55 protein-coding genes and 2 tRNA genes (2 of these 57 running past the window's edge) are annotated in these 56394 nt (G+C 67.6%); 28 read left to right on the forward strand and 29 right to left on the reverse strand.

Annotated features, from left to right (window positions below):
- Positions 1–15, reverse strand: partial view of an SDR family NAD(P)-dependent oxidoreductase gene (locus tag WDN01_10710; GenBank protein ID MEJ0026488.1) — the start only. The gene continues 777 nt to the left of window position 1, outside the view; 15 of the gene's 792 nt are visible here — the first part of the coding sequence; it begins with the start codon at positions 13–15; its stop codon lies off the left edge, out of view.
- A 121-nt stretch (positions 16–136) separates the two neighbouring features.
- Between WDN01_10710 and WDN01_10715 the strand changes: the two genes are divergently transcribed.
- The 10 genes from WDN01_10715 to WDN01_10760 all read left to right on the forward strand — a co-directional run bounded on the left by WDN01_10715 (position 137) and on the right by WDN01_10760 (position 9368).
- Positions 137–1663 carry an ABC-F family ATP-binding cassette domain-containing protein gene (locus tag WDN01_10715; GenBank protein ID MEJ0026489.1) on the forward strand — a complete coding sequence of 509 codons (1527 nt, stop codon included), beginning with the start codon at positions 137–139 and terminating at the stop codon, positions 1661–1663.
- A gap of 134 nt (positions 1664–1797) precedes the next feature.
- Entirely contained in the window at positions 1798–2484 is a 687-nt protein-coding gene (locus tag WDN01_10720) for a VOC family protein (protein ID MEJ0026490.1), read from the forward strand.
- A gap of 26 nt (positions 2485–2510) precedes the next feature.
- On the forward strand, positions 2511–3386 hold the full coding sequence (locus tag WDN01_10725; GenBank protein ID MEJ0026491.1) for a Kdo hydroxylase family protein: 876 nt from the start codon (positions 2511–2513) through the stop codon (positions 3384–3386).
- 105 nt (positions 3387–3491) lie between these two features.
- Positions 3492–4646 (forward strand): MlaE family lipid ABC transporter permease subunit, encoded by a 1155-nt coding sequence (locus WDN01_10730; protein ID MEJ0026492.1) that lies wholly within the window; start codon positions 3492–3494, stop codon positions 4644–4646.
- A gap of 2 nt (positions 4647–4648) precedes the next feature.
- Positions 4649–5416 carry an ABC transporter ATP-binding protein gene (locus tag WDN01_10735; GenBank protein ID MEJ0026493.1) on the forward strand — a complete coding sequence of 256 codons (768 nt, stop codon included), beginning with the start codon at positions 4649–4651 and terminating at the stop codon, positions 5414–5416.
- Positions 5417–5429: 13 nt separating this feature from the next.
- Positions 5430–6305, forward strand: coding sequence for an MlaD family protein (locus WDN01_10740; GenBank protein MEJ0026494.1), 876 nt, complete (start codon positions 5430–5432; stop codon positions 6303–6305).
- On the forward strand, positions 6302–6940 hold the full coding sequence (locus tag WDN01_10745; protein ID MEJ0026495.1) for an ABC-type transport auxiliary lipoprotein family protein: 639 nt from the start codon (positions 6302–6304) through the stop codon (positions 6938–6940). The genes WDN01_10740 and WDN01_10745 overlap by 4 nt, the downstream gene beginning before the upstream one ends.
- A 92-nt stretch (positions 6941–7032) precedes the next feature.
- Positions 7033–7212, forward strand: coding sequence for a DUF1328 domain-containing protein (locus WDN01_10750; GenBank protein MEJ0026496.1), 180 nt, complete (start codon positions 7033–7035; stop codon positions 7210–7212).
- Between the two features lie 6 nt (positions 7213–7218).
- Entirely contained in the window at positions 7219–8214 is a 996-nt protein-coding gene (locus WDN01_10755) for an alpha/beta fold hydrolase (GenBank protein MEJ0026497.1), read from the forward strand.
- On the forward strand, positions 8214–9368 hold the full coding sequence (locus WDN01_10760) for a phosphatidylinositol-specific phospholipase C1-like protein (protein MEJ0026498.1): 1155 nt from the start codon (positions 8214–8216) through the stop codon (positions 9366–9368). Before WDN01_10755 ends, WDN01_10760 begins: the two co-directional genes overlap by 1 nt.
- Here WDN01_10760 and WDN01_10765 read toward each other — a convergent pair.
- Genes WDN01_10765 through WDN01_10775 form a run of 3 tightly spaced genes read right to left on the reverse strand, consistent with a single transcriptional unit; the run spans position 9355 to position 11489 of the window.
- The gene (locus tag WDN01_10765) at positions 9355–10050 is read right to left on the reverse strand and encodes a DUF72 domain-containing protein (GenBank protein ID MEJ0026499.1); all 696 of its coding nucleotides are present in this window, start codon (positions 10048–10050) and stop codon (positions 9355–9357) included. The two genes, WDN01_10760 and WDN01_10765, sit on opposite strands and share 14 nt — an antisense overlap.
- A complete protein-coding gene (locus WDN01_10770) occupies positions 10016–10546 on the reverse strand; it encodes a mismatch-specific DNA-glycosylase (GenBank protein ID MEJ0026500.1) in 531 nt (176 codons plus the stop codon). The genes WDN01_10765 and WDN01_10770 overlap by 35 nt, the downstream gene beginning before the upstream one ends.
- Positions 10539–11489 carry a phytanoyl-CoA dioxygenase family protein gene (locus WDN01_10775; GenBank protein ID MEJ0026501.1) on the reverse strand — a complete coding sequence of 317 codons (951 nt, stop codon included), beginning with the start codon at positions 11487–11489 and terminating at the stop codon, positions 10539–10541. Before WDN01_10775 ends, WDN01_10770 begins: the two co-directional genes overlap by 8 nt.
- Positions 11490–11579: 90 nt before the next feature.
- Between WDN01_10775 and WDN01_10780 the strand changes: the two genes are divergently transcribed.
- Entirely contained in the window at positions 11580–13484 is a 1905-nt protein-coding gene (locus WDN01_10780; GenBank protein MEJ0026502.1) for a hypothetical protein, read from the forward strand.
- Positions 13485–13618: 134 nt separating this feature from the next.
- Here WDN01_10780 and WDN01_10785 read toward each other — a convergent pair whose 3' ends face one another.
- The gene (locus WDN01_10785) at positions 13619–14008 is read right to left on the reverse strand and encodes a DUF6481 family protein (GenBank protein ID MEJ0026503.1); all 390 of its coding nucleotides are present in this window, start codon (positions 14006–14008) and stop codon (positions 13619–13621) included.
- Positions 14009–14124: 116 nt separating this feature from the next.
- On the opposite strand from WDN01_10785, the gene WDN01_10790 reads away from it, so the two are divergent.
- Entirely contained in the window at positions 14125–15933 is a 1809-nt protein-coding gene (locus tag WDN01_10790) for an ATP-binding cassette domain-containing protein (GenBank protein MEJ0026504.1), read from the forward strand.
- A gap of 99 nt (positions 15934–16032) precedes the next feature.
- A complete protein-coding gene (locus tag WDN01_10795; protein ID MEJ0026505.1) occupies positions 16033–16380 on the forward strand; it encodes a hypothetical protein in 348 nt (115 codons plus the stop codon).
- Positions 16381–16434: 54 nt separating this feature from the next.
- On the opposite strand, the gene WDN01_10800 is transcribed toward WDN01_10795, so the two are convergent.
- The 13 genes from WDN01_10800 to WDN01_10860 form a co-directional block, all read right to left on the reverse strand.
- Complete coding sequence (locus tag WDN01_10800; GenBank protein ID MEJ0026506.1) at positions 16435–18990, reverse strand: DUF3857 domain-containing transglutaminase family protein; 2556 nt, start codon at positions 18988–18990, stop codon at positions 16435–16437.
- Positions 18991–19092: 102 nt separating this feature from the next.
- Positions 19093–20682, reverse strand: a complete 1590-nt coding sequence (locus WDN01_10805) for an arylsulfatase (protein ID MEJ0026507.1) — start codon at positions 20680–20682, stop codon at positions 19093–19095.
- A 75-nt stretch (positions 20683–20757) separates the two neighbouring features.
- Entirely contained in the window at positions 20758–21699 is a 942-nt protein-coding gene (locus tag WDN01_10810; protein MEJ0026508.1) for an acyltransferase domain-containing protein, read from the reverse strand.
- A 9-nt stretch (positions 21700–21708) separates the two neighbouring features.
- Positions 21709–22659, reverse strand: coding sequence for an AEC family transporter (locus WDN01_10815; protein MEJ0026509.1), 951 nt, complete (start codon positions 22657–22659; stop codon positions 21709–21711).
- A complete protein-coding gene (gene mdcB, locus WDN01_10820) occupies positions 22656–23546 on the reverse strand; it encodes a triphosphoribosyl-dephospho-CoA synthase MdcB (protein ID MEJ0026510.1) in 891 nt (296 codons plus the stop codon). The genes WDN01_10815 and mdcB overlap by 4 nt, the downstream gene beginning before the upstream one ends.
- The gene (gene mdcG, locus WDN01_10825) at positions 23543–24223 is read right to left on the reverse strand and encodes a malonate decarboxylase holo-[acyl-carrier-protein] synthase (GenBank protein ID MEJ0026511.1); all 681 of its coding nucleotides are present in this window, start codon (positions 24221–24223) and stop codon (positions 23543–23545) included. Before mdcG ends, mdcB begins: the two co-directional genes overlap by 4 nt.
- Positions 24198–24920 (reverse strand): biotin-independent malonate decarboxylase subunit gamma, encoded by a 723-nt coding sequence (gene mdcE / locus WDN01_10830; GenBank protein MEJ0026512.1) that lies wholly within the window; start codon positions 24918–24920, stop codon positions 24198–24200. The genes mdcG and mdcE overlap by 26 nt, the downstream gene beginning before the upstream one ends.
- The gene (locus tag WDN01_10835; protein MEJ0026513.1) at positions 24917–25831 is read right to left on the reverse strand and encodes a biotin-independent malonate decarboxylase subunit beta; all 915 of its coding nucleotides are present in this window, start codon (positions 25829–25831) and stop codon (positions 24917–24919) included. Before WDN01_10835 ends, mdcE begins: the two co-directional genes overlap by 4 nt.
- Complete coding sequence (mdcC, locus tag WDN01_10840) at positions 25828–26142, reverse strand: malonate decarboxylase acyl carrier protein (protein ID MEJ0026514.1); 315 nt, start codon at positions 26140–26142, stop codon at positions 25828–25830. The genes WDN01_10835 and mdcC overlap by 4 nt, the downstream gene beginning before the upstream one ends.
- 16 nt (positions 26143–26158) lie before the next feature.
- Entirely contained in the window at positions 26159–27808 is a 1650-nt protein-coding gene (gene mdcA, locus WDN01_10845) for a malonate decarboxylase subunit alpha (GenBank protein ID MEJ0026515.1), read from the reverse strand.
- Between the two features lie 108 nt (positions 27809–27916).
- Entirely contained in the window at positions 27917–28714 is a 798-nt protein-coding gene (locus WDN01_10850) for an alpha/beta hydrolase (GenBank protein ID MEJ0026516.1), read from the reverse strand.
- Positions 28715–28844: 130 nt separating this feature from the next.
- On the reverse strand, positions 28845–29732 hold the full coding sequence (locus WDN01_10855) for a HAMP domain-containing sensor histidine kinase (protein MEJ0026517.1): 888 nt from the start codon (positions 29730–29732) through the stop codon (positions 28845–28847).
- A gap of 384 nt (positions 29733–30116) precedes the next feature.
- Positions 30117–32987 carry a winged helix-turn-helix domain-containing protein gene (locus tag WDN01_10860; protein MEJ0026518.1) on the reverse strand — a complete coding sequence of 957 codons (2871 nt, stop codon included), beginning with the start codon at positions 32985–32987 and terminating at the stop codon, positions 30117–30119.
- 314 nt (positions 32988–33301) lie between these two features.
- On the opposite strand from WDN01_10860, the gene WDN01_10865 reads away from it, so the two are divergent.
- Positions 33302–34351, forward strand: coding sequence for a hypothetical protein (locus WDN01_10865; GenBank protein ID MEJ0026519.1), 1050 nt, complete (start codon positions 33302–33304; stop codon positions 34349–34351).
- Between the two features lie 7 nt (positions 34352–34358).
- On the opposite strand, the gene WDN01_10870 is transcribed toward WDN01_10865, so the two are convergent.
- The gene (locus tag WDN01_10870; GenBank protein MEJ0026520.1) at positions 34359–35078 is read right to left on the reverse strand and encodes a hypothetical protein; all 720 of its coding nucleotides are present in this window, start codon (positions 35076–35078) and stop codon (positions 34359–34361) included.
- Between the two features lie 335 nt (positions 35079–35413).
- On the opposite strand from WDN01_10870, the gene WDN01_10875 reads away from it, so the two are divergent.
- The gene (locus tag WDN01_10875) at positions 35414–35959 is read left to right on the forward strand and encodes a hypothetical protein (GenBank protein ID MEJ0026521.1); all 546 of its coding nucleotides are present in this window, start codon (positions 35414–35416) and stop codon (positions 35957–35959) included.
- Between the two features lie 66 nt (positions 35960–36025).
- Here WDN01_10875 and WDN01_10880 read toward each other — a convergent pair whose 3' ends face one another.
- Together WDN01_10880 and WDN01_10885 are read right to left on the reverse strand one after the other, a co-directional pair.
- Entirely contained in the window at positions 36026–37036 is a 1011-nt protein-coding gene (locus WDN01_10880; protein MEJ0026522.1) for a hypothetical protein, read from the reverse strand.
- Positions 37037–37136: 100 nt separating this feature from the next.
- A complete protein-coding gene (locus WDN01_10885; protein MEJ0026523.1) occupies positions 37137–37667 on the reverse strand; it encodes a DNA starvation/stationary phase protection protein in 531 nt (176 codons plus the stop codon).
- A 260-nt stretch (positions 37668–37927) separates the two neighbouring features.
- Here WDN01_10885 and WDN01_10890 point away from each other — a divergent pair, with 260 nt between their 5' ends.
- The 7 genes from WDN01_10890 to WDN01_10920 all read left to right on the forward strand — a co-directional run bounded on the left by WDN01_10890 (position 37928) and on the right by WDN01_10920 (position 46284).
- On the forward strand, positions 37928–39367 hold the full coding sequence (locus WDN01_10890) for an ATP-binding protein (protein ID MEJ0026524.1): 1440 nt from the start codon (positions 37928–37930) through the stop codon (positions 39365–39367).
- Entirely contained in the window at positions 39364–40011 is a 648-nt protein-coding gene (locus WDN01_10895; GenBank protein ID MEJ0026525.1) for a response regulator transcription factor, read from the forward strand. Before WDN01_10890 ends, WDN01_10895 begins: the two co-directional genes overlap by 4 nt.
- Before the next feature lie 110 nt (positions 40012–40121).
- On the forward strand, positions 40122–40487 hold the full coding sequence (locus WDN01_10900) for a response regulator (protein MEJ0026526.1): 366 nt from the start codon (positions 40122–40124) through the stop codon (positions 40485–40487).
- 333 nt (positions 40488–40820) lie between these two features.
- Complete coding sequence (locus WDN01_10905; GenBank protein ID MEJ0026527.1) at positions 40821–41297, forward strand: DUF1275 family protein; 477 nt, start codon at positions 40821–40823, stop codon at positions 41295–41297.
- Between the two features lie 55 nt (positions 41298–41352).
- Positions 41353–41871, forward strand: coding sequence for an FUSC family protein (locus WDN01_10910; GenBank protein MEJ0026528.1), 519 nt, complete (start codon positions 41353–41355; stop codon positions 41869–41871).
- Between the two features lie 4 nt (positions 41872–41875).
- Positions 41876–43162 carry an efflux RND transporter periplasmic adaptor subunit gene (locus tag WDN01_10915; GenBank protein ID MEJ0026529.1) on the forward strand — a complete coding sequence of 429 codons (1287 nt, stop codon included), beginning with the start codon at positions 41876–41878 and terminating at the stop codon, positions 43160–43162.
- A complete protein-coding gene (locus WDN01_10920) occupies positions 43159–46284 on the forward strand; it encodes a multidrug efflux RND transporter permease subunit (GenBank protein MEJ0026530.1) in 3126 nt (1041 codons plus the stop codon). Before WDN01_10915 ends, WDN01_10920 begins: the two co-directional genes overlap by 4 nt.
- Here the strand turns inward: WDN01_10920 and WDN01_10925 are convergent.
- The 4 genes from WDN01_10925 to rlmJ form a co-directional block, all read right to left on the reverse strand.
- Positions 46281–47099 (reverse strand): ATP-binding protein, encoded by an 819-nt coding sequence (locus tag WDN01_10925; GenBank protein MEJ0026531.1) that lies wholly within the window; start codon positions 47097–47099, stop codon positions 46281–46283. The two genes, WDN01_10920 and WDN01_10925, sit on opposite strands and share 4 nt — an antisense overlap.
- Before the next feature lie 149 nt (positions 47100–47248).
- A complete protein-coding gene (locus WDN01_10930) occupies positions 47249–47461 on the reverse strand; it encodes a hypothetical protein (protein MEJ0026532.1) in 213 nt (70 codons plus the stop codon).
- 198 nt (positions 47462–47659) lie between these two features.
- Positions 47660–47749, reverse strand: a tRNA-Ser gene (locus WDN01_10935).
- Positions 47750–47796: 47 nt separating this feature from the next.
- On the reverse strand, positions 47797–48627 hold the full coding sequence (gene rlmJ, locus WDN01_10940; protein ID MEJ0026533.1) for a 23S rRNA (adenine(2030)-N(6))-methyltransferase RlmJ: 831 nt from the start codon (positions 48625–48627) through the stop codon (positions 47797–47799).
- A gap of 67 nt (positions 48628–48694) precedes the next feature.
- Between rlmJ and WDN01_10945 the strand changes: the two genes are divergently transcribed.
- Positions 48695–49015 carry a beta/gamma crystallin-related protein gene (locus WDN01_10945; protein ID MEJ0026534.1) on the forward strand — a complete coding sequence of 107 codons (321 nt, stop codon included), beginning with the start codon at positions 48695–48697 and terminating at the stop codon, positions 49013–49015.
- Positions 49016–49204: 189 nt separating this feature from the next.
- Here WDN01_10945 and WDN01_10950 read toward each other — a convergent pair whose 3' ends face one another.
- Together WDN01_10950 and WDN01_10955 are read right to left on the reverse strand one after the other, a co-directional pair.
- A complete protein-coding gene (locus tag WDN01_10950; protein ID MEJ0026535.1) occupies positions 49205–50578 on the reverse strand; it encodes an MFS transporter in 1374 nt (457 codons plus the stop codon).
- A gap of 144 nt (positions 50579–50722) precedes the next feature.
- Complete coding sequence (locus WDN01_10955; GenBank protein ID MEJ0026536.1) at positions 50723–51655, reverse strand: NAD(P)-dependent oxidoreductase; 933 nt, start codon at positions 51653–51655, stop codon at positions 50723–50725.
- 61 nt (positions 51656–51716) lie between these two features.
- Here WDN01_10955 and WDN01_10960 point away from each other — a divergent pair, with 61 nt between their 5' ends.
- A complete protein-coding gene (locus WDN01_10960; protein ID MEJ0026537.1) occupies positions 51717–52484 on the forward strand; it encodes a hypothetical protein in 768 nt (255 codons plus the stop codon).
- On the opposite strand, the gene WDN01_10965 is transcribed toward WDN01_10960, so the two are convergent.
- Together WDN01_10965 and WDN01_10970 are read right to left on the reverse strand one after the other, a co-directional pair.
- Positions 52460–53254, reverse strand: coding sequence for a hypothetical protein (locus tag WDN01_10965; protein MEJ0026538.1), 795 nt, complete (start codon positions 53252–53254; stop codon positions 52460–52462). The two genes, WDN01_10960 and WDN01_10965, sit on opposite strands and share 25 nt — an antisense overlap.
- A gap of 241 nt (positions 53255–53495) precedes the next feature.
- Positions 53496–53581, reverse strand: a tRNA-Leu gene (locus tag WDN01_10970).
- Between the two features lie 138 nt (positions 53582–53719).
- Between WDN01_10970 and WDN01_10975 the strand changes: the two genes are divergently transcribed.
- From WDN01_10975 to purH, 4 genes are all read left to right on the forward strand, one after another.
- Entirely contained in the window at positions 53720–54355 is a 636-nt protein-coding gene (locus WDN01_10975; GenBank protein ID MEJ0026539.1) for a glutathione S-transferase family protein, read from the forward strand.
- Between the two features lie 61 nt (positions 54356–54416).
- Positions 54417–55391, forward strand: coding sequence for a biotin synthase BioB (bioB, locus tag WDN01_10980; GenBank protein MEJ0026540.1), 975 nt, complete (start codon positions 54417–54419; stop codon positions 55389–55391).
- Between the two features lie 128 nt (positions 55392–55519).
- Positions 55520–55717: a DUF2905 family protein gene (locus WDN01_10985; protein MEJ0026541.1), complete on the forward strand. Its 198-nt coding sequence runs from the start codon at positions 55520–55522 to the stop codon at positions 55715–55717.
- 37 nt (positions 55718–55754) lie between these two features.
- Positions 55755–56394, forward strand: the beginning of a protein-coding gene (gene purH, locus WDN01_10990) for a bifunctional phosphoribosylaminoimidazolecarboxamide formyltransferase/IMP cyclohydrolase (GenBank protein ID MEJ0026542.1). Its footprint extends 959 nt past the window's final position; the window shows 640 of its 1599 coding nt (coding positions 1–640); the start codon lies at positions 55755–55757; its stop codon lies off the right edge, out of view.

Genomic DNA, 56394 nt, shown 5'->3' on the forward strand with positions numbered 1-56394 from the left:
CTTCAACCGATCCATGACCTTCTCCCTGTTATCTCTGAGGCCGAGCATGGCGCCTATGCCGAGCCCGTCAAGGCCGCGATTTGGCGGGGCACACGCCCTATGCGAAACTGCCGCCGGGACATTATCGAACCGTAACATGGCAGCGCGACAGGCCGTTCTCGGCATCGACCGGGGCGGCTTCCACTTCGGCGTCACCAAAATCTTCGAGAACGTGTCGTTCCTGCTGGACGACGCGCGCACCGCGCTGGTCGGCGAGAACGGCGCGGGCAAGTCGACCCTGCTGAAATGCCTGGCGGGCGAGCTGGAACTGTCGGCCGGGCAGATCGTCAAGTCGCGCGGGTTGCGCGTCGGCACCGTGCCGCAGGAAATCCCGGAGGATCTTGCGGAGGTGCCGGTGCGCGCGATGCTGGAACGGGCGCTTCCGCCCGACGCGCGCGACGACATCTGGAAGGTCGACGTCCTGCTCGACGAGCTTCGCATCCCGCCCGAGACCGCGGAGAAGAATTTCGGCGAACTCTCCGGCGGCTGGCAGCGCCTGATGCTGATCGCCGCCGCCAAGCTCGGCGAGCCCGACATCGTCGTGCTGGACGAGCCGACCAACCATCTCGACATCGAGAACATCAACAAGCTGGAAGCCTGGCTGGCGGAGGACCGGCTGCCGATGCTGATCGTCAGCCACGACCGCGAATTCCTCGGCCGCACCACGACGCGCACGATCTTCCTGCGCAAGGACGGCGCGCATGCCTTCAAGGCTCCCTTCGCAACGGCGCGCGAGGAACTGCTCCAGCGCGATGCGACGGCCGCGAAGCACCGCCATCTGGAGGAGCGCGAGGTCAAGCGGCTGGAAAAGGTCGCGGCCCGCTACAAAGCGTGGGGCGTGCTCAACTCGAAATTCCACAAGAAGCAGCAGGCGACGCAGAAGCGCATCGCGCGCATCGAGGAAGACGCGACCGAGGTTTATCGCCCCAAGAACCGCAAGCTGGAGCTGAACGACGAGGCGATCGATGCCAAGGTGGCGCTCAGGCTGTCAAACCTCGTGGTAAAGACGCCGGATGGCGCGCGCACGCTGATCGCCATCGACCGTCTCGTGATCGCCGCCGGCGAGCGCGTCGCCCTGCTCGGCCCGAACGGCAGCGGCAAGTCGACGCTGCTGAACGTGCTGGCGCGCGCCTTCGATCCCGATCAGGAGCACTATGACGGCCGCGCCCCGGTGCGGTTCAATCCGGCGACCAGCCTGGTCTATTTCGACCAGCGCATGGCGGACCTGCCGCTCGACATATCGCTGCGCGACTACATCTGCGAGGTGAAGACGGTGAACAACGCCCAGGCGGTGGCGATCCTCGCCAAGGCGGGCTTTCCCTTCGAGCGGCTGGACGACAAGATCCGGAAGCTCTCCTATGGCGAGCAGTCGCGGCTGGTCTTCCTGCGGATGAAGCTGCTCAAGCCGAATTTCTATATCCTGGACGAACCGACCAACCACCTCGACATCGAAGGCCAGGAAGACCTGGAGGAGCAGCTCGAGGAATCCGACACGACCTGCATCTTCGTCAGCCACGACCGCTATTTCACCCGCACCGCGGCAACCCGGTTCATCGAAATCCGCAAGGGACGGCTGGTCGAGGTCGAGGACCCGGACGCGTTCTTCGATGCCCAGGTGGATTAGGGAATTTTCCACCTTACTACCCAAACGTCATCGCCGGCCTTGTGCCGGCGACCCATAATCGCGCCTGATGCAGTTGGGAGTATGGGTGGCCGACACAAGGCCGGCCATGACGGTGTCAGGATGGTAAATACCCCATGAACCTCTCCAAACCCCGCGTCGATATCGGGCTCAACACCAACCGCCTCCCGGAAATGCTCGCCTTCTGGCAAAGCGAGATGGGCGCGCCGTTCGACCATCTGCTGCCGATCCGCAAGGGCCAGGCGCAGCACCGCCACGACCTCAAGGGCTCGGTCCTCAAGATCAACCATTTCGCCGATCCGCTGCCGCGCGCCGCGCCCACCGGCTATGCCGAGATCCTCGTCGCGCGGCCCGGCGTCAGGGACATCCAGGTTCGGCACGATCCGGACGGCACGCTGGCCTGCCTCGTTCCGCCCGGCACGCTCGGCATCGAGCAGGTGGGCATCAAGCTCAAGGTCCGCGATCTCGAAGCGCATCGGCGCTTCTACCGCGAGGCGCTGGGCCTCTCCGAGGTGCCGCACGCCCATGGCGCGTCGTTCCAGGCCGGCGAGACCCTCGTCCTTCTCGAAGAATCCGACGATGCGCCGGACGACGCGGCGTTCCAGGGCCCCGGCTTCCGCTACATCACCTTCCAGGTCCACAAATGCGACGAAGAGCACGCCCATGTTCTCAGCCATGGCGGTCGCGAAGCGATGAAACCCACGACGCTGGGCACCACCGCACGCATCTCCATGGTGCGCGATCCGGACGGCAACTGGATCGAACTCAGCCAGCGCGCGTCGATCACCGGCTCGCTGGAGTAGGCCTGCCGCCTTTGCTACAAGGCGCCATGGAACCGATCTCGACCTTCGACATCGCCCGCTGGAGCGGGCCGTTCGACGAGGCGACGCGCGCCGCCGCGCAGGATGCGCTCGAAAGCGGCCAGGTGCTCTATTTCCCGAAGCTTCCCTTCACCGTCGGCAACAGCGAGAACACGCTGCTGACCGATGCCCTCTCCAACGGCCGCGCCAAGAACATCAGCCGCGATCCCGACGGCACCGTGCAGGGCGATGCGGGCTCGGCCGAGGACCGCGCCGCCCTGTCGGCGATGATGGGCCGCTTCGCCGCGCAGGCGCGTGCGCTCGTGCTGTCGCTGTTCCCCGGCTATGAAGCCACCATCGAACAGGCGCGCACGAGCTATCGACCCGTCGAGATCGCGGGCCGCACCTATTCGCCGCTGAGCGACGACAAGCGGCTGCATGTCGACGCTTTCCCGACCCGGCCGCAGCGCGGCCGGCGCATCCTGCGGGTGTTCTCCAACATCCATCCGATGGGCGGCGCCCGCGTCTGGCATGTCGGCGAAAAGTTCGAGGACGTCGCGAGGAAATACGCCGCCGCGGCGCGCAAGCCCTTGCCCCTGGAGCCCTGGCTGTTCGAGCTGCTGGGCGTCACGCGCGGGCGGCGCAGCGCCTATGACTATCTGATGCTCGGTCTGCATGACGGCGCCAAGCTGGACCCCGACTATCAGAAGAACGCGCCGCAGGTGGAGTTCGCCTTTCCCGCCGGCACGAGCTGGATGTGCTTCACCGACCAGGCGATGCACGCCGCGCTGTCCGGCCAGTTCGCCCTGGAGCAGACCTTCCACCTCCCCATCGCGGCCCTGGCCCACCCCGAACGCGCGCCGCTCAAGGTGCTGGAGCGCATGACGGGTCGCGCGCTGGTATGAGTTCTCCCCGACTTGCGTCCGCGAGTTCCCACCCGCCGCCTTTGCTTTTCCCGCCGCCCGTGTAGCATGGCCACATAGTCCGTCCCCGGTTAGAGTTCCGTCCCAATGAGCACCGCCCTCGACGCCACCGACGCGCGTGCCCGATTCCGCATGGAGCGGAAGCCGCGGCTGCTGCGCCTCGTCGCCGAGGGCGTGTGGACCACCCGCGACGCCGCCCGGCTCGACGGCCAGCTGCGCGGCATCGACCTGGGCGATGCGACCGAAGCGGAGATCGACGGCTCGGCCCTGGAACGGATCGACAGCGCCGGCGCCTGGCTCCTGGTGCGGACCAAGCGCGAATGGGAGGACCGCGGCAAGCGCGTCGCGCCCATCAAGATCCCGACCATGTACGACACGCTGCTGCACGCGGTCGAGCACGAGCACACCGCCCCGCCCGTCGTCATCCACAACCGGCACACCTTCCTTGCCTTCGTCACCCGGGTCGGCATGGCGACGGTGGGCGGCCTCAAGCAGGGCATGGGCATCCTGGGCTATATCGGCCGCGTCACGGTCGAGGTCAGCGAGGCGATCTATCACCCGCGCGGCAATCTGCGCGTCGCGGCCCTGGTGCACCAGATCGAGGAGACCGGCCTCAACGCGCTTCCCATCGTGGGGCTGCTGTCCTTCCTGATCGGCGTGGTGCTCGCCTATCAGGGCGCCGACCAGCTCAAGCGCTTCGGCGCCGAGGTCTTCACCATCAACCTGCTGGGCGTCGGCCTTCTGCGCGAGCTGGGCGGTCTCGTCACCGCGATCATCGTCGCCGGCCGGTCCGGCTCGGCCTTCACGGCCCAGATCGGTACCATGCGCGTCAACGAAGAGATCGACGCGATGCAGACCATCGGCATCAACACGGTGGACGCCCTCGTCCTGCCGCGCGTCATCGGCCTCGTCATCGCGCTCCCCTTCCTCACCCTCTACGCCGACATCATGGGCATGATCGGCGGCGCCGTGATGTGCTATTTCGATCTCGGCATCACCATCCCGGTGTTCATGCGCCAGCTCCAGGAAGCCATCAGCGTCAATACCTTCCTGGTCGGCATGATCAAGGCGCCGGTCTTCGCCTTCATCATCGCCCTCGTCGGCTGCTTCGAGGGCCTGCAGGTCGAGCGCAACGCCGCCAGCGTCGGCAAGCTCACCACCCGTTCGGTGGTCGAATCCATCTTCCTGGTGATCGTGATCGACGCGGGCTTCTCGATCATGTTCTCCATATTGGGGATATGACGATGCCCGGGGGGAGCGAAAAGGACGTCGTCATCAAGGTCCGCGGCCTCGTCAACGGCTTCGGCCGCCAGCTCCTGCACGACCATATCGACCTCGACGTCTATCGCGGCGAGATCTTGGGCGTGGTCGGCGGCTCGGGCACCGGCAAATCGGTGTTGCTGCGCTCCATCATCGGCCTCAACCAGATCCGCGAGGGCACTGTCGAGGTGTTCGGCCGCAATACCGAACATTTGAGCGAGACGGAGTGGCGCGAGATCGAGATGCGCTGGGGCGTCCTGTTCCAGGAGGGCGCGCTGTTCTCCTCCCAGACCATCGCGGAGAACATCCAGGTTCCGTTGCGCGAATACACCGATATGAGCCAGGAGCTGATGAACGAGATCGCTTCGATGAAGCTTTCCCTGGTGGGCCTGTCGGAAGACACCGCGCCCAAGCATCCGTCCGAGCTCTCCGGCGGCATGAAGAAGCGCGCCGGGCTGGCGCGCGCGCTGGCGCTCGATCCGGAGATCGTGTTCCTCGACGAGCCGACCGCCGGCCTCGACCCGATCTCGGCCAACATGTTCGACGAGCTGGTCAAGGACCTGCAGCGGAGCCTGAACTTGACCGTGTTCATGGTGACCCACGATCTCGACACGCTGCGCGCCACGACCGACCGCATCGCGGTCCTGGTGGACAAGAAGATCGTGGTGGGCACGATCGAGGAATTGCGCAAGAACCCGCATCCGTGGATCCAGGAATATTTCTCCGGCCCGCGCGGCCGGGCGGCGGCCTAAGGGGGGCGCGAAGATGGAAACCAAGGCCAACTACGTCGCCGTCGGCGCCTTCGTGCTGGCCTGCATGCTGGCGCTGGTCGTCACCGTGCTGTGGCTCGCGGGCGTGCAGTACAGCCAGGAATACGTCTACTACACCACCAAGTTCACCGGCTCGGTCACCGGCCTCGGCAAGGGCACCGTGGTCCGCTACAACGGCATCGAGGTCGGCCGCGTCGACAGCCTCGACTTCGCGCCCAACGATCCCTCCAGCGTCATCGCGACCCTGCAGATCCGCCCCGATCTCGCCATCTACAACGACGCCAAGGCCTCGATCGCCAGCCAGGGGCTGACCGGCGGCTCCTATGTCGAGATCATCGGCGGCAAGAAGCGCGCCGAGGCCGACAAGCTGCCCCAGACCACGCGCAAGCCCTATCCGCAGATCGTGTCCCAGCCCTCGGTCTGGGCGACGCTGCAGGAGAGCGCGCCGCAGGTGGTCGACAAGGTCAACCGGATCGCCGACAAGCTGAACAACATCCTGAGCGAGAAGAACCAGAAGGCGATCGCCGACGTCCTCGCGAACCTCGACACGCTCACCACGACGCTGGCCGCACACAAGGGCGACATCGAGGCGACTCTGCGCAACACCAACGAGGCGACGCACAACTTCGCCATCGCCAGCCGCGACCTGCACCCCACCCTGCTGCAGGCGAATGCCACGCTGCAGAAGCTCGACAAGCTGTCGGCCGACGCCGACGCGGTCGTGACCGGCGACGGGGTGGCGCAGCTGTCCGCGCTGATCGCCGATTCGCGGCGCCTGGTGGGCAGCCTCACCAAGCTCAGCGACGAACTCAACCGCGAGCCGACGCGCGTGATCTTCGGCGACAGGCGCAAGGGATACACACCGAAATGACCAAGCTCCTTCTCGACCGCCGCGCGCTGCTCGCAACCGGCGTCGCCTCGTTGGCGCTGTCGGCCTGCAGCAGCGTGATCGGCCCGCCCGAGGCGCCGCCGATCTATCTCCTGCGGCCGCCCGTGCCGCCTGCCGACGGGGGGCCGCGCGTCGCCTGGCAGATGTCGATCGTCCTGCCGGACGCGCCGGACAGCCTGGACACCACCCGCATCGCGCTGGAGCAGCCCGACGGCACGATGGACTACTACGCCAACTCCACCTGGGCGGATCGCCTCTCCCTCCTGGTGCAGAGCGCGCTGCTCGATGCCTTCCAGTCGAGCAACCGCATCGTCGCCGTCGGCCGCGACACGGACGGGCTGAAATCGGACTACCTGCTGCAGACCGACATCCGCGACTTCGAGGCGATCTACGAGGCGGCCGACACGGCGCCGAACGTGGTAGTGCGCATCCAGACCAGGCTCGTCGCGGCGCGCAGCCGCGCGATCGCGCGATCCCTGGAGGCGCGGGCGGAAGTGCCGGCGGCCGCCAACACGGTTCCGGCCGTTGTGGCCGCCATGAACAAGGCCCTGGGCGACACGATGAGCCAGATCGTCGGCTGGGCCCTCGAAGCGCCGGTCCCGGCGAAGGAATCGTAAGGTCCCCTCGGCGGTTGCCCGGGCGCTAGCAATGCGGAACCTTCGGGTTCCCGCGCCGTTTCATCATCGCGATCCTTTCCGGGAGTACATCGATGCTGCGGTGGGCGGTTCTCTTTCTGGTGATCGGCCTGGTGGCCGGCATCCTTGGCTTCGGCGGCATCGCGGGCGCGTCCTTTGCGATCGCCAAGACCCTGTTCTTCGTCTTCATGCTGATCTTCCTGGTCCTGCTGATCGCGGGGCTTACGGTGGGACGCCGCGTTACGGGCGGTTAGCCGCCCATGGGGGAAGTCTTTCGCTTCGGCTTCGAACTGTCGGCGCCGGAGGAACGTCCCAGCGCCGCCGATGCGCGCTGGTCGTTCTACGCGCTCGATCCGGCGGACCGCGTGCGGATCGGGACCTTCGCCGCTTCGGACGGCGATGCCGTGCCCTACCGGCTGTGGCAGGCGGCCGCGCCCGCCCGCGGCCTCGTCCTTCTCCTGCACGGCGCCAGCGACTATTCCGGCGCCTTCGACGAGATCGGCCCGCGCTTCGCCGCGCGCGGCCTGACCGCGCTCGCCATCGACCAGCGCGGCTTCGGCGCGACCGCGACGCGCGGCACCTGGCGCGGCAAGAACCGCATGATCCGCGACGCGCTCGAGTCCATTCTCTATCTGCGCGCGCGCTATGGCGCGGCCCTGCCCGTCTTCATCGTCGGCGAGAGCATGGGGGCGGCGCTGGCCGTTCATGCCGCCGCGCGCGCGCCCGATCTGGACCTGGCGGGCATCGTGCTGGCGGCGCCCGGCGCGATCTCGGGCGCCTGGCGGCGCCTGTTCGGCTCGACGCTGATGCGGATCTTCCGCTTCTTCGCGCCGCGGTCCGGCATCGTCATCGAGCGCATCAGCGGCTGGGAGTTCACGCCGGGTGCGGCGATCCGTCTTCTCGGCGATCCGATGGTGCTGCGCCGCATCCGCCCCGCCATCCTGTTCGGCCTGTTCAAGCTCGCGCGCAGCGCCGTCGACGAGGCCGAGCACGTCCGCATTCCGGCGCTGACCATGATCGGCTCGGGCGAGGACGTGGTGCGCGAGGCCTGCATCGCGCGCCTGCACCGCAATCTTGCGGGCGAGAAGGACTGGGCGTATTTCAAGGGCGGCCCGCACCTGCTGCTGCACTGGAAGCACAACGACCGCGTTCTGGGCAGGGTGTTTTCCTGGATGGAGGCGCGACTGGCGGGCGACGCGGCGCCGTATAAGATCGGGGCCGGCGCGACTCGCGCCGCATCCTCCGGGAGCCATTGATGCGGATACTGATCGGTGCGGCGGCGGCGCTTCTGCTCTCGGCGGCGCCGGCGCTGGCGGCCTGCGACCTCGCGGCGCCGGATGCCAAGGCGGCCGGGCCGGACTGCGCGCGCGCCTGGATGGACAAGAACCTGCGCCTCAACGACATCCTGACCGTCGGCACGCACAACAGCTACAAGGCGGCGATTCCCGACCGGCTCATGGGCCTGATCCGCTTCGGCTCGAAGAAGGCGGCGCGCGAGCTCGACTATTCGCACCTGCCCCTGGGCCAGCAGCTCGACGACGGCGCCCGCGCCCTCGAGATCGACGTGGTCTACGATCCGCAAGGCGGGCTTTACGACAATCCGGCCGGCGCGGCGATGACGGGCGAAGACCTTCCGCCCGACTTCAAGGCCACGATGAGCAAGCCCGGGTTCAAGGTGCTGCACGTCCAGGACATCGATTTCCACACCGTCTGCCCGACTTTCGTCGCCTGCCTGACCGACCTCAAGACGTGGTCGGCGGCGCACCCCGATCACGTTCCGATCCTCGTCACGCTGAACGCCAAGGACGACGAGATCGCGATGCCGGGCTCGGTCACGCCGCTCAAATTCGACACCGCCGCCTTCGATGCGCTGGACGCGGAAATCCTGTCGGTCTTCTCACGCGACCAGCTCGTGACGCCCGATCAGGTGCAGGGCTCGGCGCCGACCTTGCGCGACGCGGTGCTGGCCAATGGCTGGCCGACGCTGGGCGAGTCGCGCGGCAAATTCATCTTCGCGCTCGACGAGGAGGGCGACAAGGTCGCGGCCTATATCGGCGGGCGCAAATCGCTCGAAGGCCGCGTGATGTTCGTCAACGCGAAGGAGGATTCGCCGGCCGCCGCCTATCTCACGCTGAACGAGACGGCCGATCAGCCCCGCATCGCGGCCGACGTCCAGAAGGGCTTCCTGGTGCGCACCCGCGCCGACGCCGACACCGAAGAGGCCCGCGCCAACGACACCAGCCGCCGCGACAAGGCCCTGACGTCGGGCGCGCAATATGTCTCGACCGACTATATGCGTCCCGATACGCGTTTCGGCACGTACCAGACGCGCATGCCCGACGGCGTCATCGCGGCGTGCAATCCGGTGCGGGCCCGCGAGCGCTGCGCCGGCCTGCCTATCGAGCCGTAAGCTCGCGCAGCGCCAGCGCGTTCGCGGTGGCGTGACCGAGCGCGGTGTTGTCGAAGATGCACCAGGCCTTCGCCGGCAGCCGCGCCGCCAGTGCCTCGAGCCGCGCCGGCGCGTAATCCGAATAATAGACGCGCGGCGATCCGTGCCAGCGGTAATAGGCGAAGCTCGTATCGCCGCCGGGCTCGGCGGCTTGCGGGACGCGCGCCGGATCGGCCGCGGCGCGGGCGACGTGCCAGCCTTTCAGCAGCGCATCGGCCGCCGGCGTGAACCAGCTCGGATGGCGGGGCTCGCACACCGCCCGGCCGGCGAAGCGTTCCCGCAGGACCGCGAAGAAATCCGTATGCGGATCGAAGGCGAGGCTCGGCGGCAATTGCACCAGCAGCGGCCCGAGCCTGGGCCCCAGCGCGCCGCACTGGTCCAGGAACGCGCCCAGCGGCGCGGCGCAATCGGCGAGCCGGCGCTCATGCGTGATCGCCCGTGGCACCTTCACCGCGAAGCGGAAATCGCCGGGCACCGATGTCGCCCAGCGCGCATAGGTCGACGGCCGATGCGGCCGATAGAAGGAGGAATTGATCTCCACCGCGTTCAGCCGCGTGGCGTAGCGCGCCAATATGGACGGGCCGTCGCCGAAGCGCGCGCGCTCGGCCTCAGGCAGCGCCCATCCCGCCGTTCCGATGTGCAAGGACATCCCTGGCAAGCGCATGCCACACGCTTTCGTTCCACGCATTCTGCGCCGCCGGCGACGGCGAGGGCAGGATCCAGATCGCGGTGTCGCCCAGCGTTTCGGGCTGCTTGCCGTGTTTGGCCTTGGACCTGAGGAAACGGCGGCCGCCGGCCAGGCTGGTGAAGGCGAGCAGTTTCGGCTTCACCGCGATGATGCGCGTGCGCAGATCGTCGAGCGCGACCGCGCCCAGGCTGCCTTTCGGCAACTGGTGGTCCATGCCGGAGACATGCTTGGCGATATCGGTGGCGCCGATGCCGAAACGCGGCAGCAGCGCGTATTCGTGGGGGCTAAGAAGCCGCGGCGTCAGCCCCGTCGCGTGCAGTATGCGCCAGAACCTGTTCTGCGGATGGGCATAGTACTGTCTGCGCGCGGCCGACATCCGGCCTGCGGCGGTGCCGCAGAACACCACCGTCAGCCCGGGCTCCAGGACGTCGGGAAGGACCGGCTCAGGCAACCTTGGCGGCCAGCGCCTCGCGCCACGGCGTCAGATCCCAATTGGGATAGCGCGTCTGCGCCCGCGCCAGCGTCGTTTCGGTCCAGAACGGATCGCCGGGACGCTTGACGCCGAAACAGGCGAGCTGGTCGACCGACGCGTGGTCGAAGATCTTGTGCCAGGGCTTGATGTGATGGAACGGCCAGGCGGTGAAATCGATCGAATCGTCGCCCGCCTTCTTGAAGCAGGTCATCAGCGCATAGCGGTGGCCCTGCGGCGCAGTCAGGTTGGTGCCGCGGTGATAGATGTCGATCGTGTAGGGAATGGCGGTGCCCGCCGTCGACGCGCTCGACCGCGCGTAACGCGACAGACCCTCCTGCAGCGCCGCCTGGTGCTCCGGGTCGTAGTCGAGCGAGGCCTCCGGCCCCGCCACCTTCTCCGCGTCGGGGCGCGTGATGTAGTGCATCGGCCCGTGATCGTCGGGCACGTCGCTGAAATAGCAGAGAATGGTGACCGAATTCTTCGCCGCATCTTCCGACGGCACGGTCAGCGTGTGGTTGGAGAAATCGGTGTGGAAAGGCTGGTCGTAATCGGCATCGCCGGTGAACTTCGCCCAGGACTGGCACTGATAGCAGCGCACCTCGTCGGTCTTCAGCGCCTCTTTGGCGAAGGCGATCAGCGCCGGATGCACGCCGATCAGGTTCAGCGCCGGCGAGCAGTCGATCGGCACGGGCTGGATGTCCTTGAACTGCGCCGGGTGGAAACGGCCGATCTGGCCCTCGCCCTTCTTGTTCAGCTCCTCGCCCTCGTGCTCCGGACGGCCGAACACTGCTTCGAAATCGGCCTGCACCGCGGCCACTTCCTCCGGCGTGAAGAAATCGGCGATCACCACCGCGCCGTCGCGGCGCCACGCCCCCAGATGTTCCTCGCGGAACCTGGCATTCGTTCCCTTGTATGCAGACATCGTACTTTCCAACCGCTTCCCTGCCCTATATGAACACGCAGCAACGGACCTGCAACAGTCGCTGGAGCGACGGCAGGCCCTGGGGGATATATGAGCACACGTGCGACCGTGGCCGAAAGGCTACGCTACGAATTCGACAAGTCGATGGCCGCCGGACCGATCGCGGTGATCGGCTGGCTGGCGGTCGTCTCCTTCGTGATGATCGCCTTCGCCGGCCTGGTGCTGACGATCACGCACTTCTCGCAGGAAGGCGGCCAGCCGCTCAATTTCGTCGAGGCGTTCTGGGAATCGCTGATGCGCACCCTGGATTCCGGCACGATGGGCGGCGACACCGGCTGGGGCTTCCGTATCGTCATGTTGGGCGTGACGCTGACCGGCATTTTCGTGGTCTCGACCCTGATCGGCGTGATCAGCTCGGGCGTCGACGGCAAGCTGGACGAGCTGCGCAAGGGCCGTTCGAAGGTACTGGAGGACGACCATACCGTCATCCTCAACTGGTCGGCGTCGATCTTCGACATCATTTCCGAACTGGTCGTCGCCAACCAGAGCCGCCGGCGCGGCCGCATCGTCATCATGGCCGACAAGGACAAGGTCGAGATGGAGGACGCCATCGCCGACAAGGTCCCGGACCTCAAGAACACCCGCGTGATCTGCCGCAGCGGCGATCCGACGGACCTCTACGATCTCGGCATCGTCAGCCCGGAAGGCTCGCGCTCGATCATCGTGCTGTCGCCCGAGGGCGAGGATGCCGACAGCCAGGTCGTCAAGACGGTGCTGGCGCTGGTCAACGATCCGCGCCGGCGCGAGGCGCGCTACCGCATCGCCGCCGAGGTGCGCGACGAGAAAACCATCGAGCTGGCCCGCGTGGTCGGCGGCGACGAGGTGCAGCTCGTGCTGGCCGACGACCTGATCTCCAAGATCGTGGTGCATTCCAGCCGTCAATCCGGGCTTTCGGCGGTGTATTCCGAGCTGCTCGATTTCGACGGCTGCGAGATCTACACCGCGCCGCAGCCGGCGCTGACCGGAAAGACCTTCGCACAGGCGGTGATGGCCTATGACAGCTGCACGCTGATCGGCATCTGCCGTGCCGACGGCACCGTCCAGCTCAATCCGCCGATGGACACGGTGCTCGAAGCCGACATGCGTGCGATCGTCATCGCGGAGGACGATTCGGCGATCGCGCTCGCCGCCGCGCCGCCCGCGATCGACGAAGCGGCGTTCGCGATCTACGCGCCGGTGCAAAAGAAAGCAGAGCGCTCGCTGATCCTCGGCTGGAATCGGCGCGGGCCGGCCATCGCGTTCGAGCTGTCGCGCTATGTCGCGCCCGGCTCGGTGCTGACCGTGGTCGCCGACACGCCGGATTTCGAGGCGGAGATCGCGGCGCTGAAGCTCGCGGGCGACAACCTGACGGTCGAACACCACGTCGCCGCCACCGATCACCGGGCCGTGCTCGATGCGCTGGACATACCGGCTTACGACCACGTGATGGTGCTGGGCTACACCGACAATATGCCGTCGCAGGCCGCCGACACGCGCACCCTGGTCACGTTGCTGCATCTGCGCAAGATCGCGGAGAAGGCGAACAAGCATTCCACCGTGGTCAGCGAGATGGCGGATGTGCGCAACCGCGAGCTTGCGGAAGTCACCCGCGCCGACGACTTCGTGGTCAGCAACAAGCTGGTCAGCCTGATGCTGGCCCAGGCTTCGGAGAACGAGCACCTGGCGGCGATCTTCGACGACCTCCTGGACGAGGAAGGCTCGGAAATCTACATGCGCGCCGCCGCCGACTATGTGTCGCTCGACCGACCCGTGAACTTCCACACCATCGCCGAGGCGGCCCGCCGGCGCGGCGAGGTCGCCATCGGCTACCGCCGCTCGCGCAGCGGCGCGAGCGACGACGGCCGCAACATGGGCGGCGTGCTGGTGAACCCGCTGCGGTCCGAGATGCTCAGCTACGAACCGGCGGACCGGATTATCGTGTTGGCGGAAGATTGAGCGCGGCCGCAGCCAATAGGTGTCGTCCGCCGCGACTGCGGCGAACCCTGGGAAATCCTGCGCCGCCGCGGCAAACGTCGACTGGGTGCCTCGCATTCGCGGGGCATGACGCCGTTTTTGAAATCGGCGATCTACTAGCGCTTGCCCTTTTGCCGGGTCTTGCGCGCCGCGTAGCGGGCGTCGCGGGCGGCCTTCTGCTCTTCGAGCAGGCGCACCAGCTTGTCGGCTTCCTCGCGCTTGGCGCGCTCGCGCGCCTCGGCTTCCAGTCGCACCGCTTCGAGCTTGGTGGCTTCCTCCGCCGCCTTGCGCTCGGCTTCGCGGCGCAGCTCCTCGGCCTTCTCGGCGGCGCGGGCGGCGATGCGGGCCTCGCGCTCCTGCGCGATGCGCAGCCGCTCGGCCTGGCGCTTCTCGAATTCGGGGTCGTTCTGCGGCGCCTTGGCGCGCGCCCGTTCCAAGAGGGCCGCCTTCGCCTTCGCCTGTTCCTGAAGCCGGTCGCTGAAGCCCTTTTCCTTGAAACCACGCATGCCGCTCAACCTTATGATCCTTTCATGGGGAAGGACGGGAAACTGATCGCAATGACGGCGTTTTTCAAGCCCTGAAATGCCGTGCAGAACCGCTAAAATGTTGACATAAGGCGCCGATGGCCGCGCCCATTCTCAGCCTGCAAGACATTCACGTGACATTCGGCAACTCCGCCATTCTGGACGGGGCCGAGCTTTCGGTCGCGCCGGGCGAGCGGTTGTGCCTCGTCGGCCGCAACGGTTCGGGCAAGTCCACCCTGCTCAAGATCGCCGCCGGGCTGATGGAGGCCGATGACGGCACGCGTTTTGTGCAGCCCGGATCGACCGTCCGCTACCTCGCCCAGGAGCCGAGCCTGGCGGGCTTTTCCGACACCCATGCCTATGTCGAGGCCGGACTGATGCCGGGCGACGACCCGGCGCGCGCCTTTTACCTGCTCGGAAAGCTGGGGCTTTCGGGGGCGGAACGGCCCGAGGAACTTTCCGGCGGCGAGGCCCGCCGCGCCGCGCTGGCCCGCACCCTTGCCCCGAAACCGGACATCCTTTTGCTCGACGAGCCGACCAACCATCTCGACCTGCCGGCGATCGAATGGCTGGAGGGCGAGCTGACCGCGCTCAAATCGGCGCTGGTGCTCATCAGCCACGACCGGCGGTTCCTGGAGAACCTGTCGCGCGCCACCGTGTGGCTGGACCGCGGGGTGACGCGCCGGCTGGAGAAGAGCTTCGCCGCCTTCGAGCCCTGGCGCGACGAGGTGCTGGCCCAGGAAGAGATCGAGCGCCACAAGCTCGACCGCAAGATCGCCATGGAAGAAGACTGGATGCGCTATGGCGTCACCGCCCGGCGCAAGCGCAACCAGGGCCGCCTGGGCAAGCTGCGCGCCCTGCGCACCGGCCGGCGCGAGCAGATCCAGGTCACCGGCAGCGTCAAGATGACGGTCGCGGAAGGCGAAGAGGGCGGCACCCGCGTCATCGACGCCAAGAGGATCTCCAAGAGCTTCGGCGACAAGGCCGTCGTGCGCGACGTCTCGGTGCGCATCCACCGCGGCGAGCGCGTCGGCATCGTCGGACCCAACGGCGCCGGCAAGACCACGCTGGTCAACCTCCTCACGGGACAGCTCGCGCCCGACGGCGGCAACGTCAAGATCGGCATCGCGGTGAAGATGGCCCGGCTCGACCAGACGCGGGTCGTGCTCGCGCCCGACGACACGCTGGCCAACGTGCTGACCGGCGGACGCGGCGATCACATCGAGGTCGCCGGCCAGATGCGCCACGTCACCGCTTACATGAAGGACTTCCTGTTCGCCGCCGCCCAGGCCCGATCGCCGGTGAAGGTGCTGTCGGGCGGCGAGCGCGCGCGGCTGCTGCTCGCCAAGGTGCTGGCGCAGCCCTCGAACCTCCTGGTGCTGGACGAGCCGACCAACGATCTCGATCTGGAGACGCTCGATCTTCTGGAGGAGATGATCGACGACTATCCGGGGACCGCGATCCTGGTCAGCCACGACCGCGATTTCCTCGACCGCGTCGCGACCTCGATCCTGATGGCCGAGGGCGACGGAAGCTTCGTGCAATATGCCGGCGGCTACAGCGACATGCTCGCCCAACGCGGCCGCGGCGTCGAAGCGAAGGCGGAAGCCAGATCGGCGAAAGCCGCCGAGGCGAGGGAGCGTCCGCGCATCGCCGCGCCGCCCAAGCGCAAGATGAATTTCACCGACAAGCACGATCTGGAAAAATTGCCCGGCCGCCTCGCCGCGCTGGAAAAGCGCATCGGCGAATTGCAGACCAGGCTCTCGACGCCCGACGTCTACGCGCGCGATCCCACGGCGTTCGCCGCGCTCTCGGCCGAACTCGCGCAGACCCAGCACGATCTCGCCGCCGGCGAGGAACGCTGGCTCGAACTGGAGATGCTGCGCGAGGAAATCGAACGAGGCTGAGTTTCAGCGGGCCATAACTTTCCAACCCGTAAACGCCGCGCGGAACGGTAAGACATCGTTAGGGGAAAATACGCAGTCCACCCTAAGCAGACGCTACGAATGGCGCGCGCCATGCGTTGTCTGCACTGTGACCTCGCATCGTTGCGGACACGGAACATGTTTGGCTTCATTCCTCGCGCGCTTCTCACTCTCGGTTTCGTCTGGGTAATGTTTCCGCATCAGCCCGATCTCGGCTTCGGCCGTCCCACGACGATCGCGACCGCGATCTCCGATACGTCCGCCAAGGCCTGCGCGTCGAACTGCGCGGCGCTCGGCGCGGCGATCGGCACCGTCGCCAGCATCGAGAACTCGCACAACGCACTGCTCGACACCATCGCGCGCGTGCGCAGCGATCTCCGCGCCAACGGAACGCAAATTGGGGCGCTCTCCCGCAACGGAGCACCCTGAAAGGCACCCGTCTCGGCGAGTCTCCCGAGGCGGGTGTTGTTCTGCGCCGAAGTCTCAGAACAGTCCCAACGCCTTCCACGGTCCGGCGGCCAGCGCCGGCACCAGCACAACGACCCAGGCAACCAATCCGCCCGCCGCCGCCGCGCCGGTCAGATCGGTGACGCGCGAATTGGCGCGCAGGATCTCGGCGGCGTTCAGCCGGTTCACCGCGACGACGATCGGCAGCATCCAGACGAAGGACAGCGCGTTCAGGACGATCGCCAGCGCGGCATAGCGCGGATCGGCGCCCAGGACCCCGCAGAGCAGAACCCAGGCCGGACAGGCGAATGCCGCGGCGATCGCCACGATCCGCAGCGGCATCGCCACGCGGCCGCGCGCATCCACGGCGCGGAACAAGGCATAGAGCCAGAACACGCCGAACACCGCGCGCCAGAACGGCTGGATCAGCGGCTGACCGTGCCGCCGCTGCCAGCGCCAGCTTTTCCATAGCCAGAACGCGGCATAGAGGCCTGCCGTGGCCAGGCCCATGAGCAGAAACTTCGCCGGGTGGACGGGAAAGAAAAATCCGTCATCGGCATGGGCGTCGTCGGCGCGCAGCCCGTGCCGCACCGCGAACGCCGTCGCAGCCAGGAGCGCCGCCGTCACGAGCAGCACCAGCAGGGTCAGCACGAAGGCGCGCCACCACGTCCCGGTCTCGTCGCCGATCGTGCCGCCCGCCATGGACGTCAGGTCGAGATTCCACCGATTGCTGTTGCTTGCGGCGTCGGCGTCGTTCGCGGCGCCCGGCACCGCCGGGGCCTTCAGCACGTCGTCGTCGCGGCCGGCGAGCCGGTAGTCGAGCGTCAGCGTGTCGCCGCTGCGCGTCACGTTCAGCGCGTAGCGGAACGCCGCGCCGTCGATGGCTGCCGCCGGCGGCGCCGGCGGACGACGACCCGGCGTCACGAGAACGACGGTGTGTTCCTTGTTGACCGCGGACGGGAGCTGGTAGGGCGTGGTCCGCGCGCCGCTCGGCACCTTGTCATAGGCGTCGAGGCTCGAAGCCTTCACCGGAAAACTGCGCAGCAGCTTGCCGCGCCGAAGATCGTCCGGCGGCAGGCGATAGGCCTCCACCGTGACGAGCCGGTTCGCGTCGCGGTCGTCGGCGACCGCCAGCGGCTTCTCGCGCACCAGCCCCGGATACATCCCGACGTAGAAATTCAAATAATTGCTGTCCGTTTTCGCCAGCGACTTGTTGGCGAGATCGTTGCGCATCGAATCCGCCTGCGCGCCGGTATAGGTCGTCACCACGCCCAGCCTCAGCGCCGGGCGCGATCCCTGCGACAGCTCATAGCGCTCCACCGTGCGATAGTTCGGCGCCGCCAGATGCGGCTTCGGCATGTGTTCGAGGCTCGTCTGGCCCGGCGCGATCGGGAGCGCCCAGCCATAATCGACCGGCGCCAGATCGGGGAACCGTCCGCCGGCATGCGCGCTCGTGGGATCGATCCAATACGACCGTCCCCCGAGCCTGACCTCCACGATGGCGTGATCGTAGATGTTCGCCGCCGGCGCCATCTGCGGCAGCACGGGACCGGTCTTGGTGTCGGTGAGCGCGACATAGGCCTCGACGCCGAGGCGGCGCAGCATCGCGACCAAAAGCGCGGACTTGTCCTTGCAATCGCCGTAGCCGGACCGGAACGTTTCTGCCGGACTGCGCGGCCGGAAAGAATTGTTGCCGATCGAAAGGCTGACATAGCGCAGATCGTCCTCGACCAGCCGCACCGCCTCGGTGATGCGGTCGCCGGGTTTCGGGTATTTGCGCGCGATGGCGTCGACCCGCGCCGCGAGCTCAGCCGGCAAAGCGCCCGCCGCGTAGCGCGGCATCGCCCAGTCCACCACCTGGCCCCAGGAGGTGAAGCTCGACAGCGAAATCGAACCCCAGGTCGGATACCAGTCGGGCGTGCCGTCCTCGCCGGCAACCGGCTCGCCATCGACGCTGCGCCACTCATAGGATACCAGCGTGCCGTCATGCGCGAGCACCGGCTTCAACGCCGTCTTGCGGTTTCGGATCGTCAGCGGCCGGGCCGCCGGCCACAGCACGCGGTAGCGCATCATCTCCAGGGGCACCGACCATTCGGTCTTGAAGCTGGCGAAGAACTGATCGGGCCAGAACGGCAGGCGCGACTCCCAGCTATAGGAGACGTCGACGATATCGCCGACCTCGACGTCGTCGATCTCGACATGAACCGTCTTCACCCCGTCGAAAATGCCGCTGTCGGAATCGGATTCGCGCTCCATCAAGCGGACATTCGCGCCGGGCAGGCGGTCATAGGCCTTGCCGCCGCGCAGGACGCGCAGCCGGTTCAGCACGACATGGTCGAAGGCCGGATCGTAGTCGATGTCGACCCGCGCCGCCTGTTCCAGCCCGTTGCGGTCGGTGACGAGATAGACGCTGCGGCTGAAGAAGGTCTCGTGCGCGCCGTCCGGCCGGACCTGGGTGTCGGACAAGAGATCGTAGACGCCGTTCGCCACTTGGCGCATGCGCGCGGCCCGCGGCTGCGGGACGGGCAGATCCTGAACCCAGCGCGCGGCCGGCCCGCGCCCGACCTCATCGTCGGCCGCAGCCGCGGACACAAATTGGCTCGCGGCAGCCAGCGCGAGCACCAACAACCGGAAAACAAACCTCACGAATGCCCTATGATCGACAGCCCCGTGCGAGTGTAGCGCGATTGCGCCTCACGTCGCCACGTTGACGATCAGCACGCCGGTTTCTTCGACATAGCGATCCCAATCGGCGACCAGTCCCGCCAGACGCTCCGGCTCGGCCTCCGCCAGGTCGTTCGTCTCGCCGGGGTCGCGCGAGAGATTGTAGAGCTGCCAGCGCCCCGGTCCGTCGGGCGGCGGCAACAGAAGCGCCTTCCAGTCGCCGCGGCGGATGGCGCAGCGCCCGAACAATTCCCAGCCCGTGGCGACCGCATCGGTGTGCACGCTGTCCACCGCGCCGCGCAGATAAGGCGCCAGCGAGCGCCCGCGCATCTCCACGACATCGCGGCCCCGCCAGCGGCGGCCGGGATGCTCCACGCCCGCCAGGTCGAGCAGCGTCGGCGCGACGTCCATCGCGGTGGCGAAGGTCTCGCTGATCGCGCCTTGCCGTTCGAACGGCTTGCCGGCGAGGAACGCCACGACGCGGATGCCGCCTTCGGAGGTGTGCGTCTTGTACAGCCGCGACGGCGCCGTCGCCGCCTGGGCCCAGCGCGGGCCGTACCAGACATAGGAGTTCGGCCGGCCGATATTCTCCAGCCGGTTGTCGTAGTGCTGGGCGATGAATTCCATGAGATAGGGCCCGAACACCGGCACGGCCTCGATCAGCGCGCCCTCGGCGCCATTGTCCGACAGGAACAGGATCACCGTGTCGTCGAAATCCCCCCGCGCCTTCAGATGTTCGACCAGCCGCCCGACATTCCAGTCGATGCGCTCCACCATCGCGGCGTAGACTTCCATCGTGCGCGCCGAGACCGCGCGCTCTTCGGCGTTCAACTCGTCCCATGGCTTGGACCGCGCCACGACGGGATGGGGAACGACGTCCGGCGCGCACAGGCCGAGCTCGATCAGCCGCTTCAGCCGCGCGGCGCGCAGCGCATCCGGTCCGGCATCGTAGCGGCCGCGATATTTGGCGATCAGATCGTCCGGCGCCTGCAGCGGCCAATGCGGCGCGGAAAAAGCAAGATAGGCGAAGAACGGCGCCCCGTCCTTCGGGCGCTCGTCCAGATAAGAGATCAGCTTGTCGGTGAACCCGTCCGAAGTATAGAAATCCTCGGGCAGGCCGACGAATTTGTCGTCCTCGGTGTAGAGTGTGTCCTGGCGGCGAAAGCCCGTCCCGGCCTTGGGCGACGACGCATAGTGATTGGCCGCGCCGGGCAGCAGCGCGAAGGATCGCTCGAAGCCGCGCGCATGCGGCGAGGTCTCCAGCGTCATCCCGAGATGCCATTTGCCCGACATGAAGGTGCGATAGCCGCTCTCGCGCAGCAGCTCCGTCACCGTCACGACGCGGCTGTTGAGATAGCCCTCATAGCCCGGCTGGCCACGCTGCGATTTGGCTGCGACCTCGTCCAGCGTGCCCAGGCCCGCGATGTGATGGTCGGTGCCGGTCAGCAGCATGGCGCGCGTCGGCGAACAGGCCGGCGCGGTGTGGAAGTCGGTGAAGCGCAGGCCGGCAAGCGCCAGCGCGTCGAGATGGGGCGTCGAAATCTCGCCGCCGAACGCGCCCAGATCGGAAAACCCGAGATCGTCGGCGACGATGACGAGGAAGTTCGGCCGTCGCGACATGGACGCAACCTTTCGGAAAATCGGCGAATAGGAATCGCACGCGCGCCGTCAAAAGGAAACGCTTCGAAGCTGACGTTACGTCCCTTCCGCGCCGATCCGCGCCAGCCAGGAGCGCGCGCCTGACAGGCTTCTGAAATCTTCCAGGCACCGGGCCTCGACGCCGCCATAGGTGTCCGCCGCCATCCCGCGCAGCGCCGCGCCGGGGCCGAGTTCGAGAAAGGCCGTCGCGCCGGCTTCGATGCAGCCCTGCAGGCAGTCGGCCCACCGCACCGTGTGCGATATCTGGGTCGCCAGCTTGTCGAGGCCGCTCTCGGCATCGAGCACCGGCGAGGCATCGATCCCGCTCAGAAGGCGCGTGCCGGATGGCGGCGCGGGTTTCACCGGAACACGGCGGAGGATTTCGCGGAATTCGACGGAGGCCGCGGCGAGCCGCTTGGTGTGCGATGCCACCTCCACCGGAACGTCGACCCTGGACGCGTTCATCGCTTTCGCCTCGGCGGCGAGGCCGTTCAGCGCCGCGCGGCTTCCGCCGATCACGAAGGCATCGCCGGGGTTGACGATCGCGACCGCGGCATCGTGGCGTGCGCACAATCCGTCGACGGCGTCGCGCGAGAGGCCGCGGACGAACAGCATCCCGTCCCCGGGCAGCGAGTGTGCGTCCATCGCGTCGGCCCGGCGCGCGACGAGATCCAGCGTGTCGGTCATGTCCAAAAGACCTGCGACGCCCCAGGCCGCCACCTCGCCGACGCTATATCCGGCAACGACGATCCCGCCCGGCAGCGTCTCGCGCAGCGCCGCCGCCGCGGCCAGGGCCTGCAGCGTGCAGAGGATCTGACCGGCGCGGTCGCGATGCAGGGCCTCGCTGCTTTCGGTGCGGACAAGCTCGCGCGGATCGCGGCCGCGCAGCAACGTCGCCGCGTGCGCGAACAGGCCAGCCGCCTCCGGCGCCTCGCCGGTCAGGGCGAACATGCCGGGATGCTGCCGGCCCTGTCCGGAGCACAGGATCGCAAGCGTCATGGCGCCGCCTCACTGCGGATAGAGCACCCCGATCGCGACCGCCATGGTCACGATGCTGAACACGGTGCTGGCGGTGACCATGGAGCCGGCGCTCGCGGAGTCCAAACGATAATTCACGGCGAACAATATCCCGAAGAATCCCGACGGCACCGCGGCGAGCAGGATCGCGATCTTCGCGACGTCCGTGGGCACAGGCAGGACGAAGACGATGGCGGCCGTCAGCAGCGGCCGGATGACGTCGGCCAGGCCGGTCGCGCCCACCACGTTCCAGTCCAGCCGGAACGCCTGCGACGACAGAACCAGGCCCGTCAGGAACAGCGCGACTCCGGGAGCCGCCTCGCCGACGAGCCTCAGGCACGCCCGCGCGACGGGATCGAGCGACAAGCCGGTCAGGGAGAACAGGATGCCGAGCGCCGGGCCCAGGACGACAGGCTTGGTGACCGCGCGCCTGAGTGCGCCGAGAATTCGCATCGCCCGGGAGCCGGTCGCTGCTTCGGGCTTGTGCAGACTCATCTCGACCAGGATCAGCGAGAGCGGACTGATGATGATCGAGCCGGCCGCCAGCGCGACCGCCAGCGGCACCGTTCCGCCGGGTCCGATCACCGACGAGGCGATGGGCAGGCCGACGCCCGCGAGGTTGGGGAAGGCGATGGTCAGCGCCTGCAGCGACGCGTCGGCCTTGGAGGTCTGCGCAAAGGCCCGGGAATAGAAATACCAGGCGAGGAACACCGCCAGCATCATGCCGCCGAAGATGACGAACAGCGGCGCCTGCGCCAGCATCTCGCGGCGCGGGGCGCTGGCCGTCGCAACGAACAGCGACGCCGGCAGGGCGAAACTCATGACCAGCGCATTGAGCCCGTCGACATGGTGGTTCTCGACGAGACGATACCGCCCGGCGCCATAGCCGAGCAGCAGCACGAAGAACACCGGCGCCAACGCCAGCAGGATCGCTTCGGTCATCGCCACGGCGGTCTTTCATTCGCATGGACGAACAGGGTCATGGCGAGCAGGTCGGCCGAGCCGCCGGGACTGAGCCTCTGCGCGACGAAATTCTCATGGATCGATTGGGCATGGGCGCGCCAGCCCGGCTGGCCGACGCCGCCCGCCTCGAGAAAGCGCCGCGCGGCCCGCTGAGCGAAGCGAAGGCCCGCCGGTCCGCCGCGATGCAGCAGGTTGGTGTCTTCGAGGATCGCGATCAGCGCCAGACAGGCTTCGACCCGCGCCGCCTCGCAGTCGTCGGGCGCCTTGCGGGCGCCGCGCCGCAGGGCGGGTACGCCCACGCCATAGACGCTGGGAAATCCCCTTGCCGCTTCCAAGCGGGCGCCGCCGGCGCCGAAGCGGCGGCGCGCCCCGCTGCCGTGGCTGTGCAGAAGCACGGGACCGTCGAGGATGCTCGCACCCCAAAGCTGCGAAACCGTATCGCCCAGGGACCATGTCGGATCGCTCCATCCGGCGGCCCGCGCGCCGGCCGCCGCGCAGAGGAGGCCCAGACCGAAAATCGCGCCGCGATGCGTGTTGATCCCCGAGGTCGCGGCGAACATGGCGGCCTCGGCTTCCAGACCGATGATCCTCAGACGTCCCATCCCCTCGCCGCGCGCGCCGGCATCCGCCAGGGCGCCGAAGTGGGGCTCGATGGCCGCGGCGCTGCGGCGGAACGTGTCCACGTCCATATCGGCGTGACTGCCGGAGTCGATGTGACTCACGAGGCCGGGCTTCGGCCAGGTCTCCAGCTCCAGCAGAAGGCAGTCGACGGCGCTGGCCGCGATGGCGCCGGCACCGCGGATGTGCCACGGGCGCGCCACCGAAGGACGAGGGCGGGCCACGCCCGGCGCCGGACCGGGCGTCATGACGACATCTCCTCGCGGAGGAACAGGCGCGCATCGAGCAGGGCGACGCCGCGGGCGGATTTGACCAGGATCTCGCGCGCGCCCGTCCGGATTTCGCGCCAGTTCACGGCGGCGCCATCGTCGCGGATCAGTTCGCCGTCCACGCGCATCGGCGCCGAGGCCTCGATCGCCGCGATGCCCGCGGTGAGGCAGGGAAGATCCGTATCGCGATGGACGTGCAGCAGAAGGTCCAGATCGGAGCGGCCGGTCAGGTAGTCCAGGCCCGTGAGCGCGTGCCAGGCGAGGCTGCCGAACACGCGCGCGTCCACGCCGTGTTCCGCGGCGAGTTCGTCGAGATCGTAGAGGGCCGGCCACCAGGCGCGCGGCGCCAGGCGGCTGACCGAACTCAGCGTCGGCGGCGGCGCGGTCGAGACGATATGCTCGGGCGGCACGACGAAGGACAGCCGCCGCTTGCCGGCGGAAGGCGGCAATGGCAGGCCCAGGGGAACGCCGGGACGCTCGCCGGGCGCGGCGCGCCGCCCGATCAACGGCCAGCCCTTGTCGACCCACTGCGCCACGAGCGGTTCGGCGGCCAGATCCTTCCGGGTCGCGAGCAGCGAATGCCACGCCGCCAGGCTGACATAGATCAGCTCGTGCCGGCGCATCGGCCGGTCAATGGGTCTGAAGTGCAAGGTCATGGACGCGCTCCGCGATATCCCGTGCCTTCAACCGGCCGCCGCGCTGCTTGCCGAGCTCGCCCCGCCGGTCGCGGGCATCGGGCATGTCGGCGAGAAGCGCCTCCAGCTGGTCGACCAGCGGAACGGCTGGCTCCCAGGTCAGATGCACCGCCCCGGTCTGTGCGAGATTTTGCAGGCCCGGCGCGAACACCGGCGTGGACTTGGCCTTCGCCTCGAGGACCTCCATCGACAGCTTCGTCACCTTGGACATCGACGGCAGGTCCATCACGGCCGGAGTGGCGCCCGGCAATCCCACCAGCACGCGCGTCGCCATCGCCGTCGCCAGGAACGCGCCGGCGGCGGTGTGGCCGTAAAGCAGACCGATGGTCGGCCGCCCCTGGATGTCCGCGAAGATGAGGGATTTGGCGAGATGGGAGAGAAACTCGTTCAGCCCCAGGAGTTCATCGCGCTTGCTCATGCGCTGGCTGTCGCTGTCGACGACGACCAGGATCGGACCGCTGCCGGTCTCGAGCGAATCCAGGACGAACCGGGACAGGCGGATCGCCTCATCCACGCCCACCGCCGTCCGATTCGCGACGCCGATGACCAGGGCGCGGCCGCCGGCGCGCAACGCACCCGATCCGAACAGCACGCCGCCATCGGTCTTCACGTCATGGCCGCCGGGAAACAGCGCGGCAAGGACATCATCGAGCATCATGGCTGGTCCTTCCGCACTCTGTCGGCGATCAGGATGAATTGACCCGCGGGCATTCCCGGGATCGCGGCGGCGTCCGCGATGCCCTCCGCCGCCCAGATGTCGAGGGCATCGGCGCAGGCGCCGAACCGCTTCAGCCGGTCTTCCAGGCGCGCCTGCTCGGCACGCAGGATGTCGACACCGAAACCGCCGACCGAACCGAGCAGGTCCAAAGCGGCGGCGCGGAAAGCCAGAACGGTATCGTCGGCGAAGGCGTCGGCGCCGCCGAGCAGCCGCCGATGCTTGCCGCCCATGGTGCGCCAGACCAGCGCGCGGTCCTTGGAATCGAACTCCTCGACGCCGCGATTGGTCTCGATGACCTCCGGGCCGGACACCGCGATGCGGCCCTGCTCCGACACCGCGAGCGCCGAACAGCAGGCGGCGATCAAACCGCCGCCGCCATAGCATCCGGCGCGGCCGCCGATCAGCCCCACAACCTTGACGCCCGCAAGCCGGGCTTCGATGACGGCGCGCATGATCTCGGCGATGGCGAGCTCGCCGGCATTGGCCTCCTGCAGGCGCACGCCGCCGGTATCGAACAGGATCAGCACCGGGACGGACTTGATGTCCCGCGCGGCGCGCAGCAGGCCGGTCAGCTTGGCGCCATGCACTTCGCCGAAGGCGCCGCCCATGAAGCGGCCTTCCTGCGCCGCGACGAACACCGACGATCCGCCCAGCATGCCGCGGCCGACGACGATGCCGTCGTCGAATTCCTCGGGGAGATCGAACACTTTCAGATGCGGGCTGATCTCGCGCTGTTCCGGCCCGATGAACTCCCCGAAGCTTCCCGCATCGAGCAGCAGGTCGACGCGCCTACGCGCCGAGACCTCGTACCAGCTCGTCATTTCGTCGGACGGGGAATGGACTGCGCTCATCGGCCGTCCTCCATCAAGCGGACCGCCTGCGCCAGGCGGAGCGCGACGGTGTCCGGCCGCGCGCCGCCGTCATTGATGGAGAACCTGAGCCCGCCCGTCGGGTAGCGCTCGACGAAGTCGGCGATCACGGCGCTCCACACCTCGCCGAAGCCCTCGGCCGCGGTCTTGATCTCCACCAGGCATTCGCCATCGGGCAGCACGCGCTCCGCGAGCACCTCCAGATTGCCGGACGCCACGACGCCGATGATCGCCATCTTCCGGGCGCCGCCGGCACGCTGCCCGACCGTGTGATGAAAATTCAGATCTTCCATGGCGCCGTTCCCCTTCTCACCAGTTGCGGAATTTCGACGGCGGCGCGTAGAGCCCGCCCGACCAGTGGACGAGGTCCTTGATGGAGCGCGCCGCCAGCATGCTGCGATCGGCATCGAGCGGATCGATGCCCAGATCCTCCGGCCGCGTGATCGCGCCGCGCTCGCGCAGGCGCTGGACCGCTTTCGCGTCGCGGCCGCGGCCGATCGCGGTGTAGCCGGCGACGCCCCGGATCGCCTGCTCGCGCTCCTCGGCGCCGCGGCACAGCAGGAGATTCGCGATGCCCTCTTCCGTCACGATATGCGTGACGTCGTCGCCATAGATCATCACCGGCGCGAGATCGAGCTTGAGCTTCTCGGCCAGCGCGATGGCGTCGAGCTGCTCGACGAACAGCGGCACGTTCTTGTCGCCGAAGGTCTCCCCGATCTGCACCACCAGCTTGCGGCCGCGCCGCAGCAGGGGCGCGCCGTCGGGATCGGCCTCTTTGCCGGCCTGCAGCCAGGGGCCGCTCGGATGGCGCCGGCCCCGCGCATCCGCGCCCATGTTCGGCGCGCCGCCGAAGCCCGACACGCGCGAGGTCGTGACGGTCGAGGAATTGCCCTGCAGGTCGATCTGCAAGGTCGAGCCGATGAACATGTCGCAGGCATAGAGGCCCGCCGTCTGGCTGAAGGCGCGGTTCGAGCGCAGCGAACCGTCGGGGCCGGTGAAATAGATGTCCGGCCGGGCGCGGATGTAGTTCTCCATCCCGACTTCCGAGCCGAAGGAATGGATCTGCTCGACCCAGCCCGATTCGATCGCCGGGATCAGGGCCGGATGGGGGTTGAGCGCGAAGCGCGTCGCCACCTTGCCCTTCAGCCCCAGCTTCTCGCCATAGGTCGGCAGCAGAAGCTCGATCGCCGCGGTATCGAAGCCGATGCCGTGGTTCAGCCGCTTGACGCCATAGGGCGCGTAGATGCCCTTGATCGCCAGCATGGCGGTCAGGATCTGGCCTTCGGTGATCGCGGCAGGATCGCGGGTGAAGAGCGGCTCGACGAAGAACGGCTTGTCCGCCTTGACGACGAAATGCACCCGGTCGGCCGGGATGTCGACGCGCGGCACCTTGTCGACGATCTCGTTCACCTGGGCGATGACGACGCCGTCCTTGAAGGCGGTGGCCTCCACGATGGTCGGCGTGTCCTCGGTGTTCGGGCCGGTATAGAGATTTCCCTCGCGGTCGGCGCTCACCGCCGCGATCAGCGCGACGTTCGGTGTGAGGTCGATGAAATAGCGCGCGAAGAGTTCGAGATAGGTGTGCACCGCCCCGAGGTCGATCTTGCCGCCGAACAGCATGGTCGCGATGCGCGCCGCTTGCGGGCCCGAATAGGCGAAGTCGAGCCTCTTGGCGACGCCCTTGTCGAACAGGTCCAGATGTTCGGGCAGGACGACGCCGGACTGCACCATGTGCAGATCGTTCACCCTGGCGCGGTCGACCGCGACCAGCGCGGCGCAGAGCGTGTCCGCCTGTTTCTGGTTGTCGCCTTCCAGGCAGACCCGGTCGCCGGGCCGCAGGACGGCTTCGAGCAGGCGCGTGACGTCACGCGCCGCGACGAGCTTGCCTTGCGCGAATTTCGCGCCGGCCTCCAGGCGGGCCTGGCGCGCGTCGCGGCCCTGTTGCCAATTCGTCGTCATGTTCGCTCCTGGACGGCTTTCGCATGTCCGAGGTCAGAGATCGTGGGTCGGAACGGCGGCGATCCCGGGACTTCCGGCGATCGCCGCCGACCGTGCTCCGCGGCGCGCCTAGCGCTCGGCGCTGGCCGTGGAATTCTCCGCGTGCAGGGCGGCCTCGACGATCACCGCCGCGACCTCGGCCGGATGCGACGCGTATACCGCGTGGCTGGCGCCCTTGATCTCGGTGATGTGGCTCTTGGCCCGCGTGTAGTACCAGCGCTCCAGATCGGGGTTGATGATCTGGTCGCCGCCGGCGATGACTCCCCAGCTCGGCTTGGTTGTCCAGGCGGCGGCCGTGAGCGGCGTCGCGAAGACCGAGGCCTGGGCGTAGACCTGCGAATGCGACATGAACACGGCCTGCGCGTGCGGCAGATCGGGCGCGAAATGCTTCACGAAGAGTTCCGGGGCGAGATGGGTGAACCCGTCCGGCGACTTCACGATCGCTCCGGACAGCTTGGCCAGGACGCTCGGCGTCTTCGCGCCGAGGGCCGATTCGTCTTCGCCCACATTCGGCGCATGCGCCGCGACATAGACCAGGCCCACGACCTTCGGATCGACGCCGGCCTCGGTGACGATCGAGCCGCCATAGCTGTGTCCGACGAGGATGGTGGGGCCGTCCTGCTGGTCGATCACGCGCCGCGTCGCGGCGACGTCGTCGGCGAGCGAGGTCTCGGGCTCTTGCACCATCGCGACATGGAAACCCTTCTTGGAGAGGATGTCGTAGACGCCCTTCCAGCCCGACGCGTCCGCCCAGGCACCGTGGACGAGCACGATGTTCTTCACCGGGGCGGCGCTCGCGGCGATCGGCGCGGCGGTTGCAAGGAGGGAAGCGGCCACGAAGGCCAAGCAGGCTTTGGGCGTATTCATATTCTGGCTCCTGGGTTGCGGTCTGGCGGTTGCCCCCGTCGCGCAAGAGGATGGAATTGGACGCTCCTGCTTTCGATTGCACCTGCGGCTGCGCCGCCCCCCTTTGCGTTTGCCCGGGCGATACCTTGGTTTAGGTCACCAGGTCCGAATCCCGGCCCGGCGCGTCCGTCCGGTCGAAGTCCGTCCGTCCCCGGCTCTTGCGCGGCAGCGTCGTCATGCAGGCCGCGCTTCGCGACCTGATGCGCGGCGCGCGCGCATCGCCCTGCGGCGACGCGGCCGGAATGACGAAGCGGAATACGCTGCCGTGCGGATGGCTGGGCGTCGCCCACAACCGGCCGCCATGCGCTTCGACGATGGACCGGCAGATCGACAGCCCCAGGCCCATGCCGTCGACCTTGCTGGTGAACAGCGGATCGAAGATGCGGTGGATGTTCGCCGGATCGACTCCCGTGCCGGTGTCCTCGACGGCGATCAGCACTTCGGACCGCTCGGTGAGCTGCGTGCTGATCCGCAGCGTTCGCCGCCGGTCCTTCACCGCGCTCATCGCGTCGATGCCGTTCGCGACGAGGTTGGCGACGACCCGTTCCAATTGCACGCGATCGCCCTCGATCGGCGCGAGCGCTTCGACGAGTTCGGTCTCGACCGCGACGCCGTGGCGGCGCAGGTCGAAGCGCATGTGCTTGAGGACGTCTTCGATCACGTCGTTGATGTCGATGTCGGCCACCACGGGAGGGACGTCCCGGATGAGGTCGCGAACGCATCTGACGACGGCAGAGGCGCGATGGGTGCTTCCGATGATGTCTTCGATGGCCTGCTTGGCCTCGTCGAGATCCGGCGTGCCTTTCGTCAGGCACAGCATGGCGACATTCGCGTTGATCAGGATCGCGGCCAGCGGCTGGTTGACCTCGTGCGCGATATGCGCCCCGCTGACGTCCATGGCGGTCGGCCGGGTATAGCGCAGGACATCCATGCCGGCGGGTGCGTGTTCGTGTGTCGAAGCGAGTGTCGTGTCAGTCATGACGCAACTCCGAAGAAGGGCACCGCGGCCTTCGGCCGTCGCTGATCGCACTCATGCGATCGACCTAGCATTCCTCCGCCGAGGCACGGCGTATATTCCCCCACCGGGGAAGAATTTCTTGAACATTTGTCACCGGCATTGGACGGTCGCGTCCAACAACGCATGTCCCGGTTCGAAACAGCCCGCCGGGGCCTGCCGCCGGACCGCGCGAAACGTCCCGCGCCCGCGATTGCCGTACACGCAACTGGACCAGGCATGGCGACCCTCCGGCATGGCGAATTTCTGCGCCTGGAGATTCCCGCGCATCGCGTCGCGATGCGAGTTCAGCGTTGTAAATTGTTGCTAAATTTTCACATCAGGACGGATGCCGAACGAAAGCGCGCCTCAGGCGGCCGTTCCGAGCTCGTCGAGAAGCCGGCGCGCGGCAACGAGGTTCTGGGTTGCGAAACCTTCCGTGAACCGGCCATGAAGGTCTTCGAGCATCGCTCTCGCCTGGCCGGCGCGGCCCTGGTCTCGCCACAGACGCGCGAGTGGGATCGCCGCTTTCAGTTCCCAGCTCAAGGCGGATTGCCTGGCGGCGCAATCGATCGAGCGGAGCAGCGATTCCTCGGCGGCGGCCGGATCCGGCCGCGGCAGCGTCAGCAGAACCTCACCGCGCGTCCGCAGCAAATCCGGCAGCCACAACACCTCCTTGGACGTCTCGGCCCGCGCCAGGGCTTCGTCTATCGTGGCAAGCGCATCGTCGGGCCGCGCGGAGCGCGCCAGCCCATCGGCCAGGGCGCTCCATGTCGCCAACGTCATGATGTGATGCTGGCTGTCCTCCATGGCCTGCAGTGCGTCCCGCAACTGCGCCACGCCCGGCCCGATTTCGCCATGCGCGAGCATGAGCTGGCCCTTCAGCGAAAGGCTGCCGGCGCGAAAGGAGGCAAGAGAATATTTTTCGGCCTGTTCGAACAACGCTTCGGTGTGATGCGAAGCGGCCTCCAAATCCCCGCTCCAGAGGAAAACGGGCGCGGAATAAAGAAGCGCGACGCAGCGCGCCGCGATGTGGCCGGAGCCGTCCGCCACCGCGATGCCGTCGCGCGCGACCTGGCGGCCCCGGTCGGCAAGCCCGTTCAGCCACAAGGCGCGGGCGAGAATAACGAAGCCTCTTATTCTGTAGTCGGTCCCGACGAAGCCTATCTTCGCTTCCGCGGCGTTCGATATCAGCCGAAAGCCGAACTCGCAGTTCCGGAGCGCCGCCGCCTGGTCGCCCGTCAGGTGATACGCCGAGCCCAGCATCCATGCGGCGGCGGCGGCGTCGGATGCATTTCCCTTGGCCTTGGCGATGGCGACGCTTCGTTCGGCCACCGCCAAGGCGCCGCTGAAATCGCCGCGACGCGACAGGATCACATTGAGTTCGCCGAGCAGGTGAAGCTGATGGCGGCAATCCTGCAAGGTCTCGGCGATCTCCAGGCCGCGCTCGATGGCTGCGCGGAATTTTTCGCCGTCGCCCCCGGCATATATGAACGATGTCGCCAGAGCTTCCTGGAGCTCCAGCTCCCGCTGCGTCCCGCGATCCGTTTCATCCAGCGCCCCCAAGGCCCGCAGGCACCACCGCTGGCACTCGGCGAACAGGGAGACCTCCAGGAACAGCAGAGCCGCCCGCGCGCCGAGCTCGACGCCGATGGCACGGTCGCCCGACGCCGAAAAGCTCCATTCCAGCGCGTTGCGGACATTGCCCATATGCGGCAGGTAGGCGGTGACGTTGCGGGGATAAAAGCCCGCTTCCGCGGCCTCGCCGGCCTTGAGCAGGGCGGCGAAATATCGGGCGTGACGTCTTGCGATCGCTTCGGCCTCGTCGCCTTCGGCGAGCCGGGCGGCGGCATAGGCGCGTGTCGTGTCCAGAAGGCGGTAATGCGTCGATCCGCCGGCCGACGATATCTGGACGAGGGACTTGTCCACCAGGCTCGCGATCGCGCCGGCGACCGACTGCGTGCTGCTATCGGCGTCGCCGGCGACGGCATGCGCCGCCTCCAGCGTGAACTGGCCGACGAACACGGACAGCCGGCAGAGGATTTTCTGTTCGTCTGCCAATAGCAGGCCGAAGCTCCAGTCGAGCAGGGCCTGCAGCGATTGATGCCGGGGCGACGCGCCGCGCCGGCCTTGCAGAAGCAGCCCGGCGCCGCTGTCGAGGAGATCGGCGGTTCCCCGGATGCCGAAAGTGCCCACGCGGCTGGCGGCGATCTCGATCGCCAGCGCGATCCCATCGAGCTGGCGGCAGATGCTCGCGACGATCGGGGCTTCGCCGGCGCCGAGCTCGGCGCGATATCCGCTGGACGCCGCCCTCTCCATGAAGAGCTGCACCGCCGGCGAGGCCAGCGCCTGGGCGACGGACGGCGCGGTGTCCGGCGGAGCGGCGAGCGGCACGAGCAAATGCACGTTCTCGCCTTCCGCGCGCAGCGCCTCGCGACTGGTCGCCAAAAGGTGCGCCGACGGCGCGCCGCGGAAAAGGCGCTCGGTCAGCCGCGCGACGGCCGCGATCACATGCTCGCAACAATCGAGCACGATCAGGATCCGCTTGCCGGGCAGAAAGGCCAGGATGGACAGCTCGGAATCGACACCCTGGACGAAGCATCCGAGCGCCAATGCGACCGCGCTCGCGACATCTGCCGGATCGGCCAGCGAGCCGAGATCGACGAAGCGGACCCCGTCGTCGCCGAATTCCCGTCGCAGCTCGTCGGCGACCGCCATGGCGACGCTGGTTTTTCCGATGCCGCCGGGTCCGACAATGGTGACGAAGCGCTGCGACAAGAGTTGCGAGGCCAGCGCGGCGACGGTCTGCGTCCGGCCGATCAGGAGCCGCTGGGGTGCCGAAGGCGTCAGAGGTTCTGGAGATCCCGCGCGGGCCGGCGCGGCGCTATCCGAGACGGAGCGCCGGATCGGCGCGACGAAGCTGTAGCCGCGGCCGGGAACATTGACGATGTACTGGGGATCGTCCGCGCCGCCGCCCAGCGCCTTCCTGAGGGCGGTCATCTGCACCCGAAGATTGGAATCCTCGACGACGACATCCGGCCAGACGAGGTCGATCAGCTCCCGCCGCCCCACGACCTGTCCGGCCCGATCGGTCAGGGCGATCAGAAGGTCGAGCGCGCGGCCGCCGATCGCCACGGGCTCCGGCGGTTCACCCGATCTCTCGACCCGACGCTGCGGGATGAACAGGCGAAACGGTCCGAATGCGACGACGTCTCTGCTGCTTCGGAATGCCTCGCCCATTGCGGCCCCAAACTCGAAGGTCCCGGCGCTTCCTTCTTTGCATTTCTTCGCGACTTTTAACATGGCAAAACCGGCATGCCGGACCGGCGCCGCTTGACAGGGTGAAAATATTCTTGCGCCTCCGGCACACGCGACGCCGGCGCGACCGCCATGATCATGCGATTGAGTTTCAACTGGCGGTCTTTCGATGTGCCTCGTCCCGGATCGGCACATGCGGCCGGATCGGCGTGCCGGGCGACGTTTTAGGCCTGTTTCCGAAATTCGAATGCATTTTTTGAAAGAGCGACCGGCCGGGCCGTGATCGGCTCCCTGTCATGCCGTATCGAAGCAAGCGAAAATGGCACGAGCTCGACCTGCTCTGCCGGGCCGGCGTCGGAATCGCGCCGATCGCACCCGCCATCTGCCGCACGCTGCGCGAAATCTTCGACGCCGCGGCCGTATCGCTGTTCTGGCTCGACGAGCGGGGCATGCCGGCCGGCATCTTCCACGAGAACGCCGCCGCTTCCGCGCTCGACCTGTTCGTCAAAGAGTATGAGCGCCTCTTCACCGGCCCGTCGGAAATCGATGTCTCCCAGATTGCCGTCGGGACCGGCAGGCCCGCCGGCTTCCTGATGAAGCCCGGGCTCGAATATTTCCGCTCCAACACGTTCAATCTCCTGGTCCGCGCGAGCGGACATTTCCATACGCTGGACTTGCGGGTGGACGTGGCGAACCAGGCGCGCGCCGTCGTCATGCTGTTCCGCGAAAGGCAGAATCCGTTCGACGACGCCGACGCGCCCAGTCTCGCGCACGCGCTGCCGCATCTGAAGCGCGCCATCGAACGCCAATCGGCCGCCGGCCCGTGGGAGCGATCGGACATGCGCGGGTATCTGCTCGTCGACCGCACCGGCACCAGGCTGCTCGCGATGAGCGAAGAGGCCTCGCAGATCCTGAAGGCCTGCACCATCGTCGGCCAGAACGTCCGTCTCGCCGGCCCCATGACGCTACCGCCGGCCTTCGCTGAAAATCTCTGCCGCCGCCTGGAGACCGCGCCGGTCGTCCAGGACACGCTGGACATGCCGCTCGGACGGCTTCGCCTGATCGCCACGCCGCTGCACGCGCCGGCCGCGGACACAGCCGCGCGGGTGCTGATTTCGCTCGAAGTGGAGCGGCCGAAACGCCTCAAGACCATCGAGAACATCCTCGACCTGACCTTGTCGCCGCTCCAGCGTTCCATCGCGCTGGTCGCCGCGCTCGGCGGCACGCGCGCCGACAGCCTGACCTCGGCGGGCATCAGCAACGAGGCGCTCAAGAAGCATCTCGCCGTCATCTACCGCGCGACCGGCGTCAAATCCTGGGAGGAACTGGCGAAGGCGCTCCAATAGGCTGCGCTCAGGCGAAGCTCACCTCGCCGATGTCGATGGACACCATGAGCATTTCCGGAACGGGGCGCCGGTCGGGCCCGCGCGTATAGGCACGGCGCTTCGTCGGCAGGCGGATGCCGTCCACCGCGACATAGTCCGAGGTGAGCTGCGAGGCTCCGAACCCGCCCGCGATATTCACATTGTAGTCGTGGCGGCACAGCATGAGGCTTTCGTCGAAGAAGAAATCCTGAACCTGGCTGTGCGTCTCGATCGAATCGGGAAACCAGGCGCGCAGCACCCGCCAGGTCTGCGAGCCTTCCCGCCAGGGTTCGGTCTCCTCCACCTGCACGCCCGCCGCCGCGAGCAGGAACGGCGTCGTGAGATAGGTCCACAGGGCCTCGCCGTTGAAATAGGCCCGCTGCAGCGGGTCCCATGGGGTGTTCATCTGATGGCCGGCGAAGGAATCCTTCGGCGCGCGGCGTTCCGCCACGATCCTGCCGTCGAGCTTCTCGACCGCGATTCTCCCGGGCGTGAACATCGAGCGCTGGTCGGCGGCGCCGTAGGGCTGGACCGAGGAACGTTCCTCATGCAGCCACACCGTCATCCGCCGCGGGGCCGCGTCCTGCAAGAGCCCCTTCAAGGCGAAGAAGCCGCCGCCGCTGACGATGGTCGCCTCGACCTTCTCGTAGCGCCGCCAGCGCTCCGTTCCGCCATGCGCGTCGATGATCTCGGCCAGAAGCGCGCTCATCCGGGGTCCCCCCGCTTTTGCCGTCGATCTGCAATGACAACGGCCACATCGCACGATAGGCGCCGGATCGGCCGATGCCGATCATACCTAGGTTTGTTGGCGCGCCGCGCCGTCGCAAGCGGTTCTGTCCAATCCGGCGATCCGGCGCCGTGCGAATTGCCGTCGATCCCGACGGCGCGCATTCCGGCGCCGACCGCCGGTCGGGCTTGCCGAAAGTTCCGTCATACCTTCGTTCAATTCAATGCCCTCCCTTCGACCGCCACGTTAGCGGCGGGCTTGATCCCGGACATCCTCGAACGATCGGGCGCCGATCAGATCCCATACGGAGACCAAACATGAAGCCATTTGCATTCGTCATCGCGGCGGGCCTCGGGCTGGCCGCCTGCACCACCGCAACCCCCTACCAGCCGGAATCGGCCGATCATCCGTCCGCCGGCGGATACAGCGAGCAGCAGATCGAATCCGACCGCTGGAAGGTCGAGTTCTCGGGCAACAGCCTGACCTCGCGCGACACCGTGGAGCGCTATCTGATGTTCCGCTCGGCCCAGCTCACCGTGCAGCAGGGCTATGACTGGTACGAAGCCGTCGACCGCCACACTGACAAGAAGACCAGCTACTTCAGCGACCCGGATCCCTACTTCGCCGGCTGGCCGGGCGGGTATTGGAACGTCTATGGCGGCCGCCGCTTCGGCTGGGCCAGCGGCTATTGGGGTTCCGCCGCGCTGGCGCCCATCGATGTGCAGGAGATCAGCCGCTATACCGCGACGGTCGAGATCACGATGGGTCACGGCGCCAAGCCGGACGATCCGCACGCCTATGCGGCGGCGGACGTGATCAGTCACCTGCAGGGTTCGATCAAATATCCTTCCACCGACAAGTGATCCCTGCCCCGCTTGCGGGTTCTCGTGCGACGCACGGGAGCCCGCGAGCGTTTCGCATTCCCTGAGCTAATGCGCAAAAAGCGCCGCGCGGGCGGTCGGGGACGGGAACACGCATGTCACCTCGTGCGCGCATCCCGGGACGATCGCCAGCGTGTGATCGGCGGAAAGGAAACGCCGGTCATAGGCGGCATAGGCAAGCCCGCGGTGCAGACGATCGGGCCCCTGCAGCTCCGCCGCGCAGGATTTGTCGAGAAGTCCATAGTACGTATCGGGGCGTCTACCCGCGTCCAGCGCACCTTCCAGATAGGTGATATCCGCGGCGGCATAGCGCGCACGCGCCGCGTCGGCGGACGATCCCAGCACGGCCGGAAGCCCTTCGGTTCCGTATTTCCATCTGTTTGCCTGTGAGCAGGCTGTCCCCGCGCCGCGCCATGTGAAGTCGCAAGCGGCGTCGCGGCAGCGTCCCCAAGCGCCGGCCCGCGGCACGGGGCGCTCCGGATCGAAATAGAGCCACGTCCCCGGATCGGAAACGACATAGCGCAGGCGCACCGCCGGCCGCGCGAAGCCGATATAGCGCTGGACGAATTGCGCGCCGGCGGAAAAGCCCGCGACGGTGATCGTCCGCAGGTGCGGCCAACGCCGCGCGAGATCAGCGACAAGCAGATCCATCGCCCCGAACGAGGTCGGCCCGGCGCCTTCGGCCGCGCCGCCATCAAGCCACGAGTCGCAGGTCCATACGGCATCGCCCGGTTGCGCGCCGGGATTGCCCGGAAATTCGCAGCGACCGGCGGCGGACACCTGGAACAGCGGGGCGACCGCGATCGTATCGGATTCGCGTCCCGCCCGTTTCGCCGCGAGCGCCGCGGCGCCCAGCGTCCGATTGGCGTCACGCGGAAAGCCGTGGATCGCGATCAGCGCCGAGACCACGGCATCGCGGCGCGGAAGCCCGCCGGACGGCAGACGCGCGGTATAGATGTGCAACACGCCGGACGTACCGAGGTCGACGGTCGAGCCGTCGGCCATCTGCGACAGCGCCGGCAAATCCCCGGCCCGGGCGCCGCCGCCCGGCGTCGCCATCATTGCAGCCGACAGGGCCGCCAGGGCCAAAACCGCGCGGCTGGCGCGCCGCAAAAACGGGCCGGCACGCATCCGATACCGCGTCCGTTCCGCCGGCCGTTCAGCGCCCCGCGGCTTCGCCGGTCCGGCTGGCCTCGTAGAGGAACCAGGCGCGGCGCTCGGTCTCGTCGATCCACACTTCGATGAGGCTGGTCGTCGCGACATCGCCATGCTCCTCGCAGGTGACATGGGCTTCGCGCATCGCCGCGATGAGCTGGCGATTGTCGTCGCGAAGCTCCGCGAGCATGTCGAGCGGCGTGACGAACTCCGCGTCGTTGTCGAGGATGCGTTGCGCGCGCGATATCTCGCCGATCGAGCGCAGCGTCGTCCCGCCGAGCTTGCGCACGCGCTCCGCGATCGGATCGGTCATCGCGAAGATCTGGTCCGACTGCTCGTCGAGCAGGAGGTGATAGTCCCGGAAGTGCGGGCCCGACATATGCCAGTGGAAGTTCTTGGTCTTGAGATAGAGCGCGAAGGTGTCGGCCAGAAGCAGATTCAGCGCACCCGCGATGTCCTTGGTCGCGTTGGCGCCCAGATCGGTGGGCGTGCGCAGCGACGCCGATTGCGAACTCTTTGCGGTTGTCGAGGTCATGTCTCATTCCCCTGTTATGGGCGCGATCTCCCGCGCTTTCGGACTTTCGATCTGGGAACAGGATACACCCTGGCGGCGGCGCTTCAACAGAGACGGCGCGCGGCGGAACACAGTCTTGGTTTGTCCCACCTATACGGAAATATGATTGCCGGACGCGCCCCGGTTCTCACGCTAGCATCCGCCGGGCCGGCGGTGCTTTTGCCGGCGGCGCGCTATATGATCGCATCGCGCGCGACAGGGGAAAGGACATCGTGGTTGCCATGCCGTCGTCTTTGGAGACCCCACCCGGCTCATGGAGCCTTGTCGCAGTAGCCGCCCTCCTCGCCATCGCGATCTATGCCGTCGACACCTACACGCCCACCGCCGTCGCCGTGGCGGTCCTTTACGTCATCGTCATCCTGCTGTGCGCGAACGCGCTCTCCCGGGAGGGAACGGTCTATGTCTCGGCCGGTTGCGCGGCGCTCGCCGTCGTCAGCTATCTGGTGCAGCACGGCCTGTTCGGGCTGGACGCGCCCTTCGCGCGGCTCATCATGTGCCTCGCAGCGATCGGGATCACCGGCCTTCTGGCCTATCGCAACCAGACCTCGCAGATGAACCTGCGACGGGCCGAACGGGAGCTGCGCGCCACGCTCGACACCATCCCCGCGCTCGTGATGCGCACCAGGCCGGACGGAATGGTCGATTTCATGAACGCGCGCTGGACGGCGCAGGGCTTCGCCGCCGAGGAGCTGCGGACCAATTGGCTCGACCTCCTCCATCCGGACGACCGCGCCGACATGTCGGAAAAGCGCTCGCAATCGATTGCGAGCGGCGAGGCCTATGAGGCGGAACTCCGCCTGCGCCGCGCCGACGGCGAATATCGCTGGCTCCTCAGCCACACGGTCCCGGTGTGCGACGAAAAAGGGCGCGTGGTGGCCCGCTATGTCGCGGCGACCGACATCGAGGATCGAAAGCGCGCCGAAGCGGCGCTGCACACGGCGCAGGCGGAACTGACCCATGTGACCCGGATGACGACCTTGGGCGAGTTCACCGCGTCGATCGCCCACGAGGTCAATCAGCCGCTGGCTGCGATCGTCACCAACGGTGAGGTGTGCCTGCGCCTGCTCGAGATCGAGCCTCTCGACAAGCAGGAGCTGATCGAGACGACACGCGACATCATCGCCAGCGGCCGCCGCGCCAGCGAGATCATCACCCGCGTGCGCGCCCTGTCGCGCAAGGGAGAAACGAAAAAGGCCGCGCTCGACCTCAACGAGGTCATCGAGGAGGTCATCCCGCTGCTGCGGGGCGAGGCGCTCAAATACCAGCTCGCGCTGCGTCTGGAACAAGCCTCGGCGCTGCGGCCGGTCTGGGGCGACCGGGTCGAGCTGCAGCAGGTGCTCATCAACCTGATCGTCAACGGCATGGAGGCCATGGCGCCCGTCCTGGACGATACCCGCGAGGTGGTGATCCGCTCGCGCCAATGCGATTCCGGCGGCGCGCTGGTCGAGGTGGTCGACCGCGGGATCGGCCTCAAGAGCGAGGACACGCGGCAGATGTTCAACGCCTTCTTCACCACCAAGCCGAACGGCATGGGCATGGGGCTGGCGATCTGCCGTTCGATCATCGAAAGCCATGGCGGCAAATTGTGGGCGACGAGCAACGGGGGGCGGGGCGCGACACTGCAATTCGCCCTGCCGCCATACCGGGGAGCGCATTCGTGACAGGGGTGAATCAGGCCGGCGGCGGCAGCGAACCGGTGGTCTTCATCGTCGACGACGACCAGCCGCTTCGCGACGCCCTCAAAAGGCTCTTCCGCACCGTCGGCCTGCGGACCGAAGTGTTCGGCTCGGCCGCGGAACTCCTGGAGGCCAAGCTGCCCGACGCGCCGGGCTGCCTCGTCCTCGACGTGCGCCTGCCCGGCGTCAGCGGCCTCGACCTGCAGGGCGACCTCGCCCGGCTCGACATCCGCCTGCCGATCATCTTCATGACCGGCCATGGCGACATTCCGATGTCGGTGCGCGCGATGAAGGCCGGCGCGATCGATTTTCTCTCCAAGCCCTTCCGCGACCAGGACATGCTGGACGCCGTGGCGTCGGCGATCGACAAGGACCGGGTGCGGCGCAAGCGCGACGACACCCTGGTGAGCCTGCGCGCGCTGTTCGATTCGCTCACCTCGCGCGAGCGCGAAGTGATGACGCTCGTCACCGCCGGGCTGATGAACAAGCAGGTCGCGCACGAGCTCGGGCTCAGCGAGATCACGGTCAAGATCCACCGGGGAAGCGTGATGAAGAAGATGGGCGCCAAATCCCTGGCCGATCTCGTGAAGATGGCCGAGACGCTGCAGATCTCCCGCCCCAGGCCGTAGTCCAAACCTATGTATGAATTGCCCGGCGGCCCCGGGCGCACCAGATTGCACGGGCTCTTGTTGCGTCAACGCATCGCGGGCGCAACGCAAACGGATCGGCAATTCTGACTGTGGTAAGAGCGGTTTCCATCATCGACGACGATCCGGCCGTGCTCGGCGCGACGCGGCGGCTTCTGCGCCTGCGCGGCTTCGCGGTCTCCTCCTTCGCGTCGGCGGAGGCGTTTCTGGAGTCGCCGCAATCCGAAACGACCGAGTGCGTCATCTCGGACATCCGGATGAGCGGCATGAGCGGCGTCGATCTGCAGGCCTGCCTCATGGATCGCGGATACGACCCGCCGTTCATTTTCGTGACCGCGTTTCCCGACGAGGCGACGAAGAAACGCGCGCTCGACGCCGGCGCGGTGGCGTTCCTGGCAAAGCCGTTCGACGGGCAAACCCTGATCGAGACCGTCTGCGAAGCCCTCGCGCGAAAATAGGCACCTACGATGGTTTGGTCGCCCGAGCCCAGCATATGATTGAGCCGCCGCCCGTCATGCTTAGCTTGGTCACGCGCCGGCCGAACGTCCCCTCGTTCGACGGCGTCCCGAGGCCGCCGCGCTCCCCCCTCCCCCGCGGCGGCCTCGACCTTTTCAACGGCGCGCCCGCCGGGTCCGCAGACAAAGGTATGTAGGCCTCAAACCAAGTCGCTAGGTCCCGCACCCCAGGTACGATGGAGGCTCGCGCCGCCCCGCCGCTACCTTGCAGTCGACCGGCCGCGCACCTCGCATGACATGGCGAAATTCGAGGACCGACGCAAAGGGGAGCGCCAGATGACCGACCCGCAACCGCATCGATCCGTTCGCGCCGCGCGGCACGCGCGCGATCCCGCGGAACATGTCGCGGCGGCAATGCTATCGCTGGCCACGATCGCGTTTTTCGCCGGCGGCTGGTTTGCGGGCGCGCTCGGCGCGTCACGCGCGCGCGGGTTCGTGTTCGTCCTGGTCGCGGCCTTGGCGGTCTTCGCCGTCGGGCACGCATTGTCGGGCACGAATGTCGCCCTGTCGGGATTTCCCATGGGTCTGATGAACGCGCTGCTGGGCCGCGCCGGCGCGCCGCCGGCGGGCCTGGCCTTCGCGGCGGGAACGGCGAAGCGCCTGGCGCAACATCTTGCGCTGGCGGCGCGGCGCGCGGCGCGCTCCGATCATCGCGGCGCCCGGATTATGGATGGCGCCAGGATGCTCACGATTCCGTCAGCGATCCTTTCGGCGCTGATCGCGTTCGATCGAAACCCGGCACGCCCGGCTTGAGAGGCCGAACCGCCGAAAACGGATGCACGGAACCGCGCGAGGGCATTGGCGGACGATGAAACAGCTACGGACACCTTCGGTCGGCGCCGTCGCCTATGCGGCGAACATGGCGATCGCATGCCTGCTCAGCTACTGGATCGCGACCTTTGCGTTCCTGAGATTCATCGACGGCACGTCGGACGTGCTGGGCGGCATGTGGGCGGCCGTCGCCGCGGTCTTCGTCTTCCGGCATTCGCGCGACCGCAGCCTTTCGGCCGGCGTCGCGCGCTTCGTGGCGACCTGCGTGAGCTTCGCGCTGTGCCTGCTCTATCTTTGCGTCCTTCCGCCCGGCCCGGTCGGCATGGCGGTGCTGCTCGCCGTCGGCACGATCGTCATGATCGCGCTGGACCGCCGCGACGACATCGCCACCACGGGCATAACCACGGTCGTCGTCATGGTGGTGGCGACGATGAGCACCGGCAACCTGCTGCTCCAGCCCCTGTTGCGCCTGCTCGATACGGTCATCGGCATCGCCGTCGGACTGGGCATCGATTGGGCCGGCCTCGCCCTCATGCACCGACTGGCACGAGTTTGAAACGATGACGACCGAAGATAAATCGCCCGCCGCCTCCGCAACCCCGCTTCGCCGGAAGGCGGCCGACGCCCTGCGCAAGGCGCTGTCGGCGGCCGGACTGAACCCCGCGAGGCCCAACCCGCATGCCGCGCTGCTGAAACAGCCGCGCGGGCGCCTGATCGCGCTTTTCGCGCTTCTCCTCGTCGGATGGGCCGCCTGGTCCTGGCTCGCGGGCGCCGCCGACTCTTCGTCCGCAGGCGAACCCGCGGCCATCCCGGTTTCGATCGCCGTCGCGTCGCGCGCCGACGTCCCCGTCTATCTCGAAGGGCTCGGCACCGTGCAGGCCTTCAACACCATCACCGTGACGACCAGGGTCGACGGCGCGCTGCAGACCGTCAACTTCGTGGAGGGCCAGGACGTCAAGGCCGGCGATGTGCTGGCGCAGATCGATCCGCGCCCCTTCCAGGCGGCGCTGGACCAGGCGACGGCGACCAAAGCCAAGGACCAGGCGCAGCTCGCGGACGCCAACCTCGATCTCGCGCGTTTCGCGAACCTTGCGGCGCAGGACGATATCAGCCGCCAGACCTACGACACCCAGCGCGCGCTCGTGGCCCAGCTCATCGCGCAGGTCGGGGTCGACCAGGCGGCCATCGACGCGGCGGCGGCGAATCTCGACTACACCACGATCAAATCGCCGATCGACGGCCGCACCGGAATCCGCCTCGTCGATGCCGGCAACAACGTGATGGCCGCGGCGAACACCGCCATCGTCGTCGTCACGCAAATCCATCCGATTTCAGTGATCTTCACCCTGCCCGAGGAGGACCTCACCCTTCTGTCGCAGGTCTCCGGCGCCGGTCCGCTGACCGTCGTCGCGCTCTCGCGCGACGAGACGACGGTGCTCGACACCGGAACGGTCGGCGTCGTCGACAACGAGGTCCTCCAGGCCACCGGGACGATACGGATCAAGGCGAACTTCCCGAACGCGAAGAACCGGCTGTGGCCGGGACAGTTCGTCAATGCGCGATTGCTGCTCAAAACGCTGCGCAACGTCGTGACGGTCCCGTCGACCGCGGTGCAGCGCGGAGCCAACGGCTTGTTCGCCTATGTCGTGACGCGCGATTCGACCGTCGAGACACGGCCGGTGAAGCTCAACCGGTTCAACAGCGCGCAGGCGGTGATCGACGCCGGCCTGAAGCCCGGCGAGCGGGTGGTGTCGTCCGGCCAGTACCGGCTGCAGGACGGCGCCCGCGTGCAGGCGGCCGGCGCCGCGGCGCCCGTCCAGACGGCGACCTCGGGGGCCATGCCTTGAGCATCTCCTCCCCCTTCATCGACCGGCCGATCGCGACGTCGCTTTTCATGGCCGCGATCCTGCTCGTGGGCATCGCGGCCTATCCGTTCCTGCCGGTCGCGCCGCTGCCGCAGGTCGACTTTCCGACGATCCAGGTCACGACGCAGCTTCCCGGCGCCAGTCCCGAGACGATCGCCTCGGCGGTGACGCAGCCGCTCGAGCGGCAATTCGGCCAGATCCCCGGCGTCACGCAGATGACGTCGAGCAGCACGCTCGGCAACAGCGCGATCACGATCCAGTTCGACCTGTCGCGCGACATCGACGGCGCCGCGCAGGACGTGCAGACCGCCATCAACGCCGCGGCCGGCCAATTGCCGACCGATCTTCCGGCCCCGCCGACCTATCGCAAGGTCAATCCCGCCGACTCGCCGATCCTGGTGCTTGCCACGACCTCCGACGAGCTGCCGCTGACGCAGGTCGACGACTATACGGAAAACATCCTGGCGCAGCACATCAGCCAGATCTCCGGCGTCGGCCTGGTTTCGATCGGCGGACAGCAGAAGCCGGCCGTCCGCGTCCAGATCGATCCGGCCAAGATCGCCGCGCTCGGCCTCTCGCTCGAGGACCTGCGCACCGTCCTGATCACCGCGACCGCCGACAATCCCAAGGGATCGATCGACGCGGCGACCCGCACCTTCACGATCTACGACAACGACCAGGAGCTGTCGGCCAAGCCCTGGAACGACGTCATCGTCGCCTATGCCAACGGCTCGCCCCTGCGCGTCCGCGACATCGGCCGCGCCGTCGACGGGCCGGAGAACAACAAGCTGGCGGCCTTCTCCAACGGCAAGCCCACGATCCTGCTCGCCGTGTACAAGCTGCCCGGCGCCAACGTGATCGGCACGGTGGATCTGGTGAAGGCGATGCTGCCGCAGCTCCGGGCCGCCATCCCGAGCGCCATCAAGGTCAGCGTCCTCAGCGACCGCACCACGACCATCCGCGCCTCGGTGAAGGACGTCGAGTTCACGCTGGTGCTGACCATCGCCCTCGTCGTGATGGTGATCTTCCTGTTCCTGCGCAATCTCTGGGCGACGGCGATCCCGAGCATCGCGGTGCCGCTCGCGCTCGTCGGCACCTTCGGCGTGATGTACGTCCTCGGCTACAGCCTCGACAACCTGTCCCTGATGGCGCTCACCATCGCCGTCGGCTTCGTGGTCGACGACGCGATCGTCATGCAGGAGAACATCTACCGTCACATCGAGGACGGCCTCACGCCGATGCAGGCGGCCTACAAGGGCGCCGGAGAGATCGGCTTCACCATCCTGTCCATCAGCTTCTCGCTCATCGCCGTCTTCATTCCGCTCCTGCTTATGGGCGGCATCGTCGGCCGCCTGTTCCGCGAATTCGCCGTCACGGTGACGGCGACGATCCTGGTCTCCGCGGCCGTGTCGCTGACGCTGACGCCCATGCTGTGCTCGCGCCTCATGCGCAGCGAACGCGGCGTGACGCACGGACGCCTCTACCTCCTGGCGGAGAAGGGGTTCGACAAGCTGCTCGAGACCTATACTTATTATCTCGACATCGCGCTCGCCCACCGCCGCATCACATTCGCGGTCTTCCTCGCGACCCTCGCGACCACCGCGGTGCTCTTCATCAACATTCCGAAGGGCTTCTTTCCGCAGCAGGACACCGGCCTGATCCTCGGCACGGCGGAAGCGGCGCAGGACGTCTCCTTCGCGAGCATGATCCGCTATGTGCACGCGATCGAAGCCGTCGTCATGAAGGACCCCGCGGTCGCCACGGTCGGCTCCAGCCTGGGCAGCGGCGGCGGCCAGACGCAGAACAATGCGCGCTTCTTCATCACCTTGAAGCCGCGCGACCAGCGGACCGCGTCGGCGGACCAGGTCATCCGCCGGCTTCAGGTCGGCCTTTCGCATGTCGAGGGCGCCGCGCTCTTCATGCAGGTGGCGCAGGACCTCAATGTCGGCGGGCGCATCTCGCGGACGCAGTACCAGTACACGCTGCAGGATCCCGATCTCGGCGAGCTCAACCAATGGGCCCCGATCCTGCTCGACCGGCTGAGCAAGCTTCCCGAGCTGCGCGACGTGGCGAGCGACCAGCAGACCGGCGGCGGCACCCTGACGCTCACCATCGACCGCGACCAGGCGGCGCGTTTCGGCATCCAGCCGCAGATGATCGACGACACGCTCGACGATGCGTTCGGCCAGCGGCAGATCGCGCAGTATTTCACGCAGGTCAACAGCTACCATGTCGTGATGGAAGTCGCGCCCGCATTGCAGACCTCGCCCACCGCGCTCAACCAGATCTATATCCGTTCGAGCACCGGCCAGCAGGTGCCGCTGAGCGCGCTGGCCAAATGGACGACGATTCCCACGACCTTCCTTTCGATCAATCACGACGGGCAGTTTCCCGCCGTCACCCTGTCCTTCAACCTGGCGCCCGGCGTGGCGCTCGGCCAGGCGACGGACGCGATCCGGCGCGCCCAGATGCAGATCGGCGCGCCCAGCGCGCTGGTCGGATCGTTCCAGGGCAACGCGCAGGCCTTCCAGGATTCGCTCGCCACCGAGCCCTATCTGATCGCCGCCGCGCTCGTCGCGGTCTATCTCATCCTGGGCATGCTCTATGAGAGCTACATCCACCCCCTGACCATCCTGTCGACCCTGCCCTCGGCCGGCGTCGGCGCGCTCCTGATGCTCACCCTGTTCGGCTTCGACCTCACGGTCATCGCGATCATCGGCATCATCCTCCTGATCGGGATCGTGAAGAAGAACGGCATCATGATGGTCGATTTCGCCATCGCGGCGCAGCGCGGGGAGCATCTGCCGGCCGAGCAGGCGATCCGCCGCGCCTGCCTGCTGCGTTTCCGCCCGATCCTGATGACGACGACCGCGGCCCTTCTGGGCGCGCTGCCGCTGATGCTCGAACAGGGCACCGGATCGGAGCTGCGCCAGCCGCTCGGCTACACGATGGTCGGCGGTCTCATCCTCAGCCAGCTGCTCACGCTGTTCACGACACCCGTGGTCTATCTCTATCTCGAGCGCCTCAATGCCAGGCTGGGCCGGCCGCGGGCCGGCGCGCTCGCGCAGCCGCCGAGCAATCCCTCGGCGCGCGCGCCCGCCTAGGCGCGCCGTTGGATCTGGGGCAGGTAGAGCCGCACCGTCGTGCCCTTGCCCGGAGAGCTGGCGATGTCCGCCCCGCCGCCGGCGGCGCCCACGAAGGCCCGGACGGTCGCCAGGCCCATGCCGAAACCCTCTCCGGCCGCCTTGGTCGAGAAATACGGATCGAAGGCGCGCGACGCGACCTCCGCGGCCATTCCCGCGCCGGTGTCGCTGGCGGCGACGATGACGTAGTCGCCTCTGGCGAGGCTGGCATGATCGATGGTGAGCTCCGCCTTGAAGGTTTGCAGGACGAAGGCGCCGCCGCCGGGCATTGCGTCGCGCGCATTGATCGCGAGGTTCATCACCGCGTTCTCCAGGTCCTGCGGATCGCACCAGATCTCGAGCGCGCCGTCGGCCAGCGACAGCTCGACCGTGATCCCATGTCCGGTCGCAAGCCGCAGCAGGGGCAGAAGATCGCGCAGCAGCGCGTTGACGTCGACGCGGGACTTCATGGAGGGCCTTGGCCGGCCATAGGCCATCAGGCGCTTGGACAGCGCCGCCGCGCGGTCGATCGCGCGCAGGCCGTCCGCCGTGAGCGCCTTCAATTCCGCGATCCTGCCCGCGTCGATCCTGCGATCGACCATGTTCAGCACGCTCGCGACGCTCTGCAGCAGATTGCCGAAATCGTGGACGATGGCGGGCGCCATCAGGCCGATCGCCGTCAGGCGGCCGTTGCGATCGTTCTGCGGCGAGGGCACCGACGATCCGTCCTGCATGTCCTGCGCAGTCTGGTTTGACGCATCCTGATCGCCCGTCGCCGTCGCGCCCGTCTCGGACATCGCCTACACTCCGTCGCTTTGCGCTTCGATCCTTCGAAAGCACATCACAATCGCGCAAGTGCGGCTTCGGTGTCGCTTATACGATGGGATTAGGACCGGCGGACGCGGCGCTGGCGTCCGATCCGCGAGCGACGATCTGGCGAAGCGGCCTAATGCAGCAGGACGATTGCGAGCTGCGCGGCGATGCCGAGACCCGCGAGCAGATAGTGGGTCATGTCCCGGCCTTTTGCGTCCTGGGACTCGGCGGCCGGCGGCGCCGCGGCGATCTGATAGTAGGCGTGAGTCGGAGCGGCGGCCCCGAGCAATGCATCATGTCCCGGACGGGGGAGGGGCGAACCTGTCCTGGAGATGATCGCGCTCATGGGCCGCCGCTCGTCTTCTCACAACCACGCCGTCGGGGAGGTACGGCGTATCGGTGCAAGGATCATGAGCCGGCGCGCGGCCTCGGCCAATTCACCTTGAGGCTGGCCGCTTAAGACGTTGGTATGGTCGCGGGAACGGCGACGGGCCGGTGCGACGCCGGACATCGTCCAGCCGTGTCAAGCACTTATCGTGCCGGATGGCGGACAGGGTGGGATTCGAACCCACGAACCGCTTGCACGGTCTCCGCATTTCGAGTGCGGTGCCATCAACCACTCGACCACCTGTCCGCGGAACGCGACCAGATACTTAAGACCGGCCGGGAAGGCAAGCGCGCCTATCCGCCCTCCCCCGCCAGCCAGCGGACCTCCGCCCGCGCCCCGTCCGACAGCAGCGGCGCGACGACCGCCAGGTGCGCCGCCATCTCCTCGGCAAAGCCGAAAGGCGGGTTGACGACGATCAGGCCGGACGCCGCCAGCCGGTCCTTCTCGCCCGGCCCGTCCGCTTTCGGACCGAGATCGATATCGATGCGCAGCGCCTTCCTGGCCCCCGTGCTCAGCGCCTCGCCGGCGAAGGCGTTTGCCTGTGCCGGCGATTTGATCGGAAACCACAGAAGATAGATGCCGGTCGCGAACCGCTTCAGGCCGGTGCGCAGCGCCTCGACCTCGGCGGCGAATTCGGCCGCGTCCTCGAAGGGCGGATCGATCAGCACCAGCCCGCGCCGTTCCGGCGGCGGCAGCAGCGCCGCGAGCCGCCCATAGCCGTCGGCCTCTTCCACCCGCACCTGCCTTATGCCCGCGAGCGCCGCCTTGAGCCGCGCGGCATCCTCGGGATGCCTCTCGACGGCGACAAGACGATCCTGCGGCCGCAGCAGCGTCGCCGCGATCAGCGGCGAACCCGGATAGATGTCCCGCCCGCGCGCCAGACCGAGATAGGCGCCGAGCGCACCCTCGCCCTCCAGGCCGGCGAGCCGGCCGATGCCGTTCGCGGCCTCGCCGGTGCGCGTCGCCTCCTCGCCCCGCAGGTCGTAGGCGCCGCGCCCGGCATGGGTATCGATCACCGCGAAAGGCGCATCCTTGCGACGCAGATGCAGCAATATCGCCACCAGCGCCAGATGCTTGACGACATCGGCGAAATTCCCGGCATGGAAGGCGTGGCGGTAGTTCATGCGGCGGCCGGCTGGCTTTGACGGGCTCTTCCTATATCATCGCCGCGATTTTCAAATGGGGACATAGATGCGTAAATCGACACTGACGCTGGCAATCGCCTTGACCGCCGGACTGGCCGCCACACCGGCCGTGGCCAAGCCCTGGATCACGCTCTACAGCGCGCCCAATTATCAGGGCCATTCGATCACCCTCGACCATGCGGTCCGCGACCTCGACCGCCACGATTGGGATTTCGGCGACCGCGCCCAGAGCGCCCAGGTCCATGGCCGCTGGCAGATCTGCGCGGCGAAGAATTTCCAGGGCCCCTGCGTGACGCTGAACCACGATACGCCGCGCCTGAAGGACTACGACATGAACCGCCGCGCGGATTCGGTCCGGCCGTTCTAAGGCGCGGCCGTCTCGGGTTGAATTCCTCCGTCATGACCGCTTGCGCGGGAAACGCGCCACGGCAACTTGCCATGGCCGATTTGGATGCTGCCCGCCGCGCAACGCTAAGCAACCTTGGATTGGGGCGCCCGACTTCCCACCATGTATTCAGGCCCCCGGAGCCGAAAGGCTTTGGGGGCCTTGGCATTTTCATCGCGAAATCTCCTCCAGCGACAGGTCCTTCACCTTCGGGCCGAAGACGCCGATCGCCAGGACCACCACCGCCATGCTCGCGGCGATCAGCCCGAACACCCCGATCACGCCGAAATCCTTGAGCACGAAGGCGATCACGAAGGCGCTGAACACCGTCGACAGCCGGCTCCAGGAATAGACGAAGCCCACCGCCAGGGCGCGGATGCGCGTCGGGTAGAGCTCGGCCTGATAGGCGTGGAACGAGAACGACATGATGTTGTTGGCGAGCGTCACCAACACGCCGAACAGCACCAGTAGCGCCGCCGCGCGCACGCCGGCGAACAGGAGCCCGAACACCGCGACGCAGACCGCCGCGCCGACGATCGCCCATTTGCGCTCGATCCGGTCGGTGAACAGCGCCGCCAGCAGCGGCCCGAAGGGCGCCGCGATGGCGATGAAGAAGGTGTAGCCCAGGCTCTTGGTCACCTCAATGCCCTGCCCGATCAGGAAGCTCGGCACCCAATTGTTGAAGCCGTAGAACCCGACCGTCTGGAACAGATTGAACGCGATCAGCATGAGCGTGCGCGTCAGATAAGGCTTGGCGAAGATCTCGCCGAAATGGCCGCGCGGCACCTCCAGCACCGCCGGCGCGGGTTCCGCCAGCGGCCCGCTCTCGGCGATCGCCTGCGCCTCGAAGCGCTTCACGACCGCATCGGCTTCGGCGAGGCGGCCGCGCCCGGCCAGCCAGCGCGGGCTCTCCGGCACCGACAGGCGGATGAACCACACGACGAGCGCGCCGGCCGAGCCGCACAGCACCACCCAGCGCCAGCCGTCGAGCCCGAACGGCTTCAGCGGCACCAGCAGCCAGGCGAGCAATGCCACCACCGGAATCGCGCTGAACTGCACCACCTGGTTGAAGGCGAAGGCGCGGCCGCGCACCGCCTTGGGCACCAGCTCGGCGATATAGCTGTCGATGGTGACGAGTTCGACGCCGATCCCGATGCCGGCGATGAAGCGCCACAGCAGAAGCCCGGACGCCTCGGTCTGGAACGCCATCGCGGTCGCCGCCGCGGTGTACCAGAGCAGCGAGAAGGTGAAGATCGTGTGCCGCCCGAAGCGGTCGGCGACGAAGCCGAACAGCGCCGTGCCGATGAACAAGCCCATGAAGAAGGCGGCGACGAAAGCGGCGAGCCCGGTCGTGCCGAACAGGCCCGGCGTGGTGGCGCTCAGGATGCCGGCCTTCACCAGCCCCGGCCCGACATAGGCCGACAGGAACATGTCGTAGAACTCGAAGAACCCGCCCAGCGACAGCAGCACCACGCGGGTCCACATCGCGCGGCCCGGCGGCAGCCTTTCGAGACGCGCGGCGATGGTGGCGGCGGATTGAGTCACGAAAGCTCCCCCGAGAGATGGCACCAATCCAAGGTGTCATAGCCCGCGAATGCGGGCTACCCAGGTGACGCCTCTAACGCAGTTTGTCGCCTGGGTCCGCGTTCGTACGCTGTCGCTACGAACCGCGGCGGATGACAAGAGGGATCACGCACTCGTCGTCAGATAGTCCGGCATGCGCCCCGCCTTGAGTTCGTCCAGCGCCGAGCGGAACGACGTCGCGCAGCGAAACCCCATCCGCGCGAAGGCGCGCGCGGGATCGTAGACCCGGTCGATGCGGTCGAACATCGTCCAGCCGAGCCGCGCATAGACCGCCGGATAATCGGGGAAATAGCGCGCCACCACCGAGGGCGCGTCGTGCATCAAGTCCCGGCAATCGGCGCGGCCGAACGGCGGCGTCGCGCAGACGATGAAGGTGTCGAACCCGATCTGCGGCGCCTTCGCCAGCGCCGCGACATGCGCCGCCGCCGCGTCGGCGACGGTCAGGCGGCGGAACAGAAGCTCGTTCGCCTTGGTGTTCGGCCCCGACTGCGCGATCGCATGCGCCATGTCGTCGATCTCGGGAAAGAACCGCGCCGTGCGCAGCACGATCACCGGCAGGCCATGCAGTTCATGCGTCAGCCGGCACAGATGCTCCGCCGCGAGCTTGGTCACGCCATAGATGTTGCGCGGCATCGGATGGAAATCTTCCGTCAGCCACGCGGCCGCGTCCGCCCTCTGCTCGCGGATTTCGCGGCTCACCATCAGCGATGTCGTGGAGGTGAACACGAAGCGCGACACGCCCTGCGCCGCCGCCTCTTCCAGCAGGTTGAACGTGCCGCGCACATTGACGTCGAGGAAGTCCTCCCGCGCATGCGTCTCGATGTTCGGCTTGTGCAGCGCGCCGGAATGCACGATGGCATCGACGCGGTGATCGCCGACGACTTGGCGCACCAGGGCGCGGTCGGCGATGCTGCCGACGACGTCCGTCGTCGCGGCCGGCTGGGGATCGAGCCCCACCACCGCATGGCCGTCCGCCTTCAGCCGCGGCACCAGTGTGGTGCCCAGCCAGCCCGACGATCCTGTCACGAGAATCCGCATGCCGGTTGTTTAGCATTCCGGCGCGCTCCCTGTGGAGCGGCGCTCATGGCATAGTCGACCCATGGCAGACGCATTTCCGTTGAGCGAGGACCTCCGCCGCCTGTCGGCGCCGGCGCGGGCGGACGGCACGCCCTATGTCGTCGGCATCGCGGGCAGCGTCGCCGTCGGCAAGAGCACCTTCGCGGCCGGCCTCGCGCGCGCCGCCGCCGGATGGCCGGAACGGCCGCGGATCGAGGCCATCGCCACCGACGGCTTTCTCTTTTCCAACGCGGTGCTGGCCGAACGCGGTCTTTCGATGCGCAAGGGCTTTCCCGAATCCTACGACGTGGACGCGATGCGCGAAGCGGTGGCGGCGGTGAAGGCCGGCGCGCGCACGCCCCTGCCCCGCTATTCGCATATCACCTACGATGTCGATCCGGCCGACCCGCTCATCGTCGAACGGCCGTCCCTCCTCATCCTAGACGGCCTGCACCTGGCGCAGATCGAACGGCCCGGCGCGCCGCGCCTGATCGACCGCCTGATCTATCTCGACGCGGAGGAGGAGGTGATCGCACGCTGGTTCACGGCGCGCCTGCTGCCGCTGATGGTCGCCGGACGCGCGGATCCCGCGTCCTTCTATTACCGCTTCCGCGACTGGGGCGACGCGCAGCGCGCCGCCTTCGCCGGACGGGTGTGGGAGGGCATCAACCTGCCCAATCTGCGCGAGCATATCGTGAAGGACCGTGCCGCGGCCGATGTGATCGTGACCAAGGCCGCGGACCATTCCGTCGCGTCGGTGACGCAGCGGCCCGTCGGCGATCCCGTCTACCGGACCGGTCCGTCCGCATAGAGCAGATCGCGGATGTCGTCCGGCGTCGCATGTGCCGCCAGTGCCGGGCGGCCGATCGCCTGGCCGGCCGCGAAGCGCACGCCCGCCGCGCGCACGGTCTCGAATTCGGCGGCGCTGTCGACCCGGTCCATGCAGGCGAGCGCGGCTTGCAGCGTCGCCTGCCGCGCCAGCCAGCGCGCCTCGGTCTGCATGCCGTGGAACGGCAGCTTCGGCGGCATCGACATCACCAGGCCGGAGGCATGCAGGGGCTCATGCCCGCCCGACAGGATGCTGCTGCCCGGCAGATGGGCCCAGGTTCGCGGCGCCACCAGGCGCAGCGAGGCGACGAGCTCGCCGATCCGCTTGGCCGTGGCCCGTGCGGGAATGTCCTCGATCTTGATGACGAGATAGGATTGTTCGCGCGCATGGGCCGCGCGCAGCGCCTCGCGATAGGCGATGCGCCCGCGCGGATCGGAGAGCGTCGCAAAGCCGACCGAGGCGCCGACCGCGACGACGATGCCGTGCCGCGCCAGCGTGGCCGCGAAGTCCAGCGCATGGTTCAGGATCGCGCAGTCGATCTGCGCCCATTGCGCGGGCGAGAAGTCCTGGAAGGCGGGATGGCCGTGGATCGCCTCGGCCGCGTCGCTGGTCGGCGTACAGAACAGCGCCGCAACCGCATGGCGCTGGAAGTCGAACACCGGAAAGAAGCGCAGCAGAAGGCCGTGCTGCGGCAGCGCGCCAGTCGCGGCCAGCGCGTCGCGCAGACCGCTCGCGAGCCCGGGCGGGAACATGCACGGCACATCCTGTCGTTCAGATGCGAGAAACGCCACGAGCCGGCCCTATCATTGGTGCAAGAGGACTACGCGCGGTCCGCGGATTCGTCTAAATGTCGGCGCAAACAATCTGCCAACTGGGTTAGCGAACGGTTACCGGGCGGGAACTCGCCCAGCGCCGCGGCGATGCGCGCGGAACAACAAGCGGGCGAAAATTCCGGGTTGGCGGGCGGCGGAATTTTCGCCCGCCAAAAGAGATTGGTGCCCCTGGCCGGACTTGAACCAGCACGCCTGTGAAGGCAACAGATTTTGAGTCTGCCGCGTCTACCGTTCCGCCACAGGGGCACGCAAAACATCGGGAAGGCGCGGGAATATAGTCGACCCTGTCGGGGCGTCAACGCTCGCGCGCCCGGACGTCCGCCTTGCCGCCGCGACCGCCGTCCCCCTAGGCTGGCGACGCGCAATTCGAGGGGCCGCCGCCGCATGAAGCTCTACACCGAGAACTATCCCGCGCCCAATCCGCGCAAGGTGCACATCTACCTCGCCGAGAAGGGGATCGCGAGCGTCGAGCGCGTCCACACCAGCATGATGAAGCGCATGCACAAGGCGCCCGATTTCCTCGCCAAGAATTCGCTCGGCCAGGTGCCGGTGCTGGAGACCGATGACGGCCGCTTCCTCTCGGAGTCCGTCGCCATCTGCCGCTATTTCGAGGCGCTGCATCCCACCCCGCCCTTGTTCGGCCGTTCGCCCTTCGAGATGGCGGAAGTCGAAATGTGGATCCGCCGCAGCGAATTCCGTCTCTGGACGCCGATGGGCCAGGTCTGGATCAACGACGATCCGCGCACCGCCGGCGTCAATCCGAACCAGTTCAAGGACTACGGCGCCCACATGCGCCGCATCGTGGCAGGCGCCATGAAATGGATCGACAAGGAGCTCTCCGGCGGCGGCCAATTTCTCGTCGGCGATTACTTTTCCATGGCCGACATCGTGCTTCTCTGCGGCATCGACTTCGCGAAATTCGTCGACATGGCGATCCCGGAGAACTGCGCCCATCTCGCCGCCTGGCACGCGCGCGTCTCGGCCCGGCCGAGCGCGCGGGCGAACGGCGTCGCCGCGTAAGCTTGTGCGGCGGCGGCAACGACGCTAAGGCGTGGTCCGCCCTTTCGCGACAGGTGTCCCGATGAACGCTCCCACCCCCGAACTCCGCGACGGCGCCCTGCGCCACGACTGGACCCGCGCGGAGATCGGCCGGCTGTTCGCCCTGCCCTTCGCCGACCTGATCTTCCGCGCCCAGGCCGTGCACCGGCAGAATTTCGATGCCAACGAGGTCCAGGTCTCCACCCTGCTGTCGATCAAGACCGGCGGCTGCCCGGAGGATTGCGGCTATTGCTCGCAAAGCGCCAGCCACGAGACCGGCCTCAAGGCCTCCAAGCTGATGGCGGTCGACGCCGTGCTTGCCGACGCGCGCGCCGCCAAGGCCGCCGGCGCGACGCGCTTCTGCATGGGCGCCGCCTGGCGCTCGCCCAAGGACAAGGACCTCGACGCGGTGTGCGCCATGGTCGAGGGCGTCAAGGCGCTGGGGATGGAAACCTGCGTCACGCTCGGCATGCTGACGGGCCCGCAGGCCGCACGGCTGAAGGGCGCCGGGCTCGACTATTACAACCACAACATCGACACCTCGCCGGAATATTACAGCGAGATCATCACGACACGGACCTTCGCGGACCGGCTGGACACGCTCGCCCATGTGCGCGAGGCCGGCATCCATGTGTGCTGCGGGGGCATCGTCGGCATGGGCGAGGATGCGCAGGACCGCGTCGGCATGATCCATGCGCTCGCCACCCTGCCCGTCCATCCCGAGAGCGTGCCGATCAACGGCCTCGTGAAGATCGCCGGCACGAAGCTCGGCGACAGCGCCGCGCTCGATCCGATCGATTTCGTGCGCACCATCGCGGTGGCGCGCCTGACCATGCCGCGCTCCATGGTGCGGCTCTCGGCCGGCCGCGGCGAGCTCAGCGACGAGGCGCAGGCGCTCTGCTTCCTCGCCGGCGCCAATTCGATCTTCTACGGCGAAAAGCTGCTGACCACGCCCAATCCGGAAGAAAGCCACGACCACAAGCTGTTCGCCAAGCTGGGTGTAACGGCGATGGTGTAACCTCTCCCGCTTGCGGGAGAGGTCGAAAAATGCGCAGCATTTTTCGGGTGAGGGGAATGTGGCGAGCCCTCGCCCGTCTCGCTTCGCTCGCCGACCTCTCCCGCAAGCGGGAGAGGTGAGGAGGCCCCATGCGCTGGCTGATCTATCTCGGCATTCTCATCGTCGGCACGCTGATCTTCAGTCAGGTCATCGCCATGATGGACCTCGAACCCCTGCCCGGCGACATCCTCTACGACCGCGGGAACCTGCATATCCACATCCCGATCCTCTATTCGCTGGGGACAAGCATCGTCCTGGCACTTCTCTTTTGGTTTCTGCGGCGGTAAGCCCTCCCGCAGCCCTGCCCGGCCCCCGAGTCTTCCCATGACGCTCCGCCCCATCCGCCGCGCGATCCTTTCGGTATTCGACAAGGCCGGCCTGGTCGAATTCGCCCGCGGCCTCGACCGCCACGGCGTTTCGCTCATCTCCACCGGCGGATCGGCCAAGGCGCTGCGCGACGCCGGCCTCGCCGTCGCCGACATCTCCGAAGTGACCGGCTTTCCCGAGATGATGGACGGCCGCGTCAAGACGCTGCACCCCAAGGTGCATGGCGGCCTGCTGTCGCTGCGGGACAAGCCCGATCACGCCGCGGCGATGACGGAGCACGCCATCGAAGGCATCGATCTTCTCGTCTCCAATCTCTACCCGTTCGAGGCGACGGTCGCGAAGGGCGCGTCCTTCGAGGACACGATCGAGCAGATCGACATCGGCGGCCCGGCGATGACGCGCTCGGCGGCGAAGAACCACGACTGGGTGACGGTCGTCGTGGATCCCGAAGATTACGCCGCCGTGCTCGGCGAGATGGACGCGAACAACGGCGCGGTGTCGGGCGGCCTGCGCCGCCGCCTCGCCCAGATCGCCTTCGCGCGCACCGCCGCCTATGACGCGGCGGTCTCCAACTGGTTCGCGAACGAACTCGCGAGGGGGGGCGACAAATCCCCGCCGCGCCGCCGCAGCTTCGCCG

Source organism: Rhizomicrobium sp. (assembly GCA_037200985.1).
Taxonomy (GTDB): Bacteria; Pseudomonadota; Alphaproteobacteria; order Micropepsales; family Micropepsaceae; genus Rhizomicrobium.

Bases quoted from the DNA above. Each gene is read 5' to 3' on its own strand.
- WDN01_10910 (MEJ0026528.1), top strand. From the start codon at position 41,353: ATGAAACAGCTACGGACACCTTCGGTCGGCGCCGTCGCCTATGCGGCG.
- WDN01_10885 (MEJ0026523.1), bottom strand. From the start codon at position 37,667: ATGACCTCGACAACCGCAAAGAGTTCGCAATCGGCGTCGCTGCGCACG.
- WDN01_10730 (MEJ0026492.1), top strand. From the start codon at position 3,492: ATGAGCACCGCCCTCGACGCCACCGACGCGCGTGCCCGATTCCGCATG.
- WDN01_10985 (MEJ0026541.1), top strand. From the start codon at position 55,520: ATGCGCTGGCTGATCTATCTCGGCATTCTCATCGTCGGCACGCTGATC.
- WDN01_10780 (MEJ0026502.1), top strand. From the start codon at position 11,580: ATGAGCACACGTGCGACCGTGGCCGAAAGGCTACGCTACGAATTCGAC.
- WDN01_10925 (MEJ0026531.1), bottom strand. From the start codon at position 47,099: ATGTCCGAGACGGGCGCGACGGCGACGGGCGATCAGGATGCGTCAAAC.
- mdcE (MEJ0026512.1), bottom strand. From the start codon at position 24,920: ATGATGCTCGATGATGTCCTTGCCGCGCTGTTTCCCGGCGGCCATGAC.
- WDN01_10965 (MEJ0026538.1), bottom strand. From the start codon at position 53,254: ATGTTCCCGCCCGGGCTCGCGAGCGGTCTGCGCGACGCGCTGGCCGCG.
- WDN01_10810 (MEJ0026508.1), bottom strand. From the start codon at position 21,699: ATGACGCTTGCGATCCTGTGCTCCGGACAGGGCCGGCAGCATCCCGGC.
- WDN01_10805 (MEJ0026507.1), bottom strand. From the start codon at position 20,682: ATGTCGCGACGGCCGAACTTCCTCGTCATCGTCGCCGACGATCTCGGG.
- WDN01_10915 (MEJ0026529.1), top strand. From the start codon at position 41,876: ATGACGACCGAAGATAAATCGCCCGCCGCCTCCGCAACCCCGCTTCGC.
- WDN01_10740 (MEJ0026494.1), top strand. From the start codon at position 5,430: ATGGAAACCAAGGCCAACTACGTCGCCGTCGGCGCCTTCGTGCTGGCC.
- mdcB (MEJ0026510.1), bottom strand. From the start codon at position 23,546: ATGACGCCCGGTCCGGCGCCGGGCGTGGCCCGCCCTCGTCCTTCGGTG.
- WDN01_10850 (MEJ0026516.1), bottom strand. From the start codon at position 28,714: ATGAATACGCCCAAAGCCTGCTTGGCCTTCGTGGCCGCTTCCCTCCTT.
- WDN01_10930 (MEJ0026532.1), bottom strand. From the start codon at position 47,461: ATGAGCGCGATCATCTCCAGGACAGGTTCGCCCCTCCCCCGTCCGGGA.
- WDN01_10725 (MEJ0026491.1), top strand. From the start codon at position 2,511: ATGGAACCGATCTCGACCTTCGACATCGCCCGCTGGAGCGGGCCGTTC.
- bioB (MEJ0026540.1), top strand. From the start codon at position 54,417: ATGAACGCTCCCACCCCCGAACTCCGCGACGGCGCCCTGCGCCACGAC.
- WDN01_10835 (MEJ0026513.1), bottom strand. From the start codon at position 25,831: ATGAGCGCAGTCCATTCCCCGTCCGACGAAATGACGAGCTGGTACGAG.
- WDN01_10775 (MEJ0026501.1), bottom strand. From the start codon at position 11,489: ATGTCTGCATACAAGGGAACGAATGCCAGGTTCCGCGAGGAACATCTG.
- WDN01_10875 (MEJ0026521.1), top strand. From the start codon at position 35,414: ATGAAGCCATTTGCATTCGTCATCGCGGCGGGCCTCGGGCTGGCCGCC.
- mdcA (MEJ0026515.1), bottom strand. From the start codon at position 27,808: ATGACGACGAATTGGCAACAGGGCCGCGACGCGCGCCAGGCCCGCCTG.
- WDN01_10855 (MEJ0026517.1), bottom strand. From the start codon at position 29,732: ATGACTGACACGACACTCGCTTCGACACACGAACACGCACCCGCCGGC.
- WDN01_10720 (MEJ0026490.1), top strand. From the start codon at position 1,798: ATGAACCTCTCCAAACCCCGCGTCGATATCGGGCTCAACACCAACCGC.
- WDN01_10815 (MEJ0026509.1), bottom strand. From the start codon at position 22,659: ATGACCGAAGCGATCCTGCTGGCGTTGGCGCCGGTGTTCTTCGTGCTG.
- WDN01_10860 (MEJ0026518.1), bottom strand. From the start codon at position 32,987: ATGGGCGAGGCATTCCGAAGCAGCAGAGACGTCGTCGCATTCGGACCG.
- WDN01_10750 (MEJ0026496.1), top strand. From the start codon at position 7,033: ATGCTGCGGTGGGCGGTTCTCTTTCTGGTGATCGGCCTGGTGGCCGGC.
- WDN01_10960 (MEJ0026537.1), top strand. From the start codon at position 51,717: ATGGCAGACGCATTTCCGTTGAGCGAGGACCTCCGCCGCCTGTCGGCG.
- rlmJ (MEJ0026533.1), bottom strand. From the start codon at position 48,627: ATGAACTACCGCCACGCCTTCCATGCCGGGAATTTCGCCGATGTCGTC.
- WDN01_10870 (MEJ0026520.1), bottom strand. From the start codon at position 35,078: ATGAGCGCGCTTCTGGCCGAGATCATCGACGCGCATGGCGGAACGGAG.
- WDN01_10975 (MEJ0026539.1), top strand. From the start codon at position 53,720: ATGAAGCTCTACACCGAGAACTATCCCGCGCCCAATCCGCGCAAGGTG.
- WDN01_10880 (MEJ0026522.1), bottom strand. From the start codon at position 37,036: ATGGCGACGCCGGGCGGCGGCGCCCGGGCCGGGGATTTGCCGGCGCTG.
- WDN01_10795 (MEJ0026505.1), top strand. From the start codon at position 16,033: ATGGCGCGCGCCATGCGTTGTCTGCACTGTGACCTCGCATCGTTGCGG.
- mdcG (MEJ0026511.1), bottom strand. From the start codon at position 24,223: ATGACCTTGCACTTCAGACCCATTGACCGGCCGATGCGCCGGCACGAG.
- WDN01_10955 (MEJ0026536.1), bottom strand. From the start codon at position 51,655: ATGCGGATTCTCGTGACAGGATCGTCGGGCTGGCTGGGCACCACACTG.
- WDN01_10790 (MEJ0026504.1), top strand. From the start codon at position 14,125: ATGGCCGCGCCCATTCTCAGCCTGCAAGACATTCACGTGACATTCGGC.
- WDN01_10735 (MEJ0026493.1), top strand. From the start codon at position 4,649: ATGCCCGGGGGGAGCGAAAAGGACGTCGTCATCAAGGTCCGCGGCCTC.
- WDN01_10905 (MEJ0026527.1), top strand. From the start codon at position 40,821: ATGACCGACCCGCAACCGCATCGATCCGTTCGCGCCGCGCGGCACGCG.
- mdcC (MEJ0026514.1), bottom strand. From the start codon at position 26,142: ATGGAAGATCTGAATTTTCATCACACGGTCGGGCAGCGTGCCGGCGGC.
- WDN01_10890 (MEJ0026524.1), top strand. From the start codon at position 37,928: ATGCCGTCGTCTTTGGAGACCCCACCCGGCTCATGGAGCCTTGTCGCA.
- WDN01_10715 (MEJ0026489.1), top strand. From the start codon at position 137: ATGGCAGCGCGACAGGCCGTTCTCGGCATCGACCGGGGCGGCTTCCAC.
- WDN01_10785 (MEJ0026503.1), bottom strand. From the start codon at position 14,008: ATGCGTGGTTTCAAGGAAAAGGGCTTCAGCGACCGGCTTCAGGAACAG.
- WDN01_10755 (MEJ0026497.1), top strand. From the start codon at position 7,219: ATGGGGGAAGTCTTTCGCTTCGGCTTCGAACTGTCGGCGCCGGAGGAA.
- WDN01_10760 (MEJ0026498.1), top strand. From the start codon at position 8,214: ATGCGGATACTGATCGGTGCGGCGGCGGCGCTTCTGCTCTCGGCGGCG.
- WDN01_10865 (MEJ0026519.1), top strand. From the start codon at position 33,302: ATGCCGTATCGAAGCAAGCGAAAATGGCACGAGCTCGACCTGCTCTGC.
- WDN01_10745 (MEJ0026495.1), top strand. From the start codon at position 6,302: ATGACCAAGCTCCTTCTCGACCGCCGCGCGCTGCTCGCAACCGGCGTC.
- WDN01_10945 (MEJ0026534.1), top strand. From the start codon at position 48,695: ATGCGTAAATCGACACTGACGCTGGCAATCGCCTTGACCGCCGGACTG.